We start from the raw sequence: 56,876 nt of genomic DNA on the forward strand, positions 1-56,876 counted from the left end.
CGAAGCAATTCAGGCATTTCGTATTTATACTTACGTGCTATTTTTCCATACCCCAGCATTCCGTGGTGCCATGGCGAAAGTCCGGTAAGCAATCCTGCGCGGGCCGGAGTGCAACTTGGTGTTGCTGAATAGCCGTTTTCGAATATCACTCCTTCTTCAGCTAACTTGTCGATGTTGGGAGAAATCACGGCTTCGTTGCCCATGCAACCCAATGCATCAGCACGTTGCTGATCGGTCATGATAAAAATGATGTGAGGTGGTTTGGAGTGGTCCTGCGCGGAAATCTTAAACGTAGTTAAGAATAACAGAACTACAAACAAAACGTTTTTCATGGTCTTAATTTTTAGATCTACAAATCTAGGTATTCTCTAAAAAAATAAGACAAATTCGCCCGTAATTATAAAAATTTTAAAAAGATTAAATGTCGTAGTTAAAACCTTTCAGGTGATGTCCCATCCTGTCGCGCTTGGTTTTCATGTACCGTTGATTGTGTTCGTTCGGCGGAATTTCCACCGGTACAATCTCGGTTACCTCAAGGCCATAACCTTCCAAACCAACACGCTTTACCGGATTGTTCGTCATCAGGCGCATTTTGGTAACTCCCAGGTTACGCAGAATTTGGGCGCCGACACCATAATCGCGTTCATCGGCTTTAAAACCGAGATGTATATTGGCTTCAACGGTATCCAGTCCCTGGTCCTGAAGTTTGTAGGCAGCAATTTTATTCAGCAATCCAATACCGCGACCTTCCTGCATCATGTAAACAATTACACCTTTTCCTTCACGGTCGATCATTTCCATGGCTTCGTGCAGCTGGTCGCCACATTCGCAACGCATCGAACCAAAAATATCTCCGGTCATGCACGATGAATGCACACGCGTAAGAATGGGCTCATTCGCTTCCCAATCGCCTTTTATCAGTGCCACATGCTCGGCTCCATTTGATTTCTGACGAAAAGGAACGATTCTGAAATCGCCGTATTGAGTTGGCAAATGAACTTCTTCTCCTCTTTCTATCAGGCTTTCACTCTGAAAAAGAAATGAGATCAGGTCTTTAATAGTAACAATCTTCAGGTTATGCTTTTGGCCAAACTCGTAAAGTTCGGGTAAACGGGCCATGGTACCGTCTTCGTTCATGATCTCTACTAATACCCCTGAAGGTTTCAGTCCTGCCAAGCGGGTCAGGTCGACTGCGGCTTCAGTGTGGCCACTGCGGCGGAGGACACCGCGGTTTTTTGCTTTTAAAGGGAAGATATGCCCTGGACGTCCCAGTTGTTCGGGCCGCGTAGAATCTTCCACCAACATTTTTATGGTGATGGCACGGTCAGACGCCGAGATTCCGGTAGTCACTTCCGGATGAATAGCATCAACTGAAACGGTGAAGTTTGTTTCGTTCGACGATGTATTCTTGCCAACCATCAAATCAAGCTTCAACTCTGTACAACGCTCTTCAGTCAGCGCAACACAAATCAACCCCCTGGCATGCAAAGCCATAAAATTTACAATTTCAGGAGTGATCAGTTCCGAAGCTACAATCAGGTCACCTTCATTCTCTCTGTCCTCGTCGTCAACAACGATCACCATCTCCCCTCTTTGGATGGCTGCAATAGCCTCAGGAATAGTATTTAACTTGATATCTGTCATAACTGCCCTAAAAAAATCAGGGGCAAAATTACAAACTTTTACCAAACCAACTCATGATTTATATTATATGCCTGATAAGTTTGGGTTAAAGTAACACAGCATCCTGTTGTTCGAAGTTGATTCATTGGTTAACAACCAGGAACTTTTTTGTAATCGAATTGCCCAGATTATCTGTTACTGTTATGCTGTGCCAGCCCGCTTCAGGGCGAAGTTCAAACTGATGGACATTTTTTGTTGTACCAATAAAACTATCATCCAAATACCAGTAAACAATAACATTTCCGGATCGGTGTGCGAGGTCGAAAATAATTTTTCCGGGTGTTCCATCCAGGTCAACCGGAATAAAAAGCCGGTTCCATTCACGTGGATATATAAATTCCATTTGCTGCTCGGTTTCTGAACAACCGGGCATCAAAGGTGGCAAAGTTGCATACAGCACATTCTGTCGTTTGAAATAGTACTCCAGTGCCGGTGGCAGAACAAACCAGTTTTGGTGCTGCATTTCAGAAACCGGGTAACAATTAGCATTTACACGATAAGTTTTTTCGTTATTAAAATGAATCCGCTCGTGCCACGGACACACACCTACTTTATTTCCCTGCGGAACCTGCACTTCTATGCGCTTTTCGCAAAATTCGCCGGGACGGTATCCACTTTCTGCGCAAACGTCAATGGTTTGCATTTCATCATCAGGTACCTGAAACCATTCAGAAAAAGGTAAGGCCTCACAAACATCGAACATTACCGGAGCTGCAGCAGTAATACCTGTTAATCCTGCACGGCCTTCGCCATCGGCGTTGCCACACCAAACTGCAACGACATACCGTGAAGTGACACCAACCGCCCAGGCATCCCTAAAACCAAAGCTGGTTCCGGTTTTCCAGGCAATCTTTCGCGAATGGGCAAAATGTTCCCAGCCAGTTTCACTTTCCGGGCGTTTCACTTTCAACAAAGCATCGAGTGTAGAATACACCGAAGCAGCACGTACAAATGGTTGGGTACGTTGTTCTTCCAAAACAGGAATTTCTTCGTCCCAAATTAAAGGGGAAAAAGGTTTCGAAGAATAAAATCCATCCTCATTTTCATAGCGTTTCAGGATAGTGCCCAGCGAAGCATACATTCCGGCCAAATCCCATAATTCAATTTCGGCCCCTCCAAGAATCAGAGATAAACCATAGTGCCCGGGCTGTTCTTTTAAAGTACTCATTCCTGTTTTTCGCAAAAAGGAATACAAAGGGCCTACACCAAAATCGCGCAACAAATGCACAGCCGGAATATTTAATGACCTCGCCAAAGCTTCTTCTGCAGGAACTGCACCGTTATATTCCCGATCGAAATTCATGGGTGTAAAACCGCCAAAACGAATCGGGATATCCGGCACCAGCATGGTTGGAAGCAGCAATCCTTCATCAAGCATTTTACAGTACAGAAAAGGTTTTAGAATACTTCCGGTACTGCGTGGCGATTGCACAATATCCACCTGATTTCCGTGTGCAATACTATCCGAACTGTTCGTATTTCCGACATAGGCCAGCACTTTTTTCGATGGAATTTCTACTACAAGCACAGCCATATTATTTATCAGGTTCGATTTTAAACGCTGATGATGTCGGGCCACTATCTCGTTTACCCTATTCTGAAGTCCATATTGGATAGTTGAATGAATGCGCTGCCCGCGTTTTTCAGCATTGGCTTTTTCAGTTAAATGAAAAGCAATGTCGGGTAAAGCATTTACTTTTCCGGGCAAAGGTTCTGAAATGGCCAATTGGTAGGTAATACTGTCCATCTCGTTTTCAACAAGCAACTGATTCAATAATTTGTCTCGTTTTTGTTTTAGTCGCTGATCGAGCCGACCGGGATAAATCAGCGACGGCGCGTTGGGTAAAACTGCCAGAGTTGCCGACTCTGCCCAGGACAACTGCCCCGGATCGCGACCAAAATACCGCCAGGCAGCCGCATCCAGTCCAACAACATTTCCACCAAATGGGGCATGCGAGGCATACAGCTCCAGAATTTCCGACTTCGAATAGCGCAATTCAACATGCAAAGCCCAGAAAATCTCAATCAGCTTATTCCATACTGATCTTTCTTTTTGTCCACGCGCTAATCTGCAGAGCTGCATGGTAATTGTACTTCCACCGCTTACAATTCTTCGCGCTTTCACGTTTAGAAAAAATGCCCGGGCTAGAGAAAACAAATTAACTCCGGGATGCGCATAAAAATACTTATCCTCGAAACTAAGCACACATTTTCCGTATTTATCAGGAATGGAATCCACGGGTGGAAAACGCCATTGTTCATCGCCGGAAATGCGTGCGCCCAGCAATTCGCCTTCGCTGCTTTCTACAACCGTAGAATACGAAGTATTGAAAAGCGGACGTGGCACAAACAAGCCTCCGATGAAAAACAACACCAACAATAAAAGCAGGAAGGTCAACACTAATCTTCCTGCTCTCGTTTTATGAATTCTCCTTCCGGTCACAGCAATAAAATTGCTAATTCACACTTACCATTTCACCTCCACGGCGCGCATTCACGCTGTTGTCGTACATCGCCTCGCAACTTACCGGCGGCAGGTAAAACTCACCTTTATATGCAGCATTCAGGTAAAAAGTAAACGTTTTTTGTTTGCCCATTTCCAAATCGAAATAGGTATAAATCCGGTCGTCGCGAATATCCTGATACTCAAAATTTGCATCACTCTGAGGAGCATCGCCCAATCGTTTATTCAGAATTTCCCAGCCTGAAGGAATCAATGCAGAAAGCACCATTTCTTCGTAATCTACCTTTTTGCCGGGATGCGTTACCGTAACCTGCATCCTAAAATCAGTTCCCTGCGAAATGGAGGCCGGATCGATGGATTTACCGGCGGCATCGAGGTATTTCACTTCCAATCCAAGATTACTGGCACCTGAAGTTGAATCGACACCCGAAGGTATTCCTTTGGCGACCAGGAGCACAAAAGTGGCGTTTGCCCCGGTGTTCCTGTAATCTAAAGCAAGCTTTTTGGTTTTGCCGTTCTGAACAGGAATTTTAATTACCGGAATCTTTGTGCGAGCATCAGACTTTTCATTGTTAACGCTTAACTCATACCCGGTTTCGCTTCCGTTTTTATAAAATTTTTCCGAGAACTGAGCGGCTGCATATAAACTCCAGGCAGCGGTTTGCGTACTCAGCCAACTCCGGCTATTAATGTCGTCCGAAACATTTTGCAACATCGCAAAAGCATTCTCCTGCTCATCCAACAAAACAAGCGATTCCAGAATCATTGCCTTGTCGCGTAACGACGAGCCAAATGTCCCGCCTAACTCGTTGTATTCTTTCACTTCAGTAGATAAATTGGCAACCAGCTGCTGCGCAATTTCTTTTTTACCTGCCAGAACATATGCCGATGCGAGCCGCCACAACACATCCGACGATTTGGAATTTTTTTCACGTAGCCGGTTCATCGCACCCAAATCAGGATTTCCGGCCAATGCGAGAGTATACAAACGATAAGCCTGATTCAGGTCGTAATTCCTGTAGTGGTAAAAATCGGAGTTGCCTTGCGTTGTGCGCCAGTTACGTGCTGCTGATTTCTGATAACGCAGCCACTTGTCTTTCATACCATAAGGTAGTGAATAACCGGCCTTTTCGGCACAAATCAGAAAATGACCCGCGTAGTTCGTTCCCCATTCGTTGACATACGACGAACCGGGCCAGTAACTAAATCCGCCGCTTCCAAGCTGATAAGCCTGTAATTTTATAAGTGCGTGACGAATATTGTTTTCGATCTTCAGTTTCTGATCGGCATCAATTTCGGTAAGATTTCCAAGGTACAATTGAGGGAATACCGAAGACGTTACCTGCTCCACACATCCGTGCGGATACCGTATAAGGTAATCTAAATGTTTGTTCAGGTTTAAGGGAGGAAATCCGGATATTTCAACCCAGGCTTCATTACTTTCCGGTTCACCCGGATTTTGCAACTCCGTTTTCCAGCTCTCACCGCCTTTAACCAGTTTCGATTGCTGCACGGTCAAAGCCTGATTTGGATTTCGCACCTTAACTTCCACTTCGTAGCTGGCCGTTTCTTTACCCGATTTGGCTTCCACCACAATTTTTCCAACACCGGTCTGAGCTTTTACTTTCAATTTGAAATAGCTCATTTTCTCACCAATTTCGGTAAACTGAAGTTTATTCTCCTTACTTCCAGCAAGTTCAAACAAATCGTTAGCTTTTACCGAAATAGAAACATCTTTTACGTTTTCTTTCATTGCAAAAACATTCACCGGCAAATCAAAAGTTTCCAGCGGAGCCAGCATTCGCGGAACAGTAGCCAGCAACATCAAACCTTTTCGCACCGGAACCGAAACTTCTTCGGCACCATAAGCTCCCTGATTTCCGGCAACCACCATCATTCGAACGGCACCAACATAATTCGGCATTTTGAATGTGTGTTTTTGCTTTTTCCCGGCTTCGAGCGTAAACGGCCCAGCAAACTGAACAACAGGTTTAAAACGATTGGCTTCTTTCTTTTCAGCTCCGCTCATTTCGCCGTCGCCACCAACCGCAAACGCTTTTTCGAGCCGTGCACCATAAGCACCGGCAACATAATCGTATAAATCCCAGGTTTTCACTCCAAGTGCTTCGCGCTGATAAAAAGTAGCATGCGGATTTGGCGTGGTATAATTGGTGATTCCCAGCAAACCCTCATCAACAATTGCCAGGGTGTACGTCATTTTCTGTTTGTTGGCTTCGGAAACTTCAACTGTGTAGTTCGTTTCCGGTTCAATTTCATCAGGAGCACTGATCACCGGTTTCAGAATGGTTTCCGGATTTTCTACTTCCACCGGAATAACGCCGTAAAGCCGCAGTGGTGCATCGTTTTCAGTACTTCCAAAAGGCTGAATCAAACTCACATGAACATAAAAGTTTGGTGCCATTTCGGGTTCTGCTTTTAAGGTAAAACGGGTTTGTTTGTCGTTCGTTTCCACCCAAAACATATCCAGCACTTTTGTCCCGTTTTCGAGACTTACCAGCGCTTTACCCGTTTTCGACGAAGGAATAGTAACTTCTATCTCTTCTCCTACTTTATAATTCTGTTTTGCAGTTCGAATACTTAACATGGTAGCACCTTCAGCCATTCCGTCCGAACGCCAGCCTCCCCATCTCGACATGTAAAAAGTAATTCCGGTTGAATGTCCCGAAGTATTGTCTTTCACCCACAGGAAATAGCGGCCATTGTCTTCCCAACTGTTGTATCTTACATTCAGGTTGAATTGTGATTTGTGTTCGGCATCTTGAATTTGCCACGAGTTAACTGGCTGATAGTAACTTCCGGAAACATAGTGCGCCAGATTTTCGGAACCGGACTCCCACCACCAGCGCCAGTTTACTTTATACAAGCGGACTTCAAGGTCATCGCCAGTAACCGCTTTCCCGTTTTTATCGACCACAACAATTTCGGGCTGATAATCAGTATCGGTTTTGTACCAGTTGTCTTCCGATTCGGGCATACGCACCCCCACGTATGCCGAATATGGCGAGTATCGCGCTTTGGTAACCGATGTGCTAAAATCGCCGCCGGTTTCGAAAACACGCGAAGTAAACCAGGCATTCAGCATTCCGGGTGCGTTATCCAAACCTTCCAATTTTAACGGAATAGTTCCCTTACCGGCCTCATCGAGTTGTGCTTCGTAAATGGTTTCTTCTTTGCTCGAAAAGCGGGTGGCCGGATCGGTAAAGGTGTAGTTCTGAAAATCGGAAAACTGTGTTGAGCTTTTTGTGAACAACACCTCAACTTTAGCCTTCAACGACTTCGCCGGACTTCCATGCAACCAGGAAGCGTTTATCGGCAAACTTTTATCGTCGCTTCCGAGCAACTTGTCACCTGGTAATCCCAATTCAATTTTCAGCCGGTTAGGTTTTATGGTTTCTATTTTCACACGTTTGGAAAATATGCTGTTGCCAACCTGCACTTCGGCGCGCCAGTTTCCGGTTGGAGCATCTTTTTTAGTTTTAGAAGTCAAAAGGTAGAAGCCATTTTCGTTGTTGCTGACCACACGCCGTTCAACCACTTGTTGTTTTGGATTGATCAGGCTGAAAATTACAGGATGATTTTCGGGATCGTGTGCAGCTGTTTCCAGAATAAAATTCAGGAACAAAGTATCTCCGGGACGCCACACATCGCGTTCGCCGTAAATAAAGCCTTTTAATCCTTCCGTTATTTCCTGCCCCGCTACGTTAAAGTTGCTTACCGAAAGCGAAGTACCATCATCCAGGCGCAGATAACCGTATTGATTACCTTTTTGAGCTACCAATAGAAATGGTTTCTTTTTCAGGTTAACTTCAGCCATACCCTCTGCATCGGTTTTTATAGTTTCAATCAGCTGGTTCTGGAAATTATACAAACGCAGATCTACGTTCGATTCAGGGTCGGTTGTAACAAGGTTCGAAACCGCAAATAGCATACGATGATCGCGCCCTTCTTTTGCCACAATCCCCAGTTCTGAAGCCATGATATTCCGGCTTACAAATCGATCGGAATTATAATACGAAACATGGCACGGATTATCGCGTTCCTGCCAGTTGTAACCTCTCGGATAGTAATAACTGTCGTACCAGCCCGGCGAATCCCACTCGGTTTCATACTCTTCACCGCTTGCCAAATCAATTTCAGGCACCATTTCTTTGGTCGAATCTTCGGAACACACATAAAGTGAATAATCTTTACGAAAACGAAGTTCAACTTCGTAAATCGCTCCCGGTTCGATCTTCACCAATTTTGCCAAATCTACTTTGAAGGTGTTCCATTCGTTATAATTCACCGGATTTTCTGAAATCAGATCTACTTTACCCTCATAAACCAGACGGCCAACTTGTCTCAGATCGGAGCTTCCGGTTAAACGGTTCTCCTGCAAAAACTGCAGAATATTGTTTTTGTAGATCTCTACCAAACGCACATCCACTGCATTCAGACTTATAGCTTCGAAAGGAAATTCAAGTCGATCGGTTTGCGGAACAATCACCCCTTTTCCGATCAGGCGCACCGCCGGTTCAGCATTGGTAAATTTTAAAACGAATGTTTCCCGTTTTTTTAATCGCGCATAATTTGCGCTTTTAATTCCTTCGTAAACGTTCATGGTTCTTACCCCTGAAACACGTTTACCCGGCCAAACTTTTAACGAATTCCCATCTATTTCAAAACGCAGGTTAGTGGTATTATCCATTTCAATCAATCCTTCCAAATCCATCGTTTTTAACAAGGGATCGGAAAATTGAACGTTTACATACTGCTCAGGCTGCTGAACAACCGTTGCGTCCAATATTTTAAAGGTATTCAATGCCGGAATTTCCAGTTCCTTGGTCCCCGAAACATCCGTATTCAATGATCCTCCATCCCATTTTACAACTACCTTTCTAGCCTCGTCCTGCATACGAGAAATACTGTCGACGGTGAAAAAATGTTTACGGCGACTACTATCGTGATTCCATAAAACCGGCATTTCTTTTCCATCTGCAGTAACCTTTACAATATTTTCAAATGATTCTGCGTCAGCCACATCGGCAGACAACAAATAACCTGTAAGTTGCATTTGGTTGGAATTCAATCCTTCGTAATTTTTCAAGCCCTCAACTGTTACCGAAAAAGTTTGTTGAACAGTTGAAAACTCGAACGGCATTTTTTGGTATTTGCTATCTACCTTAAATACTTTGCCTAACTCAAATTCGGCTTTATAATTCGTCCCTGATTTTAATGGCTCCGAAGGCCTGAACTCAAAAATACGCCCTCCCACTAATACGGTTTCTCCTTTTATTCCTGGTTTAAAATGAAACAAGTTCTGAATATTTACAGCACTGTCAACCGCCTGGCTCATATGTACAGAAATGGCTGATTTGCTGGAAATAATACCGCTTGTAAATGCCTGGACATATCGGCTAAAAGCGATGTCGGTTGGCACAGATTTCTTTTCGGTTTTTGAACACGAAGCAAGAAGTAGAATAAGGATAAATGGGAGAATTAGTTTTTTCATTTTAGCGTATGTATAGTTCTTAATTGGCTAATCTATTCCTGTTTCATTACCGGATATAGGGGTTTTGCCTGCTCTATTTTTGGTTCCTAAAAGTAACCAAAGTTTGATTGACAAGCATTCTTCCTTACAACATTATTATGTTATTAATTCAATTTATTTATGCAGGGACACTAAAATACTTTTCGGCTTTTTGGAGATTGCTATTGATGGCTCTTTCAAAAATAACTATTTTACCATTCTCTATTAATCCAACGTACAAATAGCATAAATCTGTTACTATTCATGAAAAAAATACTAATAATTTTTGCTCATCCGGCTTTTCAGAAATCAGTGATCAATAAAACACTAATTGATGCGGTAAAGAATATGGAAGGAGTTACCGTAAACGATTTGTACGAAACCTACCCCGACTTTTTTATCGATATTGAAAAAGAACAGCGGTTATTGCTGGAAAACGATGTGATCATTTGGCACCACCCGTTTTATTGGTACAATGCGCCGGCACTGTTTAAAGAATGGATGGACCTGGTGCTGCAACATGGATTTGCGTACGGAACAACAGGCCGGGCATTGGAAGGCAAATGGGTGATGTCGGCAATTTCCACCGGCGGACAACAGGAAGTATATTCAAAAACCGGTAGTAACCGTTACACGGTGAACGAGTTTCTGGCCCCCTTCAACCGCTCTGTCACGCTTTGCCGAATGGTTTATCTTCCTCCTTTTGTAACTTATGGTTCGCATACCATTTCAGCCGAAAAATTGACACAACAGGCTGATGCTTACCGCGAAATACTCACGTTGTTGCGCGACGATAAAATTAATCCCCAGGAATTGAATGATTTGGAATACATGAATAACTTAATCGCTAAGCATGCATAATCAGGACTTCTTTTTACAGGCATTAATATATTTGGGAGCAGCAGTTGTTACTGTGCCGCTGGCTAAAAAACTCGGGCTCGGTTCGGTACTGGGCTACCTGATGGCCGGCATTATAATTGGTCCCTTTGTTTTAGGATTGGTGGGTCAGGCTGACGAGGTGATGCATTTTGCTGAATTTGGCGTAGTACTCATGCTTTTTTTAATTGGTCTCGAACTTGAACCGTCTTTGCTTTGGCGAATGCGCCGCTCGATATTCGGACTTGGCGGTTTGCAGGTGCTGATTACAGCCCTTGTAATAACTTTTATTGCGCTCGCCATGAATTTCCAGGTAAACCGGGCTTTGGCCATCGGGCTTATTCTGGCACTTTCATCCACTGCAATTGTGCTGCAAACTTTAAGCGAAAAAGGACTGATGCGAAATACGGCAGGACGATCGGCGTTTTCGGTGCTGCTTTTCCAGGATATGGCAGTGATCCCCATCCTGGCCTTACTGCCGCTTATTGCCAAACTCGGGCAGCCGGCCGATTTGTCGGAAACCGCACTCGCAAAAGTGGGTAATGTTGCCAGCATGCCGGGATGGTTGCAGCTTATTATTATTATCGGGGCCATTGCAACAATTGTTTTTATCGGACGTTTTGCTGCTCGGCACATTTTCAGGTTGATTGCAGAAACCGGCCTCCACGAAGTATTTGTGGCGCTGGCACTATTATTAGTTATAGGAATAGCCCTGGCCATGGATCAGATCGGTCTGTCGCCTGCATTGGGGACATTTATAGCCGGCGTGGTGTTAGCCGACAGCGAATACCGACATGAACTGGAAACTACCATAGATCCGTTTAAAGGCCTGTTACTTGGCTTGTTTTTTATTTCGGTGGGCGCAAGTATCAATTTCAACTTATTTATCGAAAATCCGCTATTGGTCATTGCTTTGGTAGGACTGCTAATAGCAGTAAAATTCATAATTCTGTTGATTCTCGGAAGAATATTCCGGCTAAAGAAAGGCTACGAGTTTTTGTTTGCTTTTTTACTGGCGCAGTCCAGCGAATTCAGTTTTGTACTGATCTCGTTTTCCAAGCAAAATCAACTATTCGACGATAAAACTGCGGCTATGCTCTTGTTGGTAGTCACTTTATCGATGGCGATTTCTCCGTTGCTGCTCATATTTAACGACAAAGCAGTAAGTCCGATCCTGGCACGCTGGCAAAACAAGCTGGAATACGACGAAGTGGAAGAGCAGGAAAATCCGGTAATACTGGCAGGATTTGGACGTTTTGGGCTGGTGGTTGGCCGTATTTTGCTGGCCAATAATATAAAAGTTACCATTCTCGACAACAACCCGTCGAATGTGGAAATTCTGCGCAAATACGGTTTCAAACTGTATTTTGGCGATGTTACCCGGCCTCAACTGCTCGAAACTGCCGGTATAAAAAATGCGCGGATGCTTATTCTTAGCATGGCCGAACACGACGAAGCACTAAAAATTGCCGCCTATGTTCGCGAGAAATACCCGCACGTAAAGATCCTTGCCCGTGCAAAAGACATCTTCCACGTGTTCGAATTTTTTAAACTGGATGTACGAACCGTGCAACGCGAAATGTTTGAGTCGGCTGCCGAACTGGGTGCAAAAGCATTAAATGAATTAGGCTACACAAAATACGAAGCTTACCGTGCCACCCGTACTTTTAAGCACCACGAAGACAGCGTGACTGATGAACTCTACCGACACTGGATGGAGGACCACAATGAATTTATACGCGAAACCAGGCGTTTTGCAGAACAGGTCTCGGAAACGCTGCAGACTGAAAAAAACTTTTCAATTCACGATTCCGATTGTGCCTGGGATGTGGATACATTGAAAGATGAGGCACAAAAGAACATTCCTAAAAAACAACAATAATACTCCTGAAAAACAGCCTCTTAACCTAAATAAAAAAAAATGAAGAACTTTGTTTTTAACAATTATGTTATTTAGCTTTAACTGATAAACCCGTTCTTCAACAATACTAATAAGCTCCACCAAAAACAATCAACCACCGTGAAAAAACTAATATTATTACTGATTACATTAATCCCGCTGTTATCTTTTTCTCAAAACTGGGCAGACTACAATTCCGTGTGGCATTATAGTCAAATAAATTTTGCCACTCCCCCTGATCTTTCGTACATCAAATTTGAAGCTATCGGAGATACCGTAATTAATGGTGATACTGTAAAAATTATTTTAGAAGAAGATCTTTCGCGAACAGACACAATTTCATCAAAAATATTTATGAAATCAGACAGTGGAAAAGTCTATTTGTTTATTCCTGAAATTAGTTCCTATCAGCTTATTTACGATTTTGTTGCAAATACAGGTGACACAATAGAGGTTTATTGCCGCCAAACACCGATATCGATGGATTCAACAATAACTATTCGTGTTGATTCGGTATCTAATATTGATGTTAATGGGAATAACTTAAAAGTTCAATATGTAAGTCAGATTTATTCAGAAGGAGATGAATATTACATGGAAGGCGAGATTATTGAAAACATAGGATGGACAGGTTTTATGTTTCCCTTACATGCCTGGGCCGATCCTCCGTACGGCGGACCATTAAGATGTTTTCAGAATGATAAAACAGGACTTTTAAAATTAACAGAAATAGATTGCGATTACCTCACATCGAATACTATCATCGAAAAGCAAAATCAAATTAAAATCTACCCTAATCCCGCAAAAAATAACATCCTGTTCAATTTTGGGAACCGGCAAATAGAACGAATTCAAATAATGGATTGCAATGGCCGGGTGTCTGGGAATTTTGTTGTTCAACTGCTACAGGAATTCAATTTATCTGTCGAAAAATATAAACCTGGTTTTTACTTTTATAAAACAACCGATAATAGTGGACTGATTCAAACCGGGAAGTTTGTTGTGCAGTAAAATTTTTTTAACCCTTAAAACTAAACTATTATGATCAGAAAAATTATATGTTGTCCTGTGTTATTTCTATGCTATAGCACGGTAGTTTTTCATAAACAAATCAATCAACAGGTTTTTGATACCACAGGACACAAACAGCACTCAAATACATATTTGTAATATGACCGGGATCCTGTTGAAAACCTTTGAAGTTAGCCAAAGTGGAAATGGTAGCGAAGTAATTAATGGGAACGAATTTACTCCCGGGATGTATTTGTAAAGCTTGGTATGCGATGGTAAAATTGTGGATACGTAGCAGATGTTGTTAACTGAATAATTTATTAATAAAATCATCACAATGAAACTAAAATTAGTTCTATTATTCCTCTTATTCTATGGAGTAGCGAATTCACAAACGGAATGGGCTCCGGTTGGCGCCAAATGGCACTTTTCGAGAATTGAAGGAACAATGCCTCCTAATGAAGGAACGTTCTGTATGAGTCGATAAAAGACACTATAATTAAGGAAAAAACAGTACGGATTATCCACAAAACATATTACCATGCAAACGGTATTGATACAACAGCTCTCGAAAACGAATACATGTACAAAGAGAACAATAAAGTATTTTATTTAAAAAATGATAAATTTTATACACTATACGACTTCAATGCCCAAGCAGGAGATAAATGGACAATTTACGGTGATGATAACATCGGAGATTTTTGCAATTATGATCCTGTGGGCGAAGTTATAGTCGATTCGGTAAAAACTATGACAATCAATGGACAAGAATTAAAAGCTCTTTATACATCACCTGCCAGTTCATCTTATTGGGGTTTTAATGGAGTAATCATTGAGCAGATCGGTTGCATCACACATATGTTACCACAAGCTTTGGATTGCTCAGTTGACGTACCACACGAAATTGGTCCTTTGCGGTGTTATGAGGACAGCACTATTGGAAGTTACAAATCCACTTACTGGGATAAACCAGAATACGACTGTGAAGTGCTGTGGAATTATAACCCGGTTGATGATAAAAATAAGTCACAAATTGAATATTTCCCAAATCCGGCAGAAGAATACTTAAGTATCCGATTTTTAGATGATCAATTTAATAAATATATTCATTTTGAGATCTGGAACATGAACGGACAATTAGTCAAAACAAAACAAAATTCGAAAAAACTTTTTGTAGGAAACCTACCTCCCGGGGTTTATTATGCTCTGGTTTCTACTTCAAGAGATGTTTTTTCATTCAAATTTCTTAAAAAATAGACTTATGAAATATTTACTACTTACATTAATAAGCTTTAGTTGCGCAATTTCAAGCTTCTCCCAAAATTGTTTCATTGAAGATACAACAGTAGTGCCTGATCTTAAAAGCGGAACAAATTATTTCGTTCCAGGAAGTCCTTTAAAATGTATAAGAGTCATTGTTCACTTCATACAAAAAGATGACGGAACGGGCAACTTTAACGAGAATGATGACGGGTTAACACCTTCAAATAACTTCAGTGGATATGACTTTGCGAAATACATTTTAAATTATGCAAATAATTTGCTAGATAACAATCAAGAAATGAGATTACAACCCTTCGGGCTTGTTCCGGTTTATGATCCTGGATACCGATATAAGCTATCTGGTGTATTTTTTTGGAGAAACACCACCTTATATAATGATTATGGGGCATTAAACTGTCTACAAGCGAGTTATGGACAAAGTACAAACGATACCATAAACATATTTATTACAAGTCTTCATGGAAATACAGGGGGCTATGTAAGGTACATTGGAGATAACGCAGTTCTTCTATTTAAACCATATACAAATTACATTGCAAGCGTTAACAACAACAACAATTGGTATAACAGAGCATCTGCCATAGTCATAAATCATGAGGTAGGACATTGTCTAAACCTATATCATACCTTAATGACTAATAGTGGAACATGTAAAGCCAGTTGGGATGATTTCTGTGATGACACACCAAGTATACAACAAATGCTGGACATTAATGAACCAAGTCCATGCTGTTGGAATGACGTACATTGCTCAAATAATTTAATGGACTATAACGCTGATCAACAAAGCATTACACCTGATCAACTCGAACATATTCATTCAGCACTCAACATCGAAAAGTTAAATTTTTGTGAATGTAATTATTATACAACAACACTAAATATTAATAGTTTTAACAATAGCTCTGGAACGTATGTCGCAAAAAACATCATAGTTTCTGGTTCATCAGCAGTTGTGAAAACCGGAAAAACAGTTTATCTTGAATCTGACGGAATAACTTTCAACACCGGTTTTGAAGTTCAAGCAGGAGGCAAACTGAATGTTCTCGTAAATTCTGATTGTAATCAATAAAACTATTTAACAAGATTTATGTTCAGGCCAAGGCCTTGAAGCTTTTTCACATGGCAATCCCTTCAGGAGAAAACCTTCAAGGCCTATTAATAGATTCAAATTCGAACACAAAAGCTACAGATTCGAAGAACTAAATTAGACTGACTATAAATTACCCTGATTTCAGTATTTTTAGTTTTCTGTCATTTCCAGATTTAATTTAATATATAAATTTGCCATCTCTAAATAGCAAAATTTACAGTTACGGAATCAGAAATCAGACATAGGGGATTTGTAAAAGCGGTTAGCGACGACAAACTGATCGTTACAATCATCAGTCAATCAGCATGTTCATCGTGCCATGCACAGGGAGCCTGCTCCGTTTCCGATTTTCAGGACAAGGAAATCGAAATCAGCGAGTTTAAAGGGATCTATAAAGCAGGTCAGGAAGTAACCGTAATCTTCCGCGAATCGAAAGGATTTACAGCCTTGTTCTGGGGCTATATTCTTCCCTTTCTTATTGTATTAATAACTCTGATCGTCACACTCGAAATCTCCGGGAACGAATTAAAGGCCGGACTGCTGTCGCTGGGAGTGCTTATACCATACTATACAACATTATATTTTTTACGGCATCATTTAAAAAAAATATTCAAATTCGAAGTTGAAGAAACTATTTAACCAATGAGTATTACCGTTATATATACCATTGTCACGCTGGTAGTAATTGGAGCAGCAGCAGCTGTAATCCTTTACTTTGTGGCACAGAAATTCAAAGTATATGAGGATCCGCGTATCGACGAGGTTGAAGGAGCACTTCCGGGTGCCAACTGCGGAGGATGCGGATTTGCCGGCTGCCGCGCATTTGCCGAAGCTTGCGTAGGTGCCAGCGAACTAAACGATTTAAACTGCCCGGTAGGCGGAAACGACACCATGAGCGGTGTTGCGTCTATTTTAGGACTGGAAGCTGTTCAACAGGATCCGCGTATGGCCTTTATTCGCTGTAACGGAACCTGCGATCACCGGCCAAAAACCAGCTCTTTCGACGGAGCAGGAACCTGCGCTATTGCATCGTCTGTTTACAGTGGAGAATCGGATTGCCAGTATGGCTGTTTGGGTTACGGCGATTGTTTCGATGCCTGCGACTTCGACGCCATTGTAATGCATCCCGAAACAGGAATTCCGGAAATTATCGACGACAAATGTGTGGCTTGCGGCGCCTGTGTCGAGGCCTGTCCGAAAGACCTGATCGAGCTGCGCAAGAAAATGCCAAAGAACCGCAAAGTGGTGGTTGCTTGCCGCAATATGGATAAAGGCGGTGTGGCCAAAAAAGCCTGCGAAGTGGCCTGTATCGGTTGCAGCAAATGTTTCAAAGAATGTCCGTTTGATGCCATTACTATGGAAAACAACCTGGCTTACATCGATTCGGACAAATGTAAACTGTGCCGCAAATGTGTGCCTGTTTGTCCGACAAACGCTATTCAGGAATTAAACTTCCCACCGCGTAAAGTAAAGCCGGCAGAAAAAGAAGAATGTACCACAACTTAAATAAATAAGGATGTTGAAGACGTTTAAAATAGGCGGAGTACATCCTCCCGAAAATAAACTCTCGAAAGACAAAGCCATCGAGGTGCTTCCCTTGCCACAAAAGGTATTTATTCCGGTGGCACAGCACATTGGTGCACCGGCTACTCCCGTTGTAAAACGTGGCGATGTAGTAAAAGTGGGCCAGGTAATTGCTAAAAGCCGCAGCTTTGTTTCTACCAATATTCACTCCTCTGTTTCAGGGAAAGTGACGAAAGTTGATTTCTCGGCCGACAGCTCAGGATATCCAAAGCATGGTATTTTTATCGATGTTGAAGGCGACGAATGGGAGGAAACAATCGACCGCACAGAAACGCTGGTAAAAGACATTACCATCGACGGCCCGGCGATTATACAGAAAATTCAGGATGCCGGAATCGTTGGTTTGGGTGGCGCAACCTTCCCTACCCACGTTAAACTTGTTCCGCCACAAGGCATGAAAGCTGAAGTGTTGCTGATCAACGGTGTGGAATGCGAGCCTTACCTGACATCGGACCACCGTTTGATGCTGGAAAAAGCCGACGAGATCATGGTGGGTATTCAGCTACTTATGAAAGCCATGAATGTTGAAAAGGCTGTAATCGGGATTGAAAACAACAAACCTGATGCGATAAAACTGCTTTCGGAAAAGTGTAAAGAATACAAGGGACTTAGTGTTGTTGCTTTAAAAGTTCAATATCCGCAGGGTGGTGAAAAACAACTGATCAATGCCGTTACCGGGAAAGAAGTTCCTTCTGGTGCACTTCCAATCGCAGTTGGTGCTGTGGTTAGCAACGTGGGTACTGCATTTGCGGTTTACGAAGCCATTCAGAAAAACAAACCGCTGTTTGAGCGCGTGGTTACTATAACCGGAAAAGGTGTTTCAAAACCAGCGAATTTTAAAGTGAGAGTAGGAACCGCTACCAGCGAACTTGTTGAAGCTGCAGGCGGTTTACCAGAAGATACAGGAAAGATCATCAGTGGTGGACCGATGATGGGACGCGCTATTAGCTCGCTCGACATTCCGGTGACAAAAGGTACTTCCGGAATTCTGCTGATGCAGGAGAAGGAATCGTCACGTCAGGAGGTGCTGAACTGCATCCGGTGCTCGCGTTGTACCAACGTTTGCCCAATGGGTCTGGAGCCTTATCTTTTAATGACTTTAGGAGAAAAACAAATTTTTGACCGTGCCGAAAAAGAACGGGTTATGGATTGTATCGAATGTGGTTCTTGCAGCTACACTTGTCCGTCAAGCCGTCCTTTGCTCGACTACATCCGCTTTGGAAAAGGCAAGGTTGGTCAAATCATTCGTTCACGAAAAAAATAAATCAAAAACTGCATAATGAGTAAGTTGTTAACAGTTTCGCCTTCGCCACACGTTCATTCGAGCGATTCGACCCAAAAGATCATGTACCGGGTTGTTTACGCGATGATCCCGGCGTTGATTTGGTCGGTATTCGTTTTTGGCCTCGATGCACTTCGCGTAACCTTGATTGCCGTGGTGGCCTGTCTGGCTTTTGAATACCTGATTCAAAAATATTTAATGAAAGTAAAGCCATCCGTAACCGATGGTTCGGCATTGATAACAGGAATTTTGCTGGCCTTTAATGTGCCTGCCAACCTGCCCTGGTGGATCATCATTATTGGTGCGCTGGCCGCTATGGGAATCGGTAAACTTTCATTCGGTGGTTTAGGAAATAACATTTTTAATCCGGCATTGGTGGGGCGTGTTTTCCTGCTGATTTCGTTCCCGGTGCAAATGACATCGTGGCCTGTAAACAAACAGGCAGGAATTGATGCAGTTACCGCAGCCACCCCTCTTGGCTTGTTAAAAGAAGGCGTTAAAAACGGAACACCGATTGCTGATATCGCAGGTCTTCCGCATCTAAACGATATTATGTTGGGTAACATCGGCGGTTCATTGGGCGAGATTTCAGCCGTTCTTCTTGTGCTTGGCGGAATTTACATGCTTTGGAAAAAAGTGATTACCTGGCACATCCCGGTTTCAATACTTTTAACAGTAGCAGCTATTTCCGGCATATTCTGGATGATCGATCCTGCAGTGTATGTAAATCCGGGCTACCACCTGTTAACCGGTGGTTTGATGCTGGGCGCAGTATTTATGGCTACCGACATGGTAACATCGCCAATGACTGCAAAAGGACAGATCATATACGGAATCGGAATTGGAGTGATCACCATCAGTATTCGTATGTTTGGTGCGTATCCCGAAGGTATTTCTTTCGCTATTCTGATCATGAATGCGGTGACGCCACTGCTGAACTACTACATTAAACCTAAACGATTCGGAGGACAATAAGATGGCAAAGAGAGAATCGACATTTGGAAACATGGTGGTAACACTGGTTTTGGTAACCGGAATTGCCGCAGCTGCATTAGGTTTTGTATACGACTTCACCAAAGCACCTATCGAAGCTGCCAAGCTGAAAGCGCAAACAGAAGCAATCACCCAGGTTCTTCCTGAATTTGACACATTGGGGAACAGCTTTAAAGTACTGGCAGACGCAGGTGGCGACAGCCTTGAAGTATTCCCGGCATATAAAGGAGGAGAACTGGTTGGAACTGCTATTAAAACATACACTAAAGAAGGTTTTAGCGGATTGATTTCGGTTATGGCCGGGATTGATAAAGACGGCAACTTTTCAGGGTATTCAATACTTGAACATGCCGAAACACCCGGACTGGGATCGAAAATGGATCCGTGGTTTAAAACTGACAAAGGAAATCAAAGTGTGATAGGCAAAAATCCTGAAACAACAGATTTTCATGTGGCGAAAGATGGAGGACAGATTGACGCGATCACAGCCTCAACAATATCATCGCGTGCCTTTCTCGACGCAATGAGAAGAGCTTACGTTGCATACGAAAAAGAAGATAAAACCACCGGGGATTCCGGACAATAAAGACATGTTATGAATCAGTGGAAAAATTTTACCAAAGGATTTATTAAAGAAAACCCGGTTTTTGTGTTGCTGCTGGGAATGTGCCCTACCCTGGGTGTGACCTCGTCAGCTATTAATGGTTTGGGTATGGGACTGGCCACCACTTTTGTGCTGGTGATGTCGAATATTGTAGTGTCGCTGGTAAAAAAAGGTATCCCCGACAAAGTGCGAATTCCTGCATTTATCGTAATCATTGCAGCTTTTGTAACTGTGGTACAACTTCTGATGCAGGCCTATGTTCCTGCACTCTTCAAAAGTCTCGGGCTTTTCATTCCGCTTATCGTGGTAAACTGTATTGTGCTGGGCCGTGCAGAAGCTTTTGCTTCAAAAAACAAAGTAGGCTCTTCAGCCATTGATGGACTCGGAATCGGGCTTGGATTTACTTTTGCCCTTGTGCTTCTTGGTAGCATTCGCGAAATACTGGGTAGCGGAAAGCTATTCAACATTACGCTTTACTCTGAGAATTACGTGACCCTGTTATTTGTACTGGCACCCGGAGCCTTCATCGTATTGGGTTACCTGATTGCCATTATTAACCGCATCAAAAAGAATTAGGAGGATAGAAAATGAGTTATTTTGTAATTGTACTCGGCGCCATACTCGTAAACAATATTGTTTTAATGCAGTTTTTGGGAATCTGCCCTTTCCTGGGCGTTTCCAAACGAATTTCTACTGCAGTAGGTATGGCCGGAGCTGTAGCCTTTGTTATGACTTTGGCGACTATAGTAACTTACCTTATTCAGTATTATATTCTTGAAAAATTCGGCCTTGCTTTCCTGCAAACCATTGCCTTTATTCTGGTAATTGCTTCGCTGGTACAGCTGGTTGAAATTATCTTGAAAAAAGTAAGTCCTCCATTGTATCAGGCACTCGGAATTTTCCTGCCTTTGATTACAACAAATTGTGCCATTCTTGGGGTAGCCATTCTTACCGTTCAAAAAGAGTTTAACCTGCTCGAAGGAGTGGTTTACGCGATCTCGAATGCCATTGGTTTTGGACTTGCACTGACTATTTTTGCCGGTATCCGCGAACACCTCGATCTGCAGGATGTACCAAAAGGTCTGAAAGGAACTCCTATCGCGCTGATTACCGCAGGAATACTGGCTATGGCATTTATGGGATTCTCGGGCTTAGTGTAAGGTTAAGCCTACATTAATGAATGATAAAATACAAATATTACAGCAAATATAAGGATACCCAAATAGCAAAAAATCGTAAATTTGCTAAGTAGACTTAGCAATTTGATTCAGCACATTTTAAATTATCAACCTTGGATTTCTTTCAACAAGTACATAGATCGCTTTTAGACAGCCCAAAAGAAACCATTAGCCGTGAGTTGATGGACAGCATCGATTGGGAAGATAAACTCATTTGTATCAAAGGATTCAGGGGAGTTGGGAAAACCACTTTTTTGCTCGATTACATCAAAAAATATCATCGCGATAATAACGATGTCCTGTACATCAACCTGAACAATTTTTATTTCACAAAAAGAAAGATCAGTTCGTTCGCCGATGAGTTTGCCAAACGCGGTGGTAAAACCCTGATTCTCGACCAGATTCAGAAATACCCAGAGTGGTCGGAAGACTTGCGTAAATGTGTCGACGAGATCCCGGAACTTCAGATTATCTTCACCTCATCGCCTGTGTTGCGAATTACTGAAGGAAATCCTGACCTGGAAGGGATTGCAAAGATTTATCACCTCGAAGGATTGTCGTTCAGGGAATACCTGAACCACCAGGCTGGTACTTCTTTCAGAACCTATTCGTTGGAAGAAATTCTGAAAGACCATATAAAAATTGCACAACAGGTGGTAAACGAGGTTCGACCTTTGGCGTATTTCGATGATTATATGAAAAACGGGTATTTCCCTTATTTTATGGATGCCCCGAATTTTTATACCAACAAATTGCTTAAAAATGTCAATCTGGCTTTGGAAATTGATGTTCCGTATATTAACCAGATTGAATTTAAATACCTGCCAAAGCTGCGGAAACTGTTGCACATTATTGCTTCGGAAACTCCGTTTACACCCAATGTAAGCAAACTGGCAGCTTCGGTTGAAACATCACGCGCAACCGTTATGAATTACCTGCGTTACCTGAAGAATGCACGACTGATCAACCTGCTGTATTCAAATGGAAACGGAGATGACGATCAAATGAAAAAGCCTGATCAGGTGTACATGCACGATACGAATTTATTGCATGCAATTGCGCCGAACAACAACGATAACCTTACCATGCGTAGAACATTCTTCTACAACCAGGTGGGTTATAAACACCAGTTGGCATCGTCGCCCGCTGCCGATTTTTGCATCGATGGAAAATATAAATTCAACGTTGGCGGACGAAAGCTTACCTCTGAAGGCGATGTTTATGCCGCTTCCGATGTGATTGAGGTCGGTGAAGGAAGTAAGATTCCACTCTGGTTATTCGGATTCCTTTACTAGATACTTGATATTTGATGCTGGATGCCGGATGTGGATGAAAAATAAGATTATATAGAAAAATAAATGTCTTATAAGAACCTGGAAATATGGAAGATTGCAAATGAACTGGTCATTAAAATTCATAAAATGACTCTAGAAGAACTTCCTTCCTTTGAAATGTATGAGGAAGGGAGTCAGATCCGACGTTCATCAAAATCATCTAAATCTCAGATTGTTGAAGGTTATGGCAGACGAAAGTACAAATTAGATTTCTTACGTTTTTTAAGCTATTCAATTGCTTCAAATGATGAAACCATAGATCACCTCGAAAATCTTTTTAATACCGGGTCTCTAAAAAATGAAGAACTATTTAATGAATTATTGAAACTTGCCGATCTTTTAGGTAGAAAGTTAAATCGTTTTATAGCTTCGGTAGAAAAGCAACACAACACATTGGCCGAACCAGAGGAAGAATATAAATAATTGAGAATCAGAAATAAATAAGAAAAATATAGAGGATCGAGAATCCACAATCAAGAATCAAGAATCAAAAATCTAGAAACGAGAATCAAGTAACTAAATTAAAAATCAATAAGATGGCAAAACAAAAAAAAATGGTAACATGTGACGGTAATTACGCTGCCGCGTATATGAGTTACATGTTCAGCGAGGTAGCTTGTATCTACCCCATTACACCGTCCTCTACCATGGCGGAGTACGTTGATGAGTGGGCCGCTTTTGGCAAGAAAAACATGTTCGGCCGCCCGGTACGTTTAGCCGAAATGCAAAGTGAAGCCGGTGCTGCAGGTGCCGTTCACGGTGCTTTGCAATCGGGTGCATTAACTTCTACCTACACTGCATCGCAGGGTCTGTTGTTAATGATTCCTAACATGTACAAAATTGCAGGAGAGCTGCTTCCAACTGTATTCCACGTAAGTGCCCGTGCTTTGGCCGGTCATGCACTTTCAATTTTTGGCGACCACAGCGACGTTTACGCTGCACGCCAAACCGGATTCGCAATGTTGGCAGCCGGTTCAGTTCAGGAAGAAATGGACCTGGCCGGTGTTGCTCACCTGGCTACACTGAAATCACGTGTTCCTTTCCTTGCTTTCTTCGATGGTTTCCGTACTTCGCACGAAGTTCAGAAAATTGAAGCGATTGAAATGGAAGACATGATTCCGTTGGTTGATCAGGATGCTATTCAGGCGTTCCGCGACAGAGCTCTGAATCCGGAGAATCCTGTTACCCGTGGTACCGCTCAAAACCCTGATATTTTCTTCCAGGCTAAAGAATCGGCTAATAAATTCTACGATGCCGTTCCGGATATCGTGGCCGACTACATGGATGAGATCAGCAAACTGACTGGTAGAAAATACCGTCCGTTTGATTACTATGGTGCTCCCGATGCTGAAAACATCATCATCGCTATGGGATCTGTTACAGAAACCATCAAGGAAACCATTGATTACCTGGCTTCTCAAGGTAAAAAAGTAGGTTTGATTTCGGTTCACCTGTTCCGTCCATTCTCTGCAAAACATTTTGTTGAAGCACTTCCTGCAACCGTAAAACGCATTGCCGTTCTCGACCGTGCAAAAGAACCGGGAGCCGGCGGTGAGCCATTGTTCCTTGATATCCGTTCACATTTCTACGGAACTGAGAATGCGCCAATTATCGTTGGTGGTCGTTACGGCTTAGGTTCGAAAGACACTACTCCGTCTCAAATTCTTTCGGTTTACGAAAACCTGGAAATGAATGAGCCTAAAAATGCCTTCACAGTTGGTATTGTTGATGACGTTACCTTTACTTCACTTCCTTTGAAGGAAGAAATCGACATCACTCCAAAAGGAACTTACCAGGCTAAATTTTATGGGTTAGGATCGGACGGTACTGTTGGTGCCAACAAAAACTCGATTAAAATTATTGGTGACTCAACCGACAAATCTTGTCAAGGTTACTTCCAGTACGACTCGAAAAAATCGGGTGGTTTCACTTGTTCGCACCTGCGTTTTGGTGATGCTCCTATTCGCTCGACGTACCTGGTAACTACACCGGACTTTGTTGCTTGTCACGTTCCGGCATATTTACATTTATACGATGTACTAAAAGGATTGAAAAAAGGAGGTTCGTTCCTGCTGAACTCAATCTGGGATGAAGAAGAAACCAAAAATCAACTGCCGGACCACATGAAAAAGTACCTGGCTGATAACGAGATCAACTTCTACATCATTAACGGTACTAAACTGGGTGAAGAAATTGGTTTGGGAACACGAACCAACACCATCATGCAGTCGGCTTTCTTTAAAATTACCGGTGTAATTCCTTACGAAATGGCCGTTGAGCAAATGAAAGCAGCCATTGTAAAATCGTACGGTAAAAAAGGTGAGCACATCGTTAATATGAACTTTGCTGCGGTTGAAGCAGGAGGTTTGAACGTTGTGAAAGTTGATGTACCTGCTGAATGGAAATCGATTGTTGTTGGCGAAACTGAAGAAGCAACTGATCGTCCGGCATACATTGCAAAAGTGGTTGACGTGATCAACGCTCAAAAAGGTGACGATCTTCCTGTATCAACTTTTGCCGGTTCAGAAGATGGACAGTTCCCACTTGGAACAGCTGCCTTCGAAAAACGCGGTATTGCAGTAAACGTGCCTGAATGGCAGGCCGACAACTGTATCCAGTGTAACCAGTGTTCTTATGTTTGTCCTCACGCTGCTATTCGTCCGTTCTTAATGACTGAAGAAGAAGTGGATGCCGCACCTGCTGGAACAGAAGTAAGAACTGCCACTCCATCGAAAATGTTTGGTGGCCTGAATTTCCGTATCCAGGTTTCGCCACTCGACTGTACCGGTTGTGGAAACTGTGCCGATGTTTGTCCTTCGAAAGAAAAATCGTTGATTATGAAACCGCTTGCAACTCAGGAAGCTGAAGTTGAACGCTGGAACTACATGGACAAAAAAGTTACGGTTAAAGAGAAAGTGGTTGACAAAACCAAATCGGTTAAAAACTCGCAGTTCGCTCAGCCATTGTTCGAGTTCTCGGGAGCTTGTGCAGGTTGTGGTGAAACGCCATACATTAAATTAATTACGCAGCTTTACGGCGAAAGAATGATGGTTGCCAACGCTACAGGTTGTTCGTCAATCTATGGTGGTTCAGCGCCTTCAACTCCATACTGTAAACACAAAGAATCGGGTCACGGTCCTGCATGGGCAAACTCACTTTTCGAAGACAACGCCGAATACGGTTTTGGTTTTGCTGAAGGTGTTTCTGCACAGCGTAACCGTATTGCCGACATCATGTCTACTGCCCTTTCAAATGGTGCTTCTGACGCTGAAAAAGAAGCATTTGCTGAATGGCTGCAGAATAAAGACAATGCTGATGGTTCTGTTATTGCCACCAACAAAGTGTTGGATGTAATTAAAAGCAGCGATAGCAACTACGCCAAAGAGATCATGTCGTTGAAACAATACCTGGTTAAAAAATCAATTTGGGTATTCGGTGGCGACGGTTGGGCATACGATATCGGTTACGGTGGTCTCGACCACGTAATGGCCAGTGGCGAAGATGTAAACGTTCTGGTAATGGATACCGAGGTTTACTCAAACACCGGAGGTCAGGCTTCAAAATCTACACCTGTTGGTGCTGTTGCCAAATTCGCAGCTTCGGGTAAAAAGATCCGTAAAAAAGACCTTGGTGCCATGATGATGAGCTATGGTTATGTTTATGTTGCTCAAGTAGCAATGGGAGCTAACCAGTCGCAGTACTTCAAAGCGCTGAAAGAAGCTGAAGCTTACCCGGGTCCATCACTTATTATTGCTTATTCTCCTTGTATCAACCACGGTTTACGTGCCAGCATGGGTCGTACTCAGGAAGAAGAGAAGAAAGCAGTTGAAGCAGGATACTGGCAGTTGTACCGTTACAACCCGCTATTGGAAACAGAAGGTAAAAACCCATTCCAATTGGATTCAAAAGAACCGGATTGGAGTAAATTCCAGGGCTTCCTGAATGGCGAGGTTCGTTATACTTCACTGAAGAAATCGTTCCCTGCTCAGGCTGATGAACTATTCACTGCAGCTGAAGACAATGCAAAATGGCGCTACCAGTCGTATGTACGCATGGCTGCCATGGACTACTCGACTCCAGAAGTAAAGGTTGAAGAATAAAAAAAAGACCTTATTATAGTACAAAGCCGCTGGCCTCAATTGAAGCCAGCGGCTTTTTTTGTTTCTGTATTTTTATAAAATAGATTTGTAACTTTGTGATTATCAATTTTACTTGAGAATGGGAGCACTACGCGAACAATACATTGAAGACGATCAAGGACGAAGGGTTGCAGTTATATTGCCAATTGCTGAATACGAGATGATGCTTGAAAAGTTGGAAGAACTGGAAGATATAAGGCTTTACGACAAGGCAAAATCCAAAAACGAAGTTGCTGAATCTTTCGAAGAGTACGTGGCAAAGCGTAGGAAAAGGAATGGCTAAGTATTCAATAAAAATCACACAAACTGCACAAAAGCAACTGGATAAATTACCCCAACAGGTTGCTGATTCATTAATTGAGGTTATCCTGAGTCTTGCTCTGAATCCCCGTCCCGTTGGATATATAAAATTGAAAGGCCGAAATGCCTACCGGGTTCGTAAAAATAACTATCGTATTATTTATGAAATCATGGACAATGTGCTGATTGTAACAATCATAACTATTGGACACAGAAAAGAGATTTACAGGAAATAACCCACATTGGATTATTCAATTTCGATAGTAAAAGAAGAATAAAAAAACCTGCATTATATTCAAAGCCGCTGGCCTTAATTGAAGCCAGCGGCTTTTTTATGCGTTGAATACCAAATTGATTTAACAAAACTATTCTGTTTAAACCGAGGCCAGCACATCAATTAGGTGCTTGCAACCACCATTTTGAATATATTCTGAGTGTTCTTCCACAGTAGAAAACTTTCTTCCACACAGTTCACTGCATTTTACTTTCCCATCAGTTTCGTGCAGGAATCGTTTTAATACATCCTGCCCTTCCGGAATTTTAAAAGTAGTATCGTTCGGATGTTTTTTAAACCATTCTTCGGAACGAAGGTAAACTGCTGCTCCCAAAGCGCCACAGGCATTCCCGCTCAAACCAATGCCTCCGGCAAAACCTGCCAGCATCATCGCTTTTTCTTTGCTTGCTCCCATTTTTTCGGCCAACACCGAAGCACAGCTCACAACATTACCTTCCTCTGTGCCATTTTCAACAAGACCTTTCTCAGCCGCTGCAACAGCTTCGGGTGCCCATTTACCGATCAAACGCGCACAACCCAGAGGTTTCCCTGTAATAAAATACTTTACCATTCCCCACACCGAAGTTTGGTTGCATTTTGTAATCACCCTGCAATCGACACTTACACTTCGCTGTTCAAAAGATTGAATCAGTTCGGCAGATGACTTAATCGCAAGTTCTGTTGCCCGGTTGGTATTTTCAGTTCTTCTCCATGCTACGGAACCAACAGCCATTGCTGCTCCCCAAAGCATGCCGCACTGATGTCCTTCCTGCATAATTCCACCGCAAAGCGGGCCACTGGCTTTTTCTACTACTACATCAGGCTGCCCTAGATGCTGATTAACCACTGCATTTAATGCCCCGGTACAGCCAAGTTTAAACAGAAGTTTCCGTGCTTCTTTTCTGATTGTGAGTGTGTTTTCCATTATTTAAATGCTTTCGGGTTCGTAGCTAAAAACTTCACCAATCTCTTTCCCAAAAACATAGGCGATTTTAAACGCCAGTTCCAGCGAGGGCGAATACTTGTTCTTTTCGATGGCTACAATAGTCTGTCGTGAAGCACCCACTTTGTCCGCCAGTTCCTGTTGTGTCATCTCACCGGCATCGAAACGAAGCCGCCTGATATTGTTTTGAATGGCTTTCTTCTTCATGTTTACAGGCCCCTTCTGTGAAGAAACAACTGTGTTCCGTTATCGACAATTTCCGACAGCAAACCACTTACAACAAAGATGATAAAAAGGAGGTACACCGGGTATCCTATCGCGAGACCGATGATTCCTAGAACAAAACCGCCTGAAAAAACATAATGAGAATTGCGTGTCCCGATCAGTTTGATCATTTTGGCGCGTTCATCTTCCACCGGAGCTTTTGTTTCGCGCGTTGCAATCGCGTTGATGATGTGAAACACAATGTAAATGATAATTCGAGCCACGATTGTAACTACCACAAATACGAGAAATATTTTTCCCCATTCGTTAAGATCCTGTGTCAGATCATACACACCCGCCAGGTGCTTTTGATAAACAATCCAGCTGTAAACAAGTGTGATTATTAAACCACTGAAGATGTTTACCACGTTTTCTTTTTCCTGATAAGACATTGTTTAATTGTTTAAAATGTTAGACTCTGTGTTAATTATTTTCGACTCAAAGTTATTTATTTCTTACATTGTGTACAATATTTTTTACATGTATTTGTTAAAAATTTTTGACACAACAAATCACAAAGCTGATTTTAAGCAACTTACATTTCAGAATCTTTCTGTAAGAAAAAGCTTCTACTGATTTCGAGAGGAATAGACAATCAAATCGTTAAGATCGACATGATAGTGCTGAGTCGGATTCTTTAAGGTAATTCTTACTTTATGATCTCCTTCCGGCAGCCGGTATTTCCAGCTTACTTCGTGACGCCGTTTCGAAAAAGCAGTGGGCATGGTAAATTGTTCAGGTTCTCCCCCGTCGACACTCATTTCAAGCTCGAGAATCTTATTTTCCAACTCTTCTTCTTTCTGCGCCACTCCCGTTAATACAAAACCATTCCCGTTGAATTCTACCACTACTTCAGTATTTTCAGCATCTAACTGCTTGCCTATTACAGTTCTTTCTTTCGGAAAATGTCCTTCGAAAGCTACTTCCAAAACAACGGCCTGAACTTCCTGGGTTGGCAATGCGATTGTTTCACCCCCGATCTTTCCTCCATTTCTTGAAATCACTTCCAGTGCATGTTTCAGCCCGATTTCATACACATCCTTTAACGACATTGTGGTGTATTTAAAATCAAGATCTTCCACCGGTAGAAGTGGCTTTTTCCATTCTTCCGGGATATTGGAATAACCGATCATGGTTCCCAGAATACCCGCAGCACTTGCCGGATTGCAATCCGAATCCTGTCCGCAACGTGTTGAAACATCAATCGTTTTGGAGTAATCACCTTCACCGTACAACAAGCCCGTAACAATGTAAGCTGCATTGATCTTTGCATCAATATCAAACTCTTTATAAACACCGTCGGGACAACCAATATCGTGCGACCATTTATTCTGAATTTCGGCCCAGGTTTGTTGCCAGTCGTTTGGATACTTTTTGTGCCAGGCAATCACATCGCTAATGCACCTGTAAAACTCCGATTCTACAGGAATCGCCTTCAACGCTTCGTTCACTACAAATTCGATATCTTCCGAAACAAAAGCAAGCGAATACATGACAGCCACATACACACCGCCATACCAGCCGTCGCCGTAATTCATAATGTGTCCGATCTTTTCACAGATCTCAGTAGCAGTGTTCACCATTCCCGGCGACATCAGTCCGGCAAAATCGGCTTCAATCTGAAAATCAATATCATCGGCATGCGGATTGTTGATCCAGTGTCCCGATTCAGGTGGCATAATCCCGTTCAAAATATTGTAACGAGCTGCCTGGTTGGCGTGCCACAACATGTATTCGGCATTGGCAAAAGCCAACGCATGCGAACGTGCCGGCGCATCGATTCCTTCTTTTTCAAAAACATCGACAAACGTGAGATCCATGTAAACATCGTCGTACAAACCGGGGGCATTTTTGTAGTACCAGAGACAACGGTTTTCATCCCAGGGAATTAGAACCGAGTCGTCCACCATTCTCCCGAGATAACGAAATTCGGTAGGTCCGCCGTAAGTGCAACCAATTACCTGGCCGGCCCAGCCACCATTTATTTTATCCTGAAGTTCGGCTTTGGTAAGTGACGTTTTGATAACAGCTTCGCTGCTTTGTTGCTGGGTGCAGGAAACAAAAATTACAAGAAGACTAAGAAGGCTTAAACGTCTCATGTTTACAGGTATTATTGGTTTAAGTACAACTAAAATTAATTGCTAATATACCTGAAAACAGAAATAATTTCACCAGAAAACCGAATTAACTTCAGGCGATACTTTCTGCGTAATTTTTAAAATTATTCAGAATGGCCTGCCAGCCATCACGCTGGGCTTCTGAAGGATGTACATTTTCGGGATCGAAAGTTTCCGACACCCGGGTTTCATCACCGGTTTGTACAAACTCGATGTTCACCATTCGTTCATCTTCAATGCGGTAAACGATACTTTCGTGCTCCTCCACAACCAAATAACGGCCCTTAAAATTAAAGCCAACGCTACCGTCGTGTGCCTCCATGCGGTAATTGAATTTTCCGCCGGGACGAAGGTCATTATTGGCTTCGGGGCACTTCCAGTCGGAAGAAGCAAAGTTCCATTTTGTAATGTGCTGTGGATCGGTAAAACATTCCCAGGCTTTTTCGACGGGGACTTTCATGGTGATCTCCACCTTGATCTTTTCTCTGGTTTCCATAACCTAATTGGATTATTTAACTTGAATACCTGTGGCATTCAAAAAAGTTAATACAAAATTCTGCGGGGTTTGGTTTTGGAAATGGAATAAAGCGAGACGTACGAAGAACGCCGGGGCTTGATACAAGAAATTGTACTCAGCTTTAAATTCCTTCTAAAGTTAAGTTCTTTTCAAACTTAAATCAAGCCGAAAGCTCAATTAAGCTGTTTTTGGCGACTCACCATTTCGTTTATCCAGATTGGAGCAAAGGGCGAAGTACAACCTTTCGATACCGGATAATCGCGGTACATGCCCAGTTTTTCACCTATTGAAATGGCTCTTTCACGGAGTTCAGGAAAATGAATTCCGATTCCGGCAAGTGTGAAATTCATGGTCCACTGAACTTCTGAAGCAGCATCTTCCGCCTCCGATTCGATTCGGTTTAAAAGCGAAGGAATGTCCAGTCCTTCGTTATTCTTAATTACCCGTTCGTTGGTAAGGCTCCAGCCACAACGCGCGGCCATCGGTACTTCCGATTCGAGCCATATAAGGCGAAGTTCTTCTTTATTCGGATGATGATTAATGACGTATGAATTGAGCCAGTCGGCTACTCGTACAAACTTCATTGAATGCACCAACTTATCCAGCTCATCGGCTGAAAGCGCCTTGACGTCCATAATAAGAATGGCCAGAAAACGTGCGTCAACGTTTCCTGTTTCCCAGAGTTCCATGGCTAGTTGATGATCCTTTTTAATGCTTTTTGCAATTTTCCTCAGATCGCCCAGCTTTACACCGTATTGATTATCAGGTGCGCCCTGCTTTGTGTTTTGTTTTCGCGTCTTCTCATCGCCCAACATTTCCAGTTGAGCCAGTGTTTCTTTTAGTGTCATTCAATTTAATATTGGAAAATATAAACAGAGCTAATATATAAAAAGTTGACAAAGAGAAACAGAAGTGATCAGCAGCTGAACCTCGCCAATAAACACCAACAAACAGACATTTAGAAAGATGGAGAAAAAAATTTGTAATTGAATTTGCTGAAAATGCTTATCCCTCGATTGAGATCAGATCAACGTATTCGCTACTCCCCTCAACTTCTTCTTTAACCACACCAACATTTGGGGCATAGTATTTATATTCTGTTGGTTCATCAGGTTCAAGGGCATTCCAGTCGGCAGTCTTCAAACAATGTTCAAAGGTCCCGTAAGTTGTTGTTACTGTAACATCGAAAGCGATAACTTTTCCCCAATCTTCCGCATTATTGAAATAATACTCCTGACGATATGGCATCTCCAAAATTGGATTGGCCATCATAATTATTCCGGGTTTGGCCCCATCAACACCGGCTTCAAATGAACCTTCCTTATCTTCAAATACACCATCTTCGTAATTACTTACATCTTCTCCCATGTACCATACGTTCCCTGCTTTATCCTGAGCAAACCAGTCGTAAGTTTCTTCTATGGCTTCCCCCTCAAGACTCACCACATCAAGAACTACCGTACATTTTATTCCCAAAATCATTTTGGTTTCTGAAAGTACGGTAACAACATCCGTCTCCAAACCATCCTCAGTGGGCGACTGGTAAGTATATACCATTCCGGGTCTCAACGGGAAATATACATTTGTAACACTATCGACAAAATTATCGGGATCAATTACGGGATTATAATTTTCATCAAACTGACTGTCTGCACAGTCGTCTTTTGAACAGGAGCCGAAGGCAACCAGAAAAGCCACCAGCATAAATACCAAAACATTTTTCAAAATCATTTTTCACAGCTTATAGAATAATACATTTCTTTAACACTCACACGTTTAGACTACGCATTACATTCAATAAAGTTCCTTTGCCAAAAATCAGGAGAAACAACAACAATAGATCCTAAAAAACACTCAAAATATCGTTAACATTGGCTTAACCTGTTCAAATTTTTAATCATTCAAAATAGGAATCATAACCCATTGTTTTAATGCATTTTACAGAATTATTCTTTACTAATAATTCCATTTTTCGTTGCGTCGTTAACGTTAACGGAACTTATTTTACATCTATATTTGCCGCTCGAAAAGTAATCGATAACCGAATTGAAGAATTAGAAACAACAAGTAAAAGATTAGAACAATGAAGAAATTAAATCGTGCTAATGCAACTGAAACTGCAAAGTACCCAACACGAATACTCCAGTTTGGAGAAGGAAACTTTTTACGTGCTTTCACCGATTGGATCGTTAATAAAATGAACAAAGAAATCGGGTTTAACGCCGGTATCGACGTGGTGCAGCCACTTCCCAACGGAATGGTTAACATGCTAAATGACCAGGACGGTCTATTTCATGTTTACCTAAAAGGCATTAAAGACGGCAAGCCTGTGACCGAGTTTACGCTGATTGATTGTATCAACAACGGAATTAATCCATACAGTGAATTCGAAGCTTATGAAGAAAGCATTCTTAATCCTGATCTTCGTTTTGTAATTTCGAACACTACAGAAGCAGGAATCAGCTGGGACGAAAGTGACACGCTGGATTTGCAACCTCAGAATTCTTTCCCCGCCAAGGTTGCTGCGATGTTGTATTCGCGCTACAAAAAATTTAACGGCGACAACTCGAAAGGACTTATCTTTTTTGCCTGTGAATTGATTGACCGAAACGGCGATATGCTGAAAAAATATGTACTGAAACATGCTGAAAATTGGAAACTGGAACAAGGATTCATAGACTGGGTGAACGAAGCCAACTGTTTTTGCAGCACACTGGTCGACCGTATTGTTCCGGGATTCCCACGCGACGAAATCAAAGAAATTCAGGAAGAACTGGGATACGAAGATAACCTGGTTGTTGTTGGCGAATATTTCCACCTGTGGGTAATTGAAGCACCGGAATGGGTACAAAACGAATTTCCTGCTGCAAAAGCCGGTTTGGAAGTTCAGTTTGTGAAGGATATGAAGCGTTTCCGTGAGCAAAAAGTACAGGTACTCAACGGTTGCCACACCGGAAGTTATGCAGTTTCTTACCTCAGTGGAATTGAAACTGTTCGCGAGGCGTACGAAAACCTCGAAGTTGGTAATTTCATGAAAGAACTGGTTTATGACGAAGTACTGCCTGTTCTGGACGGAACCGAAAAAGAGCTGAAGAAATTTGCCAACAAAATCCTTGAGCGTTTTGCCAATCCTTTTATCCGTCACCAATGGCAAAGCATCGCTCTGAATGCCATGTCGAAATGGGAAACACGTAACCTGCCTTCGTTGATCAACTTCGAACAAAAACACGGCATGTTGCCACAAAAATTGGTTTTCTCGCTGGCAGCAATGATCGCTTATTTTAAAGGCGAAGCCAACGGTGAATCGTATAACGTTCAGGACGATGAATGGATCGTTGATTTCTACAAGGAAGCCTGGGCAGCATGCGACGGTCGTCCGATCTCGATCTACAAGCTTTGCGAAAAAGTATTGAGCCTCGATAAAGTCTGGAAACAAAACCTGAATGATATTCCGAACCTCACCATTACGGTTAGTCACTACCTGTTTCTGATCACTCAGGTAGGCATGAAAAAAGCAGTGAAAGCAGTGTTGAGCGAAGACAATCCGCTGATGCAGATCACCATTGAAAAGATGAACAAAACCGAAGAAACAGTTACAGCATAAAAGAACAATGGCAGATTTCATTAAAATCAATCCTGTTGACAATGTGGTTATCGCTTTGAAAGATTTTTCAGCGGGCGATAAAATAGTTGTCGACAGTCAGGAATTGGAGATCAAAAACGAAATTCCGAAAGGGCATAAAATTGCAGTGCTTGCAATTGGCGAGAATGAAGACATCATCAAGTATGGTGCGCCAATTGGCCATGCAACGCAAAATATTGCAGCAGGAGAACACATTCATGTGCAGAACCTGAAAACCAACCTTTCGGGAACAATCGACTATTCATTCAATCAGAAACTGAATAAGCTTAACATTTCGAAACGCGATCTCACTTTCCAGGGCTACAAACGAAACAATGGAAAATCCGGTATCAGAAACGAACTGTGGATTGTACCGACTGTGGGTTGTGTAAACGGACAGGCACAGCAGATCATCGATCAGTTTAAAGCGGAAATGACTCCCGAAGATATCGACAGTGTTGACGTGTTTAAACACAGCTACGGCTGTTCGCAACTGGGCGACGACCATATTAACACTCAAAAAGCTTTGGCTGATGTTATTAATCACCCGAATGCCGGGGGTGTTTTTGTACTCGGACTGGGTTGTGAAAACAACCAGATCGATCACCTGAAGAAATTCATTGGCGATTACGACCAAAGCCGTGTTCGCTTTTTGGCTGCGCAGGATGTTGACGATGAAATTGAAGCCGGCCTCGAAATTATGAAAGAAATTTACGAGGTTATGCGACACGACAAGCGCGAAGCGATTCCTGTTTCGGAACTGAATATTGGGCTAAAATGTGGTGCGTCTGATGGTTTCTCAGGAATTACGGCCAATCCGCTGGTAGGCGCTTTTTCCGATTTCCTGGTCGCACAAGGTGGAGCTACCATTCTCACAGAGGTACCCGAAATGTTTGGCGCCGAAACTTTATTAATGGAACGTGCGCAAAATAAGGAAGTGTTTGATAAAACCGTGAGCCTGATCAACGATTTTAAAGATTACTATCTGCAGCATGATCTACCCGTTTATGAGAATCCTTCGCCGGGAAATAAAAAAGGTGGCATTTCAACACTCGAAGACAAATCGCTGGGATGTACCCAAAAAGGTGGCACAGCAACTGTTATGGACGTACTGAAATATGCGGAGCCGATCAAATCAAAAGGCTTGAATTTATTATCGGCACCGGGAAACGACCTGATAGCATCTTCAGCATTGGGTTTTAGTGGCTGTCAGATGGTATTGTTCACAACCGGCCGTGGTACACCGTTCGGTAGTTTTGTACCTACCATGAAAATCTCGACGAACACCGACATTTACAACAGAAAGAAAAACTGGATCGACTTTAACGCAGGCCAGTTGCTCGACGGTAAAACCATGGAAAAAGTTTTGGACGAGTTTATCGACTTTTTAATTGAAGTTGCAAGCGGAAAACAGCTGAACCACGAAAAAACAGGATTTAAAGAAATTGCGATATTCAAAACCGGAGTGACGCTCTAAAAAAGAGCTAAGAGCTGTGAGCCGCGAGCTACGAGCAGTTGGATATTGAAAATTTTTCATTGGTTATTCTGAAAGGTTGAGAGCCTGAAAGCAGAAATGCTAAAATTCAATTTGAAACGATATATTTAAGAGCGTAAAGGGCGGATTCATTTATGGGATCTGCCTTTTCTTTATGTATTTCTTCGAATAAAAATGAGGAAAAAGGACTGATGGATTGAATACAAGAATGCGTAAATGCTATAATGCCACATTGCTTAAATCCCTTCTGTCAACTGCGACTGAAAACTGCGACTGCGATTGCCAACTGCAACTTTGCCTACTGCCAACTGAAGGACTGAGGGATTGAACACTCAAATGAATAAATGCCTTACTGCTTAAATCGTTGCTGAAAACTGCGACTGAACCCGTCCGAAGGGTGTTCAGCCGGGCGGGCACTGAATACTGAATACTGAACACTGTTTACTAGTCCTCCTTCTTCGCCTCTTCCCAGATCTCGTCCATTTCGGCAAGGCTCATATCGTGCAGACTTTTCCCTTGTAACAGCGTTTTGCTTTCGAGGTAATTAAAGCGTTTAATAAATTTCAGGTTGGTGCGTTCGAGTGCCGCTTCAGGATCGATGCCATACAAACGTGCAGCATTTACAACGGCAAACAGCAAGTCGCCAAATTCGGCTTCCATTTTATCGTTATCGGCCTTATCAATTTCATGACTCAGCTCGTCTACTTCTTCCTTCACTTTATCCCAAACCTGTTCTTTGTATTCCCAGTCGAAGCCAACACCACGCACTTTTTCCTGAATACGGTTGGCTTTCACCAGCGCGGGCATGGCGGCCGGAACTCCTTCCAGCACCCTCTTGTTTCCACCTTTTTCCTTTAATTTCAGAGCTTCCCAGTTTTCTGCAACTTTGTCGGCAGAACCATCCACATCAACATCGCCAAAAATATGCGGATGCCGGTAGATCAGTTTTTTGTTAATATTTTCGAGTACATCGGCAATATCGAAAGCCTTTTTTTCTTCTCCGATTTTGGCATAAAAAACAATGTGGAGCATCAAATCGCCTAACTCCTTTTTAATTTCCTGCAGATCGCCTTTCAGGATGGCATCGCCCAGTTCGTACGTCTCTTCAATGGTAAGCTTTCGCAGCGACTCAAGGGTTTGTTTTTTATCCCACGGACATTTCTCGCGCAGCTCATCCATAATATCCAACAGCTCTTTAAAAGCCTCCAATCTTCTATCCATAAAACGATAAACTTTAAAAAATTTCAGAAAAAACTGAACCTTTTATTTTTCGCGTGTATCTAGTCGAAATAAGGAGAACATGTCGTAAAATAAATTGCGGGCATGTTCGTTTTCGATAGGTAAAGATGGAAATTTTTAGTCGTAAAAAATATTATTTGCTCACTTTAGTTATGGGAGTATTGATTGCCGGTTTTGCATTAATGGCCGGCCCACGCGAGCTTCCGGGCGAGTTCAATCACGCGATTTTTAACTTCAGTCGCATCACATTGGCACCGATAATAATTATAGGAGCGTTTGCCTCGCTTGTTTTTGTTATTTTTAAAAGGTCGTGATATTCAGAAAGAAACATATCGACAAACTAAACGACGAGCAGTTAATGACAGCGCTCATAAACGGCGACAGGCTGGCTTTCTCTGAATTATACGAACGCTATAACCGACGGCTTTTCTACTTTTTTTACCGCATGCTGGGCAGCGACGATGATGTTGCCAACGACTTTTTGCAGGATCTTTTTCTGAAAATCATTCAGAAGCCGGAATTGTACAAGCCCGGTCACAAGTTTTCGGGATGGATCTTCTCGGTGGCGCATAATATGTGCAAAAACGAATACCGTCGTCGCGAAGTGCGAAAGCATGTTCAATCCGAAGAAAATCCGGATCAATACGCTCAAGCCACGTATTACGAAACGGCTGATGAAAAGGAAAACCTGATTGCGGAAGTGTTTAATGAACTTGAACTGCTGGACGAAAGTCAGCGCTCGATACTCATCCTGAAATACAAGGAGAATTTTAGTTTAAAAGAGATCGCTGAAATTCTGGATCTTCCGGTAGGAACCATAAAATCGAGGTTGCATTATGCACGACTCGAATTGTCGAAAAGAATTGCAAACAAAGAATCGCTAAAGCAGGATAGCTATGAATAATCAAATATTTGGTGAAGAGGAATTAAAGCGGATGTTTACGCACGATGCCCGCGGGATTGAGCCGAATGCAGCCGTTCGTGAGCGCCTTGAATACGCTTACCTGTTAAAGAGCCGCAACTATAAAACTACGCAGAATTCGTTCCTGGGAGTTTTTACCTGGTTGTTCTCATGGTCGCACCTTCCGGCCAAGGTGGCTGTTGTTAGCCTGTTTTTGATGATCTCGGTGATCAACTTTCAACCTAAAAATCAGCAGTTGATTATGCCCGGTAGTGACACTACATTAAACAATGTCCCGCTACGGATTGACACTTCGGGAATGTTTCCACTCTTCGCAGACAGCTGCTTGAATGTAAAATCCTGAAAAAACTAACATTATAAAATAAAGGATGTCATCTTTTGAAAAGATGACATCCTTTACGCCTCTAATCAGCGACTATTTCTAAATTTTATATACCTAAGCTGAGCAAGCCAATAAAAGATTGAGGAGAGACCGAGAAAAGATTGAAATGATTGAATCAATCCATTCAATCATTTCAATCTTAAACTTGCAAATTAATTAACTAGCCTATTTTTATTTTCTGATTTTCCTGATTACCCGGCAAATTGCTCAAGTAGTTTCTTCAATTCTTCCGCCTTTTCCTCATCCCCCATTTTTGCAGCAATCAACGCCAGGTTATTCAGGTAATACAACTGATTATTGATTTCACTTTTTACTCCTTGCTGAAGATCGGCTGGTATAGAAGAGAAATACCGCAGTGAGCGAATGATTTCATTTTCCAGGTAATCAAACTGTTGCCGTGCCTGTTCGTTCATTCCTGCATCCACCATAAGCTGAGTTTGTCGCAGACTGAAAACATCATAAGGAATTTTGTCCAACGGAAACATCTTTGCACTTTTTGCCAGCAGATCGGCAGCCTTTTGTTCTTCTCCCATTTTAAGCAGCGAAGCAGCCACTTCGTTAAACAAATTCCGTCCTCTGAAAAGGTTAACATTTAACACTGAATTCCAATCAACATGAACGGCTGGATCTGCCAGATTTCCGTATTGATATTCGTTTAACAAACGCGAATACAACTTTTCAGGATCAAATTGCCCAAGAGATAAAATGTCACCACGACTGCTTTTTTTAGGTACTAATCGGTAAGCAAATCCCTCGCATTCGAGGTTACGGTCGAGATTGTATTTTTGAGCTTCGGCTTTCGAAACAAAACAAATTGGTCGTTCTAAAGCATTTGAAGAAATAATGTCCCAAAGCACCAGTTCGTTTTTATACATGAAGTTCTTGTCTTTTAGCGAAACCTCTATTTTCCCTTCCGAGTCTTCCGCTTTTACGCTAAACGACATTTCTTTTAGTGGGATGAAATTTACCTTTTCGCCGGAGTTTAGACGCACTTTTGCCTGGTCGCTGTCCATTTTCAGGAAGTTCAAAGCTTCCTGCCACGAGGTGTCGCGATTTAGCCGATCGAGTACCGGTACGAAGTCGAGTTCACCCCGGTCGTATTTTTGCTGAGGGAGTGTCATTTTCAATCCAGCGTCGTTGTATTTTTGCTTTCGAAGCCCGTCGATAAACCAGTTGGCCGCCAGAAACGGCGCAATAACGATCCGAACGTCGGTGCGAAAGTTCTCCACCTCCTGGCAATATAACAAGGGATAAGTATCGTTGTCGCCACTTGATATGAGTATGGCATTTGGCGGGCACGACTCCAGTATGTTCATCGCCAGATCGCGGGCTGCTGTTCTTCCCGAACGGTCATGATCATCGAAATTCTGCCAGAGCATTAATACCGGTGCGGCCAGCAACAATACAATCAGCAGCGGCAGAATCAAAATTTTTGCTTTTGGCAGTCGTTTCATACTTTCAGCCAGTGCCCAGAAACTCAGGCCTACCCAAATGGAAAAAGCCAAGAAGGCTACCACAAAAACATAGTCGCGTTCGCGCGGTGTTATCGGCACTTCGTTGATGTAAACCGTCAGACCCAGTCCGCCCATAATAAACAAGGCCAGAACCACAAAGAAGGAAGGACGGTGTTTCTTAAAATGAAACCACGCTCCGATCAAACCGAGCAGAAAAGGAAGGAAAAAGTAGGTATTCCGGGCTTGATTTTTCGCCAGCCAGTCGGGCAGGTTATTCTGCGGTCCCAGTCGCGCCTCATCAATAAAACGAATGCCTGAAAGCCAGTTTCCATCCACCACATCGCCCCTTCCCTGCCGGTCGTTTTGCCGGCCAACAAAATTCCACATAAAGTAGCGGCCAAACATGAACGCAAACTGGTAGTTCACAAAAAACTTTACATTCTCGGCGAAAGTCGGTACCACGAGTGTTTCCCGTTCTCCGTTCGCCTGACGAACCAAAACCCGTTTCCCTTTTATATTCACCCAGTTTTTGTAAGCATTTATGTGGTTGTTTTCACGGCTATACATGCGCGGAAACCAGGTGCATGTTTTATCATCGTATTCGTAAGTTGGCGCCAGATCGGTATCGCGATACTTGCCTTCAAGAAAATCTTTCGATAAGCGTTCTTCCGAACCGGTTATGGGCGAATTGTAGTTTTGTCCGTAAAGCAGTGGCCGCTTGGGATACTGTTCCCGATTCAGGTAATTGATCAACGAATAGATATTATTTGGCCGGCCAAAATTAACCGGGGGATTGGCCGAAGAACGAATGATGTTAACGGCATAAACAGAAAACCCTATAAGTACCAGGGCAACTGAAAGCGTGGCTAATTCTGCCGTTCTTTTGTCCTGCTTTCTGAAATAACGAATCAGGAAAGTGATCAGCAGTATAAAAAACAAAACACCGGCCACTGCACCCGAGTGCAAAGGCAAACCAAATTGATTGACAAAAACAAAATCGAATCGTGCCAACGTCTGCATTACCAGCGGTGTAAGAACGTACAGAACAATGAGAAGAACCAACACTCCAATTCCAAAAAACAGAAACAAACGGAACAGTGAAAAGGCTTTCTTTTTAAACCCGATGATCATTACCACCGATGGTAACACCAGCAGGTTTAACAGGTGAACCCCAATACCCAGCCCGGTAATCAGTGCCAGAAAAAGGATCCATTTTTCGTTACCCGGATTCCCATATTCTTCTTCCCATTTTAGCACGGCCCAAAACGACAGAATCATAAAAAACATTGAAAGTGCGTAAACTTCGCCTTCAACCGCCGAAAACCAGAACGAATCGCTGACTGCAAAAGTTAAAGCACCAAGCACTGCACTACCGTTAATAACTAAGACATTATCGCTGAGCTTTTTCACCAGTTTAACGATTACATGGTATAAAAGGAAAATTGTAAGTGCGCTAAACAAACCGGAAGAGAAATTTATGGTCCAGGCAATTTTTTCGGGATTCCCAAACGATAAGAAAGTAAACAACCTCCCAATCAACATAAATAATGGTGCTCCCGCCGGATGATTCACTTCCAGTTTATTTGCTGAAAGTATGAATTCGCTGCAATCCCAGAAACTGGTGGTAGGTTCGAGGGTGAGCGTATAAAGCAGCAGTGAAAGGAGAAAAATTCCTATGCCTGAATAGCGGATTAGCCTATGTTGTTTCATGAATTAATTGTTTGAGGTTGTATACACCCGAAATCAGAAAGGTTCAAATCAAATTTAACTGTTGCAACTTTTTTGCTCAATGGCGGACAATTTCATCCTTAATTTTCTATCTTGCTTCTGTAAACTAAATAATATACTACTATGATTTTAGGCGTATCAGGATGGCTCAGCGAAAAATTAGGCTGGGATGTCAAAGTAATTCGAATTGCATTTGTAGTATCCGTTCTATTTTTTGGAGCCGGAATCGGTCTGTACCTTATTCTCTGGATCGTGAAAATGTTTTCGAAATAGTAATCGCAGCATAAAAGCCGATTCTTGCGCCGTACAGTAATGCGGCGAGGGACAAGTACTATTTGCCGCCGTTGATTTTTAGAAAATTTTGTATCCTGCAAACTACAGAATTTGCGAAAAATCAATGATCTGAAAGTTATTAAAACCACCACACTGAAGTGCGGTGTAATACAATAAAAAGTAAACATGTTTTACGTTACCTGAACTCATGTTATTTTAGTAAATTTGCACAACTTACATCATTTAAAATTAAGTATTGGACAAACAAATTTTACTGGAAGGCATTGACCCGCTGGAGTTTTACGGGATCAACAACGCAAAAATCGATCTGATAAAACGTCTCTTTCCAAAAATTAATATCGCTGCACGAGGCAACTCGCTTTATGTTCAGGGAGAACCTTCAGAAATAGCGGCTTTTGAAAAGAAATTCGCACTCATTCTCGATCATTACTACCAATACAATGTACTAACCGAAGAGATCATTATTGAGTTAATGAACGCCGGCGTTTCATCGATGGAAGAAAACGGCAGTAGTGAACCCGACATCATCGTTTTTGGCAACAGCGGTAAACCGGTAAGAGCGCGCACTCCAAATCAGCGCAGATTACTGGATGAATCGGGCAAAAACGACCTGATATTCGCCATTGGTCCGGCCGGAACCGGTAAAACCTACACCGCAATTGCACTTGCTGTTCGGGCGCTAAAAAATAAGGAAATACGCAAGATCATACTCAGCCGGCCCGCTGTAGAAGCCGGTGAAAACCTGGGATTCCTTCCGGGCGACCTGAAAGAAAAAATCGATCCGTACCTGCAGCCACTGTACGATGCCCTGCAGGACATGATCCCGCCCAAAAAACTGGAGGAATTTCTGAAGGACGGCACCATACAAATTGCGCCACTGGCTTTTATGCGCGGACGCACACTAAGCAATGCCTATGTAATTCTCGACGAGGCACAGAACACTACTGTGAACCAATTAAAAATGTTCCTCACCCGAATGGGATTAAACGCCAAGTTTATCATTACCGGCGACATCACCCAGATCGACCTGCCCAGAAAAAGTCATTCGGGATTGATTGAAGCATTAAAAATATTGAAAGGCATTAAGGATATCTCAACCATATATTTTGATAAAAAAGACATTGTTCGTCACCGTTTGGTGCGCGACATAGTAGAAGCTTACGATAAGCACCAGGAGTGGAAAGAGCGGGCTAAAGAGAAGGCAGAGGAACAAACAAAGGCAAAAAAGGAGTCGGATCAGGAGGATTGATCATTGGCAAAAAAGAGGCAAATTTCTCTCAACAATTTAGCAGCTTAGCGGTTTAACTGTAGAAATTTTACACTAATACATCATAAAAAAAACAATACAATGGGTAACGCATTAACAAAAACTGAATTCAACTTTCCGGGTCAAAAAAGCCATTATAAAGGGAAAGTTCGTGACGTTTACAACATCAACGACGAATTTTTGGTGATGGTGGTTTCCGACCGCATTTCTGCTTTCGACGTAGTACTTCCTAAAGGAATTCCATACAAAGGACAGGTTCTTAATCAGATTGCAGAGAAATTCCTCGACGCTACAGCCGATATCGTTCCCAACTGGAAAATCGCAACTCCCGATCCTAACGTAACTGTTGGTCATTTTTGTGAAACTTTCCCGGTTGAAATGATTGTTCGCGGTTACTTAACCGGAAGCTCGTGGAGATTGTATAAAAACGGTGGCCGCGATATTTGTGGCGTTCCGCTTCCTGAAGGTTTAAAAGAACACCAGGCGTTTCCGGAACCATTGTTAACGCCAACCACAAAAGCCGAACAAGGCATGCACGACGAAAACATTTCTCGTGATGAAATCATAAAACAAGGTTTGGTTTCAGAAGAAGATTACCTGGAACTGGAACGTATTTCACTGGCGCTATTTAAACGCGGCAGCGAAATTGCAAAAGAGATGGGATTGATCCTGGTAGATACCAAATACGAATTTGGTAAAAAAGACGGTCAGATTTACCTGATCGACGAGATCCACACACCTGATTCATCGCGTTACTTTTATGCCGACGGTTACCAGGAACGTTTCGACAAAGGTGAAAACCAGAAGCAACTCTCGAAAGAGTTTGTTCGCGAATGGTTGATGGAAAACAATTTCCAGGGTCGCGAAGGCGATGTACTTCCTGAAATCCCGGATGAATTCGTTAATCTGGTATCGGACAGATACATTGAACTTTACGAAAACATTACCGGAGAAAAATTTGTAAAATCAGATACTTCAAAAATTGAGGCACGTATTGAAACTGCTGTTAACGATTTTCTGAAGAAATAAGATTCTTATCTAATTAAAATATTAAGCACCTGTTAGTTTTTAGCAGGTGCTTTTTCTTTGTTTAACAAAATTATTAAATTGCGGTTGAGACCAGATCAAAAACCAAAACATTCAACCGCAATATGTACTTTAAATCACTATTGTTACTCCTCCTTAGCTTTTCACTCTACTTTTCAGCGCACGCTCAGAAAGAATACATCAACCGCGAAGTTGCCCAGAAAAATTACGAGGGTTATATGCTAATGCAGGATTCGAACTACACGGCTGCATTAAAGCTACTTGATGAGGCACTGACTGAGGATCCCGAAGCATTTTTTATATACCAGAACCGGGCAATCTGCAAACTCAACCTGAAAGATACACTCGGTGCTATTGCCGATTTTAAAAAGAATATAGAGCTGGAACCACAAAATGCAGAAACGAAATACGCGCTCGGTAATATTTACAAAAATCAGCTCGACTCGTTAAACGCAAGTTACTACTTCAGGCAGGCAATTGACCAGGCCGACGCCGAATTCAGCCAGGTAAAATTACTTTACATGAATAACTTTGTCGGGCATGTTTATCGCTTAGAACAGGAATGGGATTCGGCACTTGAATATTACAATCGGGTAAAAAACTATACTCCCGAAGATGCATCAGTATTTATCAATTCTGCGGTTTGCTATTTTCAGTTGGATAGCCTCGATCGCTTTTGTGCCGATTTGGAACGTGCGTTCGTACTGGGCGGAAACGTGAACTGTATTGCCCTAAAAGCTTATTGTCACGGATGCAATCATCTGCTGGATGAACGTGGTGGAACTACCGATACGCTTTCGATGATGCTCGACACCCGTCTTCGCGGCATAATTCCCGACACGGTGTTCTTTCAGGCCCGAAATGAAGCGTTTTCCAGTTTTACAAACTTACCTCCGTCGAAAAAAGTAACCGTCTATTACAACAAATACTGGCAAATGTGTTTACCCAAAGAGGCGGTGTATTATCGCGAATCTTTCTGGTCACCACATCTTAATTACTTTGGCGGAAACTTTACCGATTACTACGCCAACGGGACCATTTACGCCACTGGTCGGATAGAAAGTATTCTTATAAACGGTGCTTATAAAAGCTATTATCGGAACGGCCAGATAAAAGTAAGCGGTCAGTTTGCCAAAGGACTTCCCGTAGGGAAGTGGAACTGGTACCTCGATGACGGTCGTCCCGATTTTGAAGTGGAATTTACGATGGGCGATTATGTCATTCATTTGCTAAACACTGAAAACCTGGACTACCAGGTAAATTCAGGCACCGGAGAATTTAAGCTTACCCTCGCAAACTGGGACGGATTTACTTTTGTGCTGAAAGGAGAATATGAAGATGGCAAACGAACAGGCAACTGGCAGTTTTTGCAGAACGGTGAAAAAGTCATTTCAGAACAGTATCGAAAAGGCGAATTCAAACGAGGATACATTGTTAGCCCACTTGGTCAGGTTAGCATAAACTCAACTTACCTCGACGCTACTTTTCTCGCACCACCTTATTTAAAGCAAATTCGAAACCTGTATTTTTCGTCGGAAGAGGCTGTGAAGTATTATCCCTTTGTCCGCACATCATTATTTTAGCTTGAATAGCCGACACAAATCCTGAAGGAAAATATTGAGTCTGAGTATTTTTTTATTTCTTCGTAAAAATTTCAGTTATCATGAATACAAAAATCTTTTTTGCCGGTCTGTTGCTTTTATTCATTTCGGTAAGCACATTTGCACAAGACGAATTTACTCTGGCAACCGAAGGCCAGGCCGCACCCGATTTCACCTTTGAAACCGCCCCGGGTAAAACCATGAAACTTTCGGATTTAAAAGGGAAAGTGGTGTGGATTAACTTTTTTGCCACCTGGTGCCCACCCTGCCGTAAAGAACTTCCGCACCTGCAAGAAGAGGTTTACGACAAATATGCCGATAACGAAGATTTTGTACTGATTATTCTGGGGCGCGAGCACAGCTGGGAAGAAGTAAACAAATTTAAAAGCGAGCAGGGATTTACCATGCCTTTCTATCCCGATCCAAAACGTGAAGTGTTTGCCATTTATGCGAAACAAAATATACCACGAAATTTCATAATCGATAAGGAGGGTAAAATTGCAATTTCGTCGATTGGTTTTAACGAAAGTGACTTCGAAAAGATAAAAACCAAAGTGGCAGAGCTTATTGCAGAATAATACACCGTTCAGCTTTTATTGCTTGTACACGATCAACCAACTCCAGCTCAACCGTTTTAATGAATGATTCCTGTGATGGATTGTTCAAAATCTTATTCGGATGATGAATAACAAATTACAGACATTTTCAAATAGCAAGTTATTACTGGTTGCATTTTAAGCTTATTCTTTTCTTTTTGTTTTTAGGTGGAACAAGCGTTTTCAGGAAGCCGATGAATTTCAGGATTAACTTGAAAAAAATGAAGAAGCACTGGTATTAAGCCTCAGCCGAAACCTGAATTATATAGATAGTATTCCAAATCTAGCTGTATACAAAAAGGTCACAACCTGTTTAGAAGCCGCACTTCGGGTTTATACCGAATTAAATAATTCTCATTTCTCCCTCATACACCTAACACGATTAATATTGTAAATTAATTGATTTTACTTTTTTCAAAACGGCAATTGGCATACAGGAAAACAAATGTCAAAACCACTGAATTACAGCAATAACAAAGAACAGCAAACAACTACATTTTGTTATCCAAATGTAAAAACATCCCTATTTTTATTGACCAAATGTTAATTATAACCAAAATATTATGTATATTGTAAGTGACAAACTCAATCAATTAATCTCAATTCAACAATTAAAAATGAAAAAAACGCTGTTTAAATTGTTTGCATTGGCTTTTGTATTGGCTATTGCGAACGCTTGTAACGAATCATTAGTAACTGATGATGTTAACGAAACCATTGAACTGAAATCGGCCAGTTCAGGCCAAAAGACCTACATCGTTGTTTTACAGGACGCTGACCTGAATTTGGAACTTACCAAATTAAAAGGCTACGAAAAGAAACAGGTAGCAGTAAAATCAACTTCCGAAAAAATTCTGAAAAGAGCGGGTATCTCTGATTCAGAAATCACTTTTACGTATGGAACCGCGGTAAAAGGATTTGCCGTTAAAATGGCTCCCGGTCAATTGAAAAAACTGGAGAGTGATCCATCGGTTAAGTACATTAGTGAGGACCAGGTAATTACATTGATTCAACCTTATGTAAAAACAAAAGTAAAGCCTGCTCCAACACCAACTGCAGAAGTAACTCCATGGGGAATTACTCGTGTTAATGGCGGAGTTATGTATTCCGGAAGTAACAAAATCTGGATCATCGATACAGGTATCGATCTTGATCATCCCGACCTGAATGTTGATTTGGTAAACGGATGGAATTTCGTTGCCGGAACTCAAGCTGCTGACGACGATAACGGGCATGGCTCACACTGTGCAGGTATTGCGGCCGCAATTGATAACGATGAAGGAGTTATTGGTGTAGCTGCCGGAGCAACTGTTGTTCCTGTTAAAGTTTTAAACCGTCGTGGATCGGGTTCTTATTCAACGATTATTGCAGGTGTTGATTGGGTGGCCGATCATGCAGCTCCAGGTGATGTTGCCAATATGAGTCTCGGTGGAGGTTATGATTTAACCCTTAACAATGCGGTAATTGCCGCTTCCGATTTAGGAATAAAGTTTTCTCTTGCTGCAGGTAACGAAAGTACTGATGCTAATACAAAATCACCGGCCAGTGCTAATGGAGCTAACATTTACACCATCTCAGCCAGTGATGTAAATGATAACTGGGCTTATTTCTCCAACTACAATAATCCTCCGGTTGACTATTGTGAGCCTGGCTACAGCATTTATTCCACGTACAAAGGTGGTGGCTACACTACAATGAGCGGAACTTCAATGGCTGCTCCTCACGCTGCCGGATTATTGTTACTCGGATCCATAAAAGATGGAGGAACGGTTAACGGCGACCCGGACGGAAATCCTGATACTATAGGAGTTCATTAAATAAATAGAGCATTAAAAAGTAACCCGGGTGAGTATCATCCGGGTTTCTTTTTGCCCAAATTTATTGCCTCACATAGCGAAGTATTATTTTCAATGTAAGAAAAAAAGACCTTAAATTAAATCCAATTAAACAATCTGCAAACAGAACTGTTTGGGTTACAATAGAATGTCCTTTTACAGATAATAAACCTGATTAAATAAACACTGCGATAAAAAGACAGACTCTAATTATAATTCAAACTAACTACAATGAAAAATTTGCTGTTGAAACTATTCGCGTTTGCACTGGTTATCATTCTCGCAAACGCCTGTAACGATCCCATTGTAAATGATGACGACGCCATCAATGAAGAACTACTTTTGAAGTCAGCAAACACCAACAAACAAAGCTACATAGTTGTACTTCAGGATGCTGATCTCGATGTAGAATTAACCAAACTGAAAGGTTACGAAAAGAAACAGGCCGCTGTAAAATCGGCTTCGGCTAAAATTTTAAAACGTGCCGGTGTTCTTGACAGCGAGCTTGGATATGTTTACGGAAGTGTATTGCAAGGATTCTCGGTGAAGATGCCTCCGGGGCAACTTAAAAAATTGCAAGATGATCCGTCAGTAAAATATGTGGAAGAAGACGGAATAATAGCATTGGCTCCTTCGGTTAGCATCAACGCTTCTTCGAGTGGCCCGCAGGAAACTCCCTGGGGAATTGCCAGGGTACATGGAGCAGCAAACTACACCGGAAGCAATAAAGCCTGGATCGTTGATTCGGGAATTGATATGGACCACCCCGATCTGAATGTAAACACAATCATGAGTAAAAGTTTTGTAAGCGGAGACAGTTCTCCTGAAGATGCACACGGTCACGGTACACATGTTGCCGGAACGGTTGCCGCAAAAAACAACACTTTTGGTGTTATCGGAGTCGCTCCGGGAGCGCAAGTCGTATCCTGCCGTGTTTTGGGAGCTGATGGAACCGGATCGTTCTCATGGACAATTGCAGCACTCGATTACATTGGAACTCAGGGAGTGGGCAGTGTGGGAGATGTTGTAAATATGAGCCTTGGTCCGCAAACCCGGTACACCTCAACCACAGTTGACAATGCGGTAATTGGCGTGGCCAATAAAGGCATAAAAATTGCGATTGCTGCCGGTAACTCAGCAGATGATGCCACCTACTACTCACCGGCAAGGGTTGAACACGCCAATGTTTATACAGTTGCCGCAATGTCAAACGGTGATTACTGGTCGAGTTACTCCAATTTTGGGTCACCAGTCGATTATATCGAGCCCGGTTCCAGCGTTACTTCTACTTATATTGGCGGTTATGCTACCATGAGCGGAACATCAATGGCTTCGCCTCATATGGCAGGAATTCTGTTGTTGGGTGATTTCGCAACCGATGGAACCGTATCAACTCGTAAACGCGGACGGACATATGAATATCCGATTGCAATAGCTGGAGATGGAGGAGGTGTGAATCCTACACCCAACACAGCACCAACAGCCGGTTTTTCTTATTCGGTGAGTGGTCTTACTGCCAGTTTCACCGACAAAAGTACAGACTCAGATGGAACGGTTGATTCGTGGAGTTGGGACTTTGGTGATGGAAACACATCAACTACAGCAAGTCCTTCGCATACCTATGCGAGTGCCGGAACATACGATGTTACTCTAACCATAACTGACAATGACGGAGATACTGATTCTTCGATACAGTCTGTAACTGTTTCAGAAAATACTGCTGGTGGTGAAATCGTCCTCGATGGTACGATTACCGGAAACAAGGTTCTTAAAACAACGCTTACGTGGACAGGAGCCAGCGGAGCGACAGTAACACTTTATTTAAATGGTACTCCAACTGTTATTTCAAACAGTGGCTCTTATGTAGACAACCTTGGAAAAATTACCGGTGGAAACTTTGTATATTACATTGTTGATGAAGCCAATATTACGTCGAATGAACTTGATTTGTCTTTCTAAATAACAACATAAAAAAAGCATAGAAACCCTGACGTAAAAGTCGGGGTTTTTTATTGCGCTTTACTCAACAGCATCTCAGCAATTTTATGCAATTCGCTACCAATCTTGGCCCGGGTATCATTCGTGATCACTGCCACTACCATTTTTTCATTCGGATAAATGATCAGGTTACCGCAGCCCCCAATTGAACCGCCACCATGCCCGTAATAGGCTCTGCCATACTCATCAGTTCCCGAAAAGAAGCCAATCCCATACTCTGTTTTCTCACCGTTCTTTAAGGTTTGCGGTGTAATCAATTGCGTTTTTACTTCTTCTGAAAAGAGTGTATTATTTAACATCGCATTTCCGAATTTTACCAGGTCTTCAGAAGTGGATATAAAACCACCTCCGGCCCATTTGTAGCTGTTATCAACATAAGGTGCATTAATTACTTTTCCATCTGCCATATCATAATAACCAGTGCGAAAAAGGATCAAAGAATCCATATGTTCCGGTTTCGTTTGGTCCATGTTCAGGGGATCGAAAACACGTGATTGCATAAAGTGCAAAAAGTCGTCGCCCGAAGCACCTTCAATAATCGCACTTAAGAGATTAAATCCGTAACTGGAATAACTGTATTTTGTGCCAGGTTCAAACAAGAGTGTATCGTTCATAAAAATCTCCAAACCATCGTTGACAGTTGGATAATATTTCGACGACAGAAATTCGTCACCGTTGTAATGCCTGATCCCCGCCTGATGTCCGGCCACCTGTCTGGTAGTAATTTCGAATTTCTTAACTGGGAAATACGGCGCATACTTCTGAACCGGCGCATCCAAATCAATCTTACCTTCTTCAATTAAAACTCCGAGGGCAGCAGCAGTCAGCGTTTTTGAAATGCTCCCGATACGAAACTTGGTTTTATCAGGATAAACAGGCACTTGCTGCTCGTAGTTTCCAAGTCCAAAACCTTTCGAAAAAACGATTTTATTGTCTTGAGAAACTGTTGCAGTCCACCCTACCGATTCGCTTTCAACACGCAGTTGTTCAAGGTAGTCTTCGGCTGCTGCAACTTTCGGATCTTCTTTAGTACAGGAACTACTTAAAATGAGCAGTAGGATGAACAAATAAACAAGATTTTTCATGGTGGCAGGATTTTATTAGAACTTATTCGATATGCGAACACGCTTAAAATTACGAGAAAACCGTTTCAAAAAAAACTGCTTTCAACAAAAGAATAAAACCTCTTTTTTGCTCTTTCTGCTGAATTATGTATTTTTGCCCCGCATTTTAAAATTGATTGTAACATGTTTCTATACAACCGGGTAAATAAGGAAGAACTGAAAAAGAGGCTTGATGAAGAGAACTTCAATCGTCTGACCATTTCATTCTACCGTTATCATATTCTTGACGATACGAAAGCGTTTCGCGACGAATTGTTCCGCGACTGGTTTCCGCTGGATTGTTTTGGACGCATTTATGTGGCCCGCGAAGGCATCAACGCACAAATGAGCGTTCCCGAGCACAACTGGGATACTTTCCTCGAAACGTTGAAAAAACATGAGATTTTAAAAGAAATTCCGATTAAATACGCGATCGAAGACGATGGGAAGTCGTTTTATAAACTGACAATTAAAGTACGTCCGAAACTGGTTGCCGACGGGTTGGATGATGGCACTTACGACGTTACCAACGTTGGAAAACATTTGACCGGAGTTGAATTTCATAATTACATCGGGCAGGAAAATACTGTGGTTGTGGACATGCGGAATTATTACGAAAGCGAGATCGGCCATTTCGAAGGTGCCATTTGCCCCGAAGCCGATACTTTCCGCGAGGAACTGGAAATTGTTACCGACCTGCTGGAAGATCAGAAAGACAAAAAAGTGCTGTTGTACTGTACCGGAGGAATACGTTGCGAAAAGGCAAGTGCCTACCTGAAACACAAAGGTTTTGAAGACGTGAATCAGCTGCATGGCGGCATATTGGAATATGCCCGACAGATTAAAACCGAAGGTCTGGATTCGAAATTTCTGGGTAAGAATTTTGTTTTCGACGAACGTTTGGGCGAAAGTGTAAATGGCGAAATCATTTCGAAATGCCACCAGTGCGGAAAGCCCTGTGATACACATACCAATTGCGATAATAAAGGTTGCCATATTCTGTTTATCCAGTGTCCGGAGTGTGCCGAACAATATCACGGATGTTGTACACCAGAGTGTGCACATGAAAAAGAAAGCGGAACCGGACGCTCTGCGAACGACAGGATTGTTTTTGGCAACAGCCGCAAATACAGAAAAAGCATGGCACTAATCCGTACAGAACAATTAAAAACAGAAGTTTAGTCAAATAGTATTCGTCCGTTATCCCGAACTTGTTTCAGGATCTGCTGATAAAGATTCTGAAACAAGTTCAGAATGACATCAGCATTATTTGCGTTTACCTTTATTTCCTATTTTTGCACCACAATGAATAATTTCTGGACAGCATTCAACGGCCCCGTTTTTTCACTGGCTCCCATGGAGGATGTCACCGATACGGTTTTTCGCGAGATCGTAATGGGCATGTCGGCGCCCGGTAAATTACATGTGGTGTTTACCGAATTTACTTCAGTTGAAGGCATGAATCACCCCGTTGGCCGTGAGCGGGTTTCAGAACGCCTGATCGTAAATGATTCGGAACGTGAACTGCTGAAAAAACTCAACATTAAAATTGTTGCCCAAATCTGGGGGCGCGATCCGGAAGTTTACCACAACATTGCCAAATACATCACAGAACATTACGATTTCGACGGGATCGACATCAACATGGGTTGCCCTGTAAAAAAGGTGTTTAAAATTGGTGCCTGCAGTGCTTTGATTGGCGAACCGGAACGAGCCAAAGAAATTATTCTGGCGACAAAAGAAGGTACTTCGCTGCCTGTTAGTGTAAAAACACGAACCGGGATTAAGGAACACATTACCGAAAACTGGATCGCCAATTTGCTCGAAGTTGATCCGGCAGCCATTATTCTGCACGGCCGCACGCAGCGCATGCAGTCGGAAGAAGAAGCCAGCTGGGACGAAATTGGCAAGGCTGTTCAACTTAAAAACAGCCTGAAACCGCATATTCCATTTCATGGCAACGGCGATGTTTTGTCGTATGAGCAAGGCCTTGAAAGGGTAAAACAAACCGGAGTTGACGGCGTAATGATTGGCCGCGGCATCTTTCATAATCCCTGGTTTTACGATCCCGAAAAAACCGAAATTTCGATGGAATACCGGATCAGTAAGTTGCTTGTACATACCCGTTTATTCGAACAAACCTGGAGCCCTGACAAGAATTTTAACATCCTGAAACGCTTCTACAAAATCTACCTGAACAGTTTCCCGGGTGCCGCTAAAATGCGTGCCGACCTGATGGAAGTAAAAAGCTACGACGAAGTTTATAAGTATTTCCAACAATAAAACATTCATCATTCTACGGAATCATTAGGAATGAAAGCCTGACAATTTCCGACCGAATCCCCTTCACTGCCTTGCCACAGCTGGTGAGCCTGTGGGCAGCCAGGTAGATACAATCCCTAGTATTCGTGGATCAGGTTGATTCAAAAAAACTGTGAATTAAATTTTTCTGTTTCTATCCATAATATTGCAAAAAAGGCTGCCGAATTTCTCCGGCAACCTTTCGCTTTTTAATAGAAGGTATAACTATGAAACTATCTAAGAATGATTTTTTTAGTATTTAAAAATCCGTTCATTTCAATCGTTAAAAGATAGACTCCGGGAGAGAAACTACTCACATCGATACGTTCTAAATTCGATTCAAGGTTTTGGTGAAACACCACCTTCCCGGCTATATTCATTATTTTTATGTCTGCACCCGTTTCATCAGTTTGAATATTAATGAAATCGCGGGCAGGATTTGGATAAATTTTAAATCCAACATCTCTGAGTTCGTTAACAGAAGTCAAATTCAAATCGGGAAGAATCACTTTGTCGATTACATGTACCACTCCGTTTTGAGATTGAATGTCAACTGCAGTAATGTTACTCATTCGCCCGTTTGGGTCGGTAATCATTGCTCCGTTTTCGAGGCTGAAAGTCAAATCTTCACCCTCTAATGTCGGTGCCATCATTCCTTCACTCAGGTCGGTTGACATTACATTTCCTGCCACCACGTGCATTTTTAGAACAGCTTCCAGGGTTTCCACCGGAATATCGTTCAACGATGCAAAACCGAGTTCTGTCAATAAAGCTGCAAATGCATCGTTTGTAGGAGCAAATACGGTAAACGGTCCTTCACCGCTTAATATTCCGACAAAATCGATGGTTAAGTCCGGTCTGGTAAGTGCCGCTACAAGGCTCGAGAAATTAGGATCACCTGTGGCAATATCAACTACTGTTGCCGGACGCAAATCGGGAAGTATCACTTTATCGATCACGTGTACCACTCCGTTAAGTGCTTCCAGATCCACTGCGGTAATGTTGCTCATTCGTCCATTTGGATCGGTAATCATTGCTCCGTTTTCGAGGCTGAAAGTCAATTCTTCTCCCTGAAATGTAGAAGCCATCATTCCTTCACTCAGGTCGGTTGACATTACATTTCCTGCCACCACGTGCATCTTTAGAACATCTTCCAGGGTTTCCACCGGAATATCATTCAACGATCCCAGGCCGAGATCTGTTAGTAAAGCTGCAAATGCATCGTTTGTGGGAGCAAATACGGTAAACGGTCCTTCGCCACTTAATATTCCGACAAAATCGATGGTTAAGTCCGGTCTGGTAAGCGCCGCTACAAGGCTCGAGAAATTAGGATCACCTGTTGCAATATCCACCACCGTAAGCGGGGGTAAATCAGGTAAAAGCACCTTGTCAATCACATGAACCCGTCCGTTCTTTGCCAGGACATCGGCTGCCTGAATATTTGCTTCGCGCATCAAAGGATCGATAACCCGCACTCCTCCTGTTACTTTGAACATGATAATTTGTCCACCAATTGTTTTGGCCTCGTAGTAATCATTAATCGCTGATGCTTTGATTTCAGCCGATACAATGTGCAGCTTAAGCACTTCTTCCAGAACACGAGGATCAAGTTCATCCAGAGAAGAAACACCAAGTTCGGCAAGCAATTCGGCAAAAGCAGCGTTGGTCGGCGCAAATACAGTAAACGGACCGTTTCCTCTCAATATTCTTAGAAAATCGATGTCTAAATCCTCTCTTGTTAATGCAGCAACCAGGCTTGAAAATGCTGTATCTCCTGCAGCAATATCTACAATTGTTTCGGGTCTAACATCAGGAAGGATAACTTTGTCAATAACATGCACTACCCCATTTTGAGCTTCCAGATCAACTGCAGTAATGTTACTTTCTCTTTCATTCAAATCGCTGATTGAGGCTCCGCCATCGAGGTGGAAAGTAATTTCTTCGCCCAAAACTGTTGGGGCCATCATTCCGTCACTTAGGTCGGCACTCATTACCTTGCCTGCTACCACGTGCATTTTAAGCACTGCATCCAAAGTTTCAACCGGAATGTCGTTTAACGAAGCTAATCCCAGTTCGTTGAGCAAGGCAGCAAATGCAGCGTTGGTTGGTGCAAATACAGTAAAGGGGCCTTCGCCGCTTAAAATTCCTACAAAATCAGTAGTAAGGTCGCTGCGGGTTAATGTTGCAACAAGACTTGAGAAAGTGCTGTCGCCGGTTGCAATATCTACAACTGTTTCAGGACGCAGGTCGGGAAGTATCACCGTGTCGATTACGTGTACCACTCCGTTTTGCGCTTCAACATCAACTGCTGTAATGTTGCTCATTCGTCCGTTCGGATCGCTGATTGAGGCTCCGCCATCGATATGGAAAGTAATTTCTTCGCCCAAAACTGTCGGGGCCATCATTCCGTCACTTAAATCGGTGCTCATTACCTTGCCTGCTACCACGTGCATTTTAAGCACGGCATCCAAAGTTTCAACCGGAATGTCGTTTAACGAAGCTAATCCCAGTTCGTTGAGCAAGGCAGCGAATGCATCGTTGGTTGGTGCAAATACTGTAAAGGGGCCTTCGCCACTTAAAATGCCTACAAAATCAGTAGTAAGGTCGCTGCGGGTTAAT

At 42.5% G+C, this 56,876-nt stretch carries 47 protein-coding genes (1 of these 47 cut by a window edge); 32 read left to right on the forward strand and 15 right to left on the reverse strand.

The window, feature by feature from the left end:
- The 4 genes from HFD85_RS11620 to HFD85_RS11635 form a co-directional block, all read right to left on the reverse strand.
- Window positions 1–332 carry the 5' portion of an arylsulfatase gene (locus HFD85_RS11620; protein WP_167609405.1) on the reverse strand. Its footprint begins 1,225 nt before the window's first position, so only the first 332 of its 1,557 coding nucleotides appear in the window; the start codon lies at window positions 330–332; its stop codon lies off the left edge, out of view.
- 85 nt (window positions 333–417) lie between these two features.
- Window positions 418–1,644 (reverse strand): bifunctional 3,4-dihydroxy-2-butanone-4-phosphate synthase/GTP cyclohydrolase II, encoded by a 1,227-nt coding sequence (locus HFD85_RS11625; protein ID WP_167609408.1) that lies wholly within the window; start codon window positions 1,642–1,644, stop codon window positions 418–420.
- A gap of 121 nt (window positions 1,645–1,765) precedes the next feature.
- The gene (gene pbpC / locus HFD85_RS11630; protein WP_206081948.1) at window positions 1,766–4,126 is read right to left on the reverse strand and encodes a penicillin-binding protein 1C; all 2,361 of its coding nucleotides are present in this window, start codon (window positions 4,124–4,126) and stop codon (window positions 1,766–1,768) included.
- 13 nt (window positions 4,127–4,139) lie between these two features.
- On the reverse strand, window positions 4,140–9,659 hold the full coding sequence (locus tag HFD85_RS11635; protein ID WP_167609411.1) for an alpha-2-macroglobulin family protein: 5,520 nt from the start codon (window positions 9,657–9,659) through the stop codon (window positions 4,140–4,142).
- Between the two features lie 282 nt (window positions 9,660–9,941).
- Here HFD85_RS11635 and HFD85_RS11640 point away from each other — a divergent pair, with 282 nt between their 5' ends.
- From HFD85_RS11640 to HFD85_RS11725, 18 genes are all read left to right on the forward strand, one after another.
- Window positions 9,942–10,538 carry an NAD(P)H-dependent oxidoreductase gene (locus tag HFD85_RS11640; RefSeq protein WP_167609414.1) on the forward strand — a complete coding sequence of 199 codons (597 nt, stop codon included), beginning with the start codon at window positions 9,942–9,944 and terminating at the stop codon, window positions 10,536–10,538.
- The gene (locus tag HFD85_RS11645; protein WP_167609417.1) at window positions 10,531–12,435 is read left to right on the forward strand and encodes a monovalent cation:proton antiporter-2 (CPA2) family protein; all 1,905 of its coding nucleotides are present in this window, start codon (window positions 10,531–10,533) and stop codon (window positions 12,433–12,435) included. The genes HFD85_RS11640 and HFD85_RS11645 overlap by 8 nt, the downstream gene beginning before the upstream one ends.
- Before the next feature lie 138 nt (window positions 12,436–12,573).
- Window positions 12,574–13,464, forward strand: a complete 891-nt coding sequence (locus HFD85_RS11650) for a T9SS type A sorting domain-containing protein (RefSeq protein WP_167609420.1) — start codon at window positions 12,574–12,576, stop codon at window positions 13,462–13,464.
- Window positions 13,465–13,801: 337 nt separating this feature from the next.
- Window positions 13,802–13,951, forward strand: coding sequence for a hypothetical protein (locus tag HFD85_RS11655; RefSeq protein ID WP_167609423.1), 150 nt, complete (start codon window positions 13,802–13,804; stop codon window positions 13,949–13,951).
- 95 nt (window positions 13,952–14,046) lie between these two features.
- On the forward strand, window positions 14,047–14,724 hold the full coding sequence (locus tag HFD85_RS11660; RefSeq protein ID WP_167609426.1) for a T9SS type A sorting domain-containing protein: 678 nt from the start codon (window positions 14,047–14,049) through the stop codon (window positions 14,722–14,724).
- Between the two features lie 4 nt (window positions 14,725–14,728).
- Window positions 14,729–15,823, forward strand: a complete 1,095-nt coding sequence (locus tag HFD85_RS11665; protein ID WP_167609429.1) for a M43 family zinc metalloprotease — start codon at window positions 14,729–14,731, stop codon at window positions 15,821–15,823.
- 255 nt (window positions 15,824–16,078) lie between these two features.
- The gene (locus tag HFD85_RS21915) at window positions 16,079–16,483 is read left to right on the forward strand and encodes a SoxR reducing system RseC family protein (RefSeq protein ID WP_420844395.1); all 405 of its coding nucleotides are present in this window, start codon (window positions 16,079–16,081) and stop codon (window positions 16,481–16,483) included.
- Window positions 16,484–16,486: 3 nt separating this feature from the next.
- Entirely contained in the window at window positions 16,487–17,350 is an 864-nt protein-coding gene (locus HFD85_RS11675) for a Fe-S cluster domain-containing protein (protein ID WP_167609432.1), read from the forward strand.
- 10 nt (window positions 17,351–17,360) lie between these two features.
- Window positions 17,361–18,692 carry an electron transport complex subunit RsxC gene (gene rsxC, locus HFD85_RS11680; protein ID WP_167609435.1) on the forward strand — a complete coding sequence of 444 codons (1,332 nt, stop codon included), beginning with the start codon at window positions 17,361–17,363 and terminating at the stop codon, window positions 18,690–18,692.
- A gap of 15 nt (window positions 18,693–18,707) precedes the next feature.
- Complete coding sequence (locus HFD85_RS11685; protein WP_167609438.1) at window positions 18,708–19,685, forward strand: RnfABCDGE type electron transport complex subunit D; 978 nt, start codon at window positions 18,708–18,710, stop codon at window positions 19,683–19,685.
- A gap of 1 nt (window position 19,686) precedes the next feature.
- Window positions 19,687–20,289, forward strand: a complete 603-nt coding sequence (locus HFD85_RS11690) for an RnfABCDGE type electron transport complex subunit G (protein WP_167609441.1) — start codon at window positions 19,687–19,689, stop codon at window positions 20,287–20,289.
- A 9-nt stretch (window positions 20,290–20,298) separates the two neighbouring features.
- Window positions 20,299–20,883 carry an electron transport complex subunit RsxE gene (rsxE, locus tag HFD85_RS11695; RefSeq protein WP_167609444.1) on the forward strand — a complete coding sequence of 195 codons (585 nt, stop codon included), beginning with the start codon at window positions 20,299–20,301 and terminating at the stop codon, window positions 20,881–20,883.
- An 11-nt stretch (window positions 20,884–20,894) separates the two neighbouring features.
- On the forward strand, window positions 20,895–21,467 hold the full coding sequence (gene rsxA, locus HFD85_RS11700) for an electron transport complex subunit RsxA (protein ID WP_167609446.1): 573 nt from the start codon (window positions 20,895–20,897) through the stop codon (window positions 21,465–21,467).
- Between the two features lie 131 nt (window positions 21,468–21,598).
- Window positions 21,599–22,780 (forward strand): ATP-binding protein, encoded by a 1,182-nt coding sequence (locus HFD85_RS11705; protein ID WP_206081949.1) that lies wholly within the window; start codon window positions 21,599–21,601, stop codon window positions 22,778–22,780.
- Window positions 22,781–22,843: 63 nt separating this feature from the next.
- Entirely contained in the window at window positions 22,844–23,242 is a 399-nt protein-coding gene (locus HFD85_RS11710) for a four helix bundle protein (protein ID WP_167609449.1), read from the forward strand.
- 113 nt (window positions 23,243–23,355) lie between these two features.
- Window positions 23,356–26,919 carry a pyruvate:ferredoxin (flavodoxin) oxidoreductase gene (nifJ, locus tag HFD85_RS11715; RefSeq protein WP_167609452.1) on the forward strand — a complete coding sequence of 1,188 codons (3,564 nt, stop codon included), beginning with the start codon at window positions 23,356–23,358 and terminating at the stop codon, window positions 26,917–26,919.
- A 118-nt stretch (window positions 26,920–27,037) separates the two neighbouring features.
- Window positions 27,038–27,241 carry a hypothetical protein gene (locus HFD85_RS11720; RefSeq protein WP_167609455.1) on the forward strand — a complete coding sequence of 68 codons (204 nt, stop codon included), beginning with the start codon at window positions 27,038–27,040 and terminating at the stop codon, window positions 27,239–27,241.
- Window positions 27,234–27,494 (forward strand): type II toxin-antitoxin system RelE family toxin, encoded by a 261-nt coding sequence (locus HFD85_RS11725; protein WP_167609458.1) that lies wholly within the window; start codon window positions 27,234–27,236, stop codon window positions 27,492–27,494. The genes HFD85_RS11720 and HFD85_RS11725 overlap by 8 nt, the downstream gene beginning before the upstream one ends.
- Window positions 27,495–27,632: 138 nt before the next feature.
- Here HFD85_RS11725 and HFD85_RS11730 read toward each other — a convergent pair whose 3' ends face one another.
- From HFD85_RS11730 to HFD85_RS11760, 7 genes are all read right to left on the reverse strand, one after another.
- Window positions 27,633–28,457 (reverse strand): C-GCAxxG-C-C family protein, encoded by an 825-nt coding sequence (locus tag HFD85_RS11730; RefSeq protein WP_167609461.1) that lies wholly within the window; start codon window positions 28,455–28,457, stop codon window positions 27,633–27,635.
- 3 nt (window positions 28,458–28,460) lie between these two features.
- Window positions 28,461–28,682, reverse strand: coding sequence for a helix-turn-helix transcriptional regulator (locus HFD85_RS11735; protein ID WP_167609464.1), 222 nt, complete (start codon window positions 28,680–28,682; stop codon window positions 28,461–28,463).
- Window positions 28,683–28,684: 2 nt separating this feature from the next.
- Window positions 28,685–29,131: a hypothetical protein gene (locus tag HFD85_RS11740; RefSeq protein ID WP_167609467.1), complete on the reverse strand. Its 447-nt coding sequence runs from the start codon at window positions 29,129–29,131 to the stop codon at window positions 28,685–28,687.
- A gap of 177 nt (window positions 29,132–29,308) precedes the next feature.
- Window positions 29,309–30,838 (reverse strand): ADP-ribosylglycohydrolase family protein, encoded by a 1,530-nt coding sequence (locus HFD85_RS11745; protein WP_167609470.1) that lies wholly within the window; start codon window positions 30,836–30,838, stop codon window positions 29,309–29,311.
- 91 nt (window positions 30,839–30,929) lie between these two features.
- On the reverse strand, window positions 30,930–31,352 hold the full coding sequence (locus HFD85_RS11750; RefSeq protein WP_167609473.1) for an SRPBCC domain-containing protein: 423 nt from the start codon (window positions 31,350–31,352) through the stop codon (window positions 30,930–30,932).
- A gap of 194 nt (window positions 31,353–31,546) precedes the next feature.
- On the reverse strand, window positions 31,547–32,221 hold the full coding sequence (locus HFD85_RS11755) for a DNA alkylation repair protein (protein WP_167609476.1): 675 nt from the start codon (window positions 32,219–32,221) through the stop codon (window positions 31,547–31,549).
- A 157-nt stretch (window positions 32,222–32,378) separates the two neighbouring features.
- On the reverse strand, window positions 32,379–33,104 hold the full coding sequence (locus HFD85_RS11760) for a hypothetical protein (protein WP_167609479.1): 726 nt from the start codon (window positions 33,102–33,104) through the stop codon (window positions 32,379–32,381).
- Between the two features lie 352 nt (window positions 33,105–33,456).
- Here HFD85_RS11760 and HFD85_RS11765 point away from each other — a divergent pair, with 352 nt between their 5' ends.
- Window positions 33,457–34,977, forward strand: a complete 1,521-nt coding sequence (locus tag HFD85_RS11765) for a tagaturonate reductase (RefSeq protein WP_167609482.1) — start codon at window positions 33,457–33,459, stop codon at window positions 34,975–34,977.
- Window positions 34,978–34,984: 7 nt separating this feature from the next.
- Window positions 34,985–36,472, forward strand: coding sequence for a UxaA family hydrolase (locus HFD85_RS11770; protein ID WP_167609485.1), 1,488 nt, complete (start codon window positions 34,985–34,987; stop codon window positions 36,470–36,472).
- 462 nt (window positions 36,473–36,934) lie between these two features.
- Here the strand turns inward: HFD85_RS11770 and mazG are convergent, their stop codons facing one another.
- A complete protein-coding gene (mazG, locus tag HFD85_RS11775) occupies window positions 36,935–37,711 on the reverse strand; it encodes a nucleoside triphosphate pyrophosphohydrolase (protein WP_167609488.1) in 777 nt (258 codons plus the stop codon).
- Window positions 37,712–37,836: 125 nt separating this feature from the next.
- Here mazG and HFD85_RS21920 point away from each other — a divergent pair, with 125 nt between their 5' ends.
- From HFD85_RS21920 to HFD85_RS11790, 3 genes are read left to right on the forward strand one after another with little or no spacing between them, the layout of a single operon-like run.
- Entirely contained in the window at window positions 37,837–38,043 is a 207-nt protein-coding gene (locus HFD85_RS21920) for a DUF3098 domain-containing protein (RefSeq protein ID WP_167609491.1), read from the forward strand.
- A complete protein-coding gene (locus HFD85_RS11785) occupies window positions 38,040–38,633 on the forward strand; it encodes an RNA polymerase sigma factor (RefSeq protein WP_167609494.1) in 594 nt (197 codons plus the stop codon). Before HFD85_RS21920 ends, HFD85_RS11785 begins: the two co-directional genes overlap by 4 nt.
- Window positions 38,626–38,994, forward strand: a complete 369-nt coding sequence (locus tag HFD85_RS11790; RefSeq protein WP_167609497.1) for a hypothetical protein — start codon at window positions 38,626–38,628, stop codon at window positions 38,992–38,994. Before HFD85_RS11785 ends, HFD85_RS11790 begins: the two co-directional genes overlap by 8 nt.
- Window positions 38,995–39,224: 230 nt before the next feature.
- Here the strand turns inward: HFD85_RS11790 and HFD85_RS11795 are convergent, their stop codons facing one another.
- On the reverse strand, window positions 39,225–42,197 hold the full coding sequence (locus HFD85_RS11795; RefSeq protein WP_167609500.1) for a glycosyltransferase family 117 protein: 2,973 nt from the start codon (window positions 42,195–42,197) through the stop codon (window positions 39,225–39,227).
- 141 nt (window positions 42,198–42,338) lie between these two features.
- Between HFD85_RS11795 and HFD85_RS21925 the strand changes: the two genes are divergently transcribed.
- The 7 genes from HFD85_RS21925 to HFD85_RS11830 all read left to right on the forward strand — a co-directional run bounded on the left by HFD85_RS21925 (window position 42,339) and on the right by HFD85_RS11830 (window position 50,814).
- Complete coding sequence (locus HFD85_RS21925; protein WP_167609503.1) at window positions 42,339–42,488, forward strand: PspC domain-containing protein; 150 nt, start codon at window positions 42,339–42,341, stop codon at window positions 42,486–42,488.
- Between the two features lie 256 nt (window positions 42,489–42,744).
- Window positions 42,745–43,758, forward strand: coding sequence for a PhoH family protein (locus tag HFD85_RS11805; protein ID WP_167609506.1), 1,014 nt, complete (start codon window positions 42,745–42,747; stop codon window positions 43,756–43,758).
- A 99-nt stretch (window positions 43,759–43,857) separates the two neighbouring features.
- Complete coding sequence (locus HFD85_RS11810; protein WP_167609508.1) at window positions 43,858–44,805, forward strand: phosphoribosylaminoimidazolesuccinocarboxamide synthase; 948 nt, start codon at window positions 43,858–43,860, stop codon at window positions 44,803–44,805.
- A 122-nt stretch (window positions 44,806–44,927) separates the two neighbouring features.
- Entirely contained in the window at window positions 44,928–46,406 is a 1,479-nt protein-coding gene (locus HFD85_RS11815; protein WP_167609510.1) for a hypothetical protein, read from the forward strand.
- Window positions 46,407–46,486: 80 nt separating this feature from the next.
- A complete protein-coding gene (locus HFD85_RS11820) occupies window positions 46,487–47,002 on the forward strand; it encodes a TlpA family protein disulfide reductase (RefSeq protein ID WP_167609513.1) in 516 nt (171 codons plus the stop codon).
- 635 nt (window positions 47,003–47,637) lie between these two features.
- Window positions 47,638–48,837 carry a S8 family serine peptidase gene (locus HFD85_RS11825; RefSeq protein ID WP_167609516.1) on the forward strand — a complete coding sequence of 400 codons (1,200 nt, stop codon included), beginning with the start codon at window positions 47,638–47,640 and terminating at the stop codon, window positions 48,835–48,837.
- Window positions 48,838–49,086: 249 nt separating this feature from the next.
- Window positions 49,087–50,814 (forward strand): S8 family serine peptidase, encoded by a 1,728-nt coding sequence (locus HFD85_RS11830; RefSeq protein ID WP_167609518.1) that lies wholly within the window; start codon window positions 49,087–49,089, stop codon window positions 50,812–50,814.
- 50 nt (window positions 50,815–50,864) lie between these two features.
- On the opposite strand, the gene HFD85_RS11835 is transcribed toward HFD85_RS11830, so the two are convergent.
- Window positions 50,865–51,938 (reverse strand): serine hydrolase domain-containing protein, encoded by a 1,074-nt coding sequence (locus HFD85_RS11835; protein WP_167609521.1) that lies wholly within the window; start codon window positions 51,936–51,938, stop codon window positions 50,865–50,867.
- A gap of 162 nt (window positions 51,939–52,100) precedes the next feature.
- Between HFD85_RS11835 and trhO the strand changes: the two genes are divergently transcribed.
- Both trhO and HFD85_RS11845 read left to right on the forward strand, forming a co-directional pair.
- Window positions 52,101–53,138, forward strand: coding sequence for an oxygen-dependent tRNA uridine(34) hydroxylase TrhO (trhO, locus tag HFD85_RS11840; RefSeq protein WP_167609523.1), 1,038 nt, complete (start codon window positions 52,101–52,103; stop codon window positions 53,136–53,138).
- A 72-nt stretch (window positions 53,139–53,210) separates the two neighbouring features.
- Entirely contained in the window at window positions 53,211–54,239 is a 1,029-nt protein-coding gene (locus HFD85_RS11845; RefSeq protein ID WP_240925038.1) for a tRNA dihydrouridine synthase, read from the forward strand.
- A 251-nt stretch (window positions 54,240–54,490) separates the two neighbouring features.
- Here HFD85_RS11845 and HFD85_RS11850 read toward each other — a convergent pair.
- On the reverse strand, window positions 54,491–56,876 hold a 2,386-nt coding region (locus tag HFD85_RS11850), incomplete at its 5' end, for a fasciclin domain-containing protein (protein WP_167609526.1).

This window comes from Maribellus sediminis (genome assembly GCF_011799805.1).
Classification (GTDB): Bacteria; Bacteroidota; Bacteroidia; order Bacteroidales; family Prolixibacteraceae; genus Draconibacterium; species Draconibacterium sediminis_A.

Coding starts and splice junctions, on each gene's coding strand:
- HFD85_RS11635 (WP_167609411.1), bottom strand. CDS start 9,659: ATGAAAAAACTAATTCTCCCATTTATCCTTATTCTACTTCTTGCTTCG.
- trhO (WP_167609523.1), top strand. CDS start 52,101: ATGTTTCTATACAACCGGGTAAATAAGGAAGAACTGAAAAAGAGGCTT.
- HFD85_RS11660 (WP_167609426.1), top strand. CDS start 14,047: ATGTACAAAGAGAACAATAAAGTATTTTATTTAAAAAATGATAAATTT.
- HFD85_RS11690 (WP_167609441.1), top strand. CDS start 19,687: ATGGCAAAGAGAGAATCGACATTTGGAAACATGGTGGTAACACTGGTT.
- HFD85_RS11760 (WP_167609479.1), bottom strand. CDS start 33,104: ATGATTTTGAAAAATGTTTTGGTATTTATGCTGGTGGCTTTTCTGGTT.
- HFD85_RS11675 (WP_167609432.1), top strand. CDS start 16,487: ATGAGTATTACCGTTATATATACCATTGTCACGCTGGTAGTAATTGGA.
- HFD85_RS11815 (WP_167609510.1), top strand. CDS start 44,928: ATGTACTTTAAATCACTATTGTTACTCCTCCTTAGCTTTTCACTCTAC.
- HFD85_RS11725 (WP_167609458.1), top strand. CDS start 27,234: ATGGCTAAGTATTCAATAAAAATCACACAAACTGCACAAAAGCAACTG.
- HFD85_RS11820 (WP_167609513.1), top strand. CDS start 46,487: ATGAATACAAAAATCTTTTTTGCCGGTCTGTTGCTTTTATTCATTTCG.
- HFD85_RS11830 (WP_167609518.1), top strand. CDS start 49,087: ATGAAAAATTTGCTGTTGAAACTATTCGCGTTTGCACTGGTTATCATT.
- HFD85_RS11795 (WP_167609500.1), bottom strand. CDS start 42,197: ATGAAACAACATAGGCTAATCCGCTATTCAGGCATAGGAATTTTTCTC.
- HFD85_RS11835 (WP_167609521.1), bottom strand. CDS start 51,938: ATGAAAAATCTTGTTTATTTGTTCATCCTACTGCTCATTTTAAGTAGT.
- HFD85_RS11745 (WP_167609470.1), bottom strand. CDS start 30,838: ATGAGACGTTTAAGCCTTCTTAGTCTTCTTGTAATTTTTGTTTCCTGC.
- rsxA (WP_167609446.1), top strand. CDS start 20,895: ATGAGTTATTTTGTAATTGTACTCGGCGCCATACTCGTAAACAATATT.
- HFD85_RS11765 (WP_167609482.1), top strand. CDS start 33,457: ATGAAGAAATTAAATCGTGCTAATGCAACTGAAACTGCAAAGTACCCA.
- HFD85_RS11720 (WP_167609455.1), top strand. CDS start 27,038: ATGGGAGCACTACGCGAACAATACATTGAAGACGATCAAGGACGAAGG.
- HFD85_RS11665 (WP_167609429.1), top strand. CDS start 14,729: ATGAAATATTTACTACTTACATTAATAAGCTTTAGTTGCGCAATTTCA.
- HFD85_RS11655 (WP_167609423.1), top strand. CDS start 13,802: ATGAAACTAAAATTAGTTCTATTATTCCTCTTATTCTATGGAGTAGCG.
- mazG (WP_167609488.1), bottom strand. CDS start 37,711: ATGGATAGAAGATTGGAGGCTTTTAAAGAGCTGTTGGATATTATGGAT.
- HFD85_RS11825 (WP_167609516.1), top strand. CDS start 47,638: ATGAAAAAAACGCTGTTTAAATTGTTTGCATTGGCTTTTGTATTGGCT.
- rsxC (WP_167609435.1), top strand. CDS start 17,361: ATGTTGAAGACGTTTAAAATAGGCGGAGTACATCCTCCCGAAAATAAA.
- HFD85_RS11685 (WP_167609438.1), top strand. CDS start 18,708: ATGAGTAAGTTGTTAACAGTTTCGCCTTCGCCACACGTTCATTCGAGC.
- HFD85_RS11790 (WP_167609497.1), top strand. CDS start 38,626: ATGAATAATCAAATATTTGGTGAAGAGGAATTAAAGCGGATGTTTACG.
- HFD85_RS21920 (WP_167609491.1), top strand. CDS start 37,837: ATGGAAATTTTTAGTCGTAAAAAATATTATTTGCTCACTTTAGTTATG.
- HFD85_RS11640 (WP_167609414.1), top strand. CDS start 9,942: ATGAAAAAAATACTAATAATTTTTGCTCATCCGGCTTTTCAGAAATCA.
- HFD85_RS11730 (WP_167609461.1), bottom strand. CDS start 28,457: ATGGAAAACACACTCACAATCAGAAAAGAAGCACGGAAACTTCTGTTT.
- HFD85_RS11755 (WP_167609476.1), bottom strand. CDS start 32,221: ATGACACTAAAAGAAACACTGGCTCAACTGGAAATGTTGGGCGATGAG.
- HFD85_RS11845 (WP_240925038.1), top strand. CDS start 53,211: ATGACATCAGCATTATTTGCGTTTACCTTTATTTCCTATTTTTGCACC.
- HFD85_RS11740 (WP_167609467.1), bottom strand. CDS start 29,131: ATGTCTTATCAGGAAAAAGAAAACGTGGTAAACATCTTCAGTGGTTTA.
- rsxE (WP_167609444.1), top strand. CDS start 20,299: ATGAATCAGTGGAAAAATTTTACCAAAGGATTTATTAAAGAAAACCCG.
- HFD85_RS11710 (WP_167609449.1), top strand. CDS start 22,844: ATGTCTTATAAGAACCTGGAAATATGGAAGATTGCAAATGAACTGGTC.
- HFD85_RS11735 (WP_167609464.1), bottom strand. CDS start 28,682: ATGAAGAAGAAAGCCATTCAAAACAATATCAGGCGGCTTCGTTTCGAT.
- HFD85_RS11810 (WP_167609508.1), top strand. CDS start 43,858: ATGGGTAACGCATTAACAAAAACTGAATTCAACTTTCCGGGTCAAAAA.
- HFD85_RS21925 (WP_167609503.1), top strand. CDS start 42,339: ATGATTTTAGGCGTATCAGGATGGCTCAGCGAAAAATTAGGCTGGGAT.
- HFD85_RS11750 (WP_167609473.1), bottom strand. CDS start 31,352: ATGGAAACCAGAGAAAAGATCAAGGTGGAGATCACCATGAAAGTCCCC.
- nifJ (WP_167609452.1), top strand. CDS start 23,356: ATGGCAAAACAAAAAAAAATGGTAACATGTGACGGTAATTACGCTGCC.
- HFD85_RS11770 (WP_167609485.1), top strand. CDS start 34,985: ATGGCAGATTTCATTAAAATCAATCCTGTTGACAATGTGGTTATCGCT.
- HFD85_RS11625 (WP_167609408.1), bottom strand. CDS start 1,644: ATGACAGATATCAAGTTAAATACTATTCCTGAGGCTATTGCAGCCATC.
- HFD85_RS11645 (WP_167609417.1), top strand. CDS start 10,531: ATGCATAATCAGGACTTCTTTTTACAGGCATTAATATATTTGGGAGCA.